The organism is Amycolatopsis sp. NPDC023774 (assembly GCF_040639695.1).
In the GTDB taxonomy this organism is placed as follows: Bacteria; Actinomycetota; Actinomycetes; order Mycobacteriales; family Pseudonocardiaceae; genus Amycolatopsis.
Genome location: NZ_JBFAAJ010000003.1, coordinates 177,759 through 225,417 on the forward strand (window position 1 = coordinate 177,759; position 47,659 = coordinate 225,417).

The following is a 47,659-nucleotide window of genomic DNA, read 5'->3' on the forward strand; positions in this document are numbered from 1 at the left end:
CAACACCGGGGGGGTTGGGGGGGTTCCCCCCCCCCCCACGCCGCATTGGGGCGCTTCGACGGCGTGACGGGCGCGCGTGTCTCGCACGAGGTCAGCTCTTGTCGGTCGGCACCGTGACGGCGTCGGTGACGAAGACAAGGGTCTCGTTCGGCGCGATGCCGTTGCCGCCCTGGCCGTAGCCGAGGTCGGGCGGGATGATCAGCAGCCGGCGCCCGCCCTGCTTGATGCCGACGAGGCCCTGGTCCCAGCCGGGGATGACCTCGCCCGCGCCCAGGTGCAGCGAGAACGGCTCACCACGGTCGAAGGAGCTGTCGAGCTTCTTCTTGTCCGACCAGGTGACCAGCGTGTAGTTCATCGACAGTTCCTGGCCCGCCGTGGCGCCGTTGCCGGTGCCCGGGACGAGGTCCTTCGTGATCAGCTTCTTCGGCGGATCGCAGTCGTCCGGGATGGTGATCGTCGGCGGCTGGCCGAAGGTCCCGGTGGTCTTGATGTCGTCCGCGGTGCACTCGCGGCCCTTGCTCTGCGCGCCGGCCGCGGCGGCCGAGTTCGACGGGGCGGCCGGAGCGCCGGACGGCTGGGCCGCGGTGTCGTCGCCGCCACACGCGGACAGGCTGAACGCCGCGGCCACGGCCACGGCGCCCACGGAGGCGATCTTGCCGATTCTCTGCATGCCCGGCACCCTAGCCAAGCTCGGCGAGCGCCTCCACGACGTCACCGGTCTGGACCACGCCGAGCCGCTGGGTCGCGCGCGTGAGGGCCACGTACAGGTCGTTGAGCCCGCGCGGCGAGGCCGCGACGATCTCGTCCGGCGCGACCAGCAGAACGGCGTCGAACTCAAGGCCCTTGGCGCGCTCGACCGTGAGCACGCTCACGCGTTCGTCGGGCGTCAGCACCGCTTCCACAGCTGTGAGCCGAGCCGCGGGTGTGAGCACGGCCACGGTGCCACCGTCCACCGCGGACAACTCCTGCGCGACCAGGCCCGGCAGATCGGCGTCGAGGTCGCTCGTTTCCTTCGACCACGGCGCCACCCCGGTCTCACGCACCGACGCCGGTGCCGCGAGGTCCACGTCGAGCTCGGCCAGCACGCGCGCGGCCACGGCCATGATCTCGGCCGGCGTGCGGTAGTTCACGGTGAGCTGCTCGAGGCGCCAGCGGTCCGCGACGTAGGGCGAGAGGACCTCGTCCCACGTGCGCGCTCCCCCGGCCGCGCCGGTCTGCGCGACGTCGCCGACGAGCGTCATCGAGCGGTTGGGCGAGCGGCGCATGAGCAGGCGCCAGTCCATGGCGGACAGTTCCTGGGCCTCGTCGACGATCACGTGCCCGAACGTCCACGTGCGGTCCTGCGCCGCGCGCTGGGCCGCGGTCAGCTCGCTGCGCTCCTGCTGGCGTTCGGCGAACAGCTCGGCGTCGAGGACGTCGGACACCCGCAGGATCTCCTCGTCCTGGATCTCCTCGTCCTGCTCCAGGATGTGCAGCACACCCTCGGCGTACGCGCGCTGCACGCGGTCGCGGCGCCGACGCTCGGCGCGCTCCTCGCTGTCGTCCTCGCCGAGCAGCTCGGCCAGCTCGTCGAGCAGCGGCACGTCGGCGGGGGTCCACTTCGCGTCGCGGCCGCTCTCCAGGTGCGCGCGATCGGCTTCGGACAGCAGCTTTCCGGCGGCGCGATCAAGGTGTTCGCGCTCGGCGAACAGGTCGTCGAGCAGGCCTTCCGCCGTCAGTTTCGGCCACAGCTCGTTGACGGCGGCGGCCACGGCGGGGCTGGCGGCGAGCTCCGCGCGGATGTCCTGCACGTCCTGCGCGTCGAGCAGGTCCTCCCCCAGCTTGCGGGCGGCCTGGCGGGTCAGCGCGTCGAGCACGTCGGACACGAACAGGCGGCGCGCCAGGTTGTGGGGCCGGCGCGAGCGGCGCGCGCGGGTGCGGGCCTCGACGCAGGTCTTGCGGTCGAGCTTGAGGATCTCCCGCTCGTGCTCGATCTCCATCACGGGATCGGGCACGCGCTGGCGGTCGCGCACCGCGTTGGCGAGCACGTCGGTCATCACCAGGCGCCCCTTGACCTCCGCGGCCTCCGGTGGCTCGACGCCCTCCGCGTCGAGGCCCGGGTAGAGCTGCCCGATGGTGGCGAGGAGCACGCCGGTCTCGCCCAGTGACGGGAGGACCTGGCCGATGTAGCGCAGGAACGTGCTGTTGGGCCCGACCACGAGCACGCCGCGCGTGGTGAGCTGCTGGCGGTGCGTGTAGAGCAGGTACGCGGCCCGGTGCAGCGCGACGGCGGTCTTGCCCGTGCCCGGCGCGCCCTGCACGACCATCACCCCGCCGAGCGGCGCGCGGATGATCCGGTCCTGCTCGGCCTGGATCGTGGCGACGATGTCGCTCATCTCGCCCGTGCGCCGCCGTTCCAGCGCGGCCAGCAGCGCGGCCTCGCCCGCGAGCCCGAGGTCCTGCCCCTGGTCGGCGGCCGACAGGTCGAGGATCTCGTCGTCGAACCCCGTCACCTTCCGGCTCAGCGACCGCAGGTGCCGCCGCCGGCGCACGCCGTCGGGCGAGGCGGCCGTGGCGAGGTAGAACGGCCGCGCGACCGGCGCCCGCCAGTCCACCAGCAGCGGCTTGTAGTCGTCGTCCTGCTCGAACAACCCGAGGCGGCCGATGTAGGTGGTTTCTTCGGCGCTCTCGGGGACGAAGTCGAGCCGGCCGAAGCACAGCCCCTGCTCCACCGACCCGAGCTGCGCGAGCCGGTCGGAGTACAGCGTCGTGGCGACGTCCCGTTCGGTACGCGCCTGCGGGGTGCCGCCGCTCTGCCTCAGCGTGGTGTCGAGGCGCCGCTGGGCCTCGACCCGCTCGGCGTCGAGCTTCGCGTACAGCGTCGTGACATACGCCTGCTCACGCGCCAGCTCGGCGGCGTGCTCGGGCGTACCGTCCTCGAGGGCGCGGTCTGCTTCCCGGTCCGGGGACACGGACAAGTGAGATCCTGCTTTCGCATCGGGGGAAGGCGGCGGACAGCCGGAAAAGCACAACGGCCAACCAGGCTACGCCATTCCCGAGCGCGGCTCGGGAGGATCAGCGGCCGTGGAGGGTGCGGAACAGCTCACTTTCGCGCGATGCCGCGGTGACGAATACCGGCGAACTCAGGTTGTGGACGTCGTCCGGATTGCCGTAATAGCACCCCGCCACGACGAGCACGCTCGTGAACGACTTCGGCTGCCAGAGCTCACAGATGTCGGGGTCGCGACCCGGCCGCTCGACCAGCTCAACGCCGCGCCGCTCCAGCTCCGCGGCGACGTCGGCGAACGCCACCGGCCCGGAGCACGGCCCGTACCGCTAGAAGAGCGGCGGCTCGGGGGTGCCGCCGTGGGTGAGCCGGTGGGCTTGGACCGAGAGGTGGTGGCCCGGCCACGGCCGATCCGTCGAGGGGCGGTCCCAGGAAAACTCGACGAGGCCGAGTCGTACCACAGCTGACGCGGGTGCCGGTTCTCCCCGGAGTCGTCACCGAAGAACGCGAGGACCCGCTCGGGGGGCCAGGTGACGTCGGCACCGAGCACGGTGCCCGTCTCGACGACGTCGGCCAGAAAAGCGGCCGGACTCAGAACGGCAAGCCGAGCGTCGGCAACCCGATCGCCGAGTCCACGGCCAGCGCGACGAACACGATCATCAGATACGTGTTCGAGCGGTGGAACAGCGACATCGGCTTGGTCTCTTCGCCGCGGCGGACCGCGGCCTGGAGGCGGTGGGCGTAGAAGAGGAACCAGGCGCCGGCGAGAACCGCGAAGGTGGCGTACAGCCAGCTCGTGACGGGCAGCAGCAGGAGCGTCCAGGCGACCATCACCCACGAGTAGATGACGATCTGCTTGGCGACGTGCTGCGGGGTCGCCACGACCGGGAGCATCGGGACGCCCGCGCGCTCGTAGTCCTCGCGGTACTTCATGCCCAGGGCCCATGTGTGCGGGGGCGTCCAGAAGAAGATGACGCCGAACATGACGAACGCGGGCCACTGCACGGTGCCGGACACGGCGGCCCAGCCGATGACCACCGGCATGCAGCCGGCGGCGCCGCCCCACACCACGTTCTGCGACGTGCGCCGCTTGAGGCCCAAGGTGTAGACGAAGATGTAGAAGAGGATGGTCGCTATCGCGAGGATCGCCGACAGCAGGTTCACGGTGAAATACAGGACCGCGAACGAAGCGACGCCGAGCACGAGGCCGAAGATCAGCGCGTTGCGCCGCGGCACCGAATCCTTCACCAGCGGACGCTTCTTGGTGCGGTTCATCACCTTGTCGATGTCCGCGTCGATCACGCAGTTGAGCGCGTTGGCGCTGCCGGCCGCCATGGTGCCGCCCACGAGCGTGGCGAGCACGAGCCACGGCGACGGGATCTCACGCCCGGCCAGGAACATCGCGGGGATCGTGGTGACGAGGAGGAGCTCGATCACCCTCGGCTTCGCGAGCGCGGCGTACGCGCCGACCACCTGGCGGACAGTTCGCCGGGCACCACGCGGTCGTTCACCGGTCGGGTGTTCGGCGCTGGTGTTCTCACTGCGTCCGTGCGCAGCGTTCACCAACGACATTTCACTCCCAAGGTCAGTTCGGGGCCGGGCGGCGATCCGGAAGACCGCGATGGAACTGGTGAAGCTTCCGGACCAGGCCCGCGCTCGATGTTAGACGTGGTGAATCCGCCTGCGTGATCGAGGGTCCTCGACAGGCCATGCCTGTCTTCTGCGTCACGCCACCGGGTTCACCCGCGACGGCCACGGCGGCGCACGATGTGTCCGGAAGGACCGGTCGCGGTGTCCCGGCGGGTCCGGCCGGCCCCACGATTGTCTCTTTTGCACGGTCCGTGACCAGCGTCGGGCCGCAAGCGACCCGCGCGGGCGGGATCACCCGGCCGTAAGGGACGGCGCGGCTGTCGCGGCTGCCCGGACCACACCCCAAGCACTAGGCTGTCGCGGACGGGCCGCGTGGCACTCCGGCGCAGTGCTCCCAGCAGGAATATCGTCCCTTCGGGATCGATTGAGATTACTGGCAGTGCGCACCGGCTACACCATGACGGAAAGCAAGCGACAACCTCAGGACGGGGAGTTCGAGTTCAGTGTCCGAAACCGCCTCTACCAGCGAGAACAACCCTTTGCTCCGGCGTGACGTGCCCGCCGACTGGACCGGGACCGATTCCCGCGCCGTCGACACCGTCCGGGTCCTCGCCGCGGACGCCGTCGAGAAGGTCGGCAGCGGTCACCCGGGCACCGCCATGAGCCTCGCCCCCCTCGCCTACACGCTGTTCCAGCGGACCATGCGCCACGACCCGGCCGACCCGCACTGGCGCGGCCGCGACCGCTTCGTGCTCTCGGCGGGACACTCCAGCCTCACCCTGTACATCCAGCTGTACCTCGCCGGCTACGGCCTCGATCTCGAGGACCTCAAGCAGCTGCGCACGTGGGGCTCGCTGACCCCGGGACACCCGGAGTACGGCCACACCAAGGGCGTCGAGACCACGACCGGCCCGCTGGGCCAGGGCCTGGCCAACGCGGTGGGCATGGCGATGGCCGCCCGGCGCGAGCGCGGCCTGCTCGACCCCGACGCCGCTCCCGGCGAGAGCATCTACGACCACCACATCTACGCGATCGCCTCCGACGGCGACATCGAAGAGGGTGTGACCTCCGAGGCCTCGTCGATCGCGGGCCGCCAGGAGCTGGGCAACCTCATCGTCTTCTGGGACGACAACAAGATCTCCATCGAGGACGACACGAACATCGCGCTGTCCGAGGACACGGTCAAGCGCTACGAGGCCTACGGCTGGCACGTGCAGGTCGTCGAGGGCGGCGAGAACGTCAGCGCGATCGAGGAGGCCATCAAGGCCGCCAAGGCGGAGACCGGGCGCCCGTCGTTCATCGCGCTGCGGACCATCATCGGCTACCCGGCGCCCACGAAGATGAACACCGGCAAGGCCCACGGTGCCGCGCTCGGCGCCGACGAGATCAAGGCCGTCAAGGAGATCCTCGGCTTCGACGTCGAGCGCACCTTCCAGGTCGACGACGAGGTCATCTCCCACACCCGCAAGGCGCTGGACCGCGGCAAGCAGGAGCACGCCGCGTGGCAGGAGCGCTACGATGCGTGGGCCGAGGCCAACCCGGAGCGCAAGGCGCTGGCCGACCGGCTCGCCACCCGCACGCTGCCCGAGGGCTTCGCCGACAACCTGCCGCACTGGGACCCGGACCCCAAGGGCATCGCGACCCGCAAGGCCTCCGGTGAGGTCCTCAACGCGCTGCGCGACCCGCTGCCCGAGCTGTGGGGCGGCTCCGCCGACCTGGCGGAGAGCAACAACACCACGATGAAGGGCGCCGACTCGTTCGGCCCGGCGAAGGCCACCACGTCCGCGTGGAACGCGAACCCGTACGGCCGCACGCTGCACTTCGGCATCCGCGAGCACGCGATGGGCTCGATCCTCAACGGCATCGCCCTGCACGGCGGCACCCGCCCGTACGGCGCGACGTTCCTCATCTTCTCCGACTACATGCGCCCGCCGGTCCGGCTCGCGGCCCTGATGGGCTTGCCCACGCTGTACGTGTGGACGCACGACTCCATCGGCCTCGGCGAGGACGGCCCGACGCACCAGCCGATCGAGCAGCTCTCCGCGCTGCGCGCGATCCCGGGCCTCAACGTCGTCCGCCCGGCGGACGCCAACGAGACCGCCTACGCGTGGAAAGCCGTGCTGGAGGACGTCCACCACCCGTCGGGTGTCGCGCTGACCCGCCAGAACGTGCCGGTGCTCGAGGGCACCAGTGCCGAAGGCGTGAAGCGCGGCGGCTACGTGCTCGAAGAGGCCTCGAACGGCACCCCCGAGGTCGTGCTGATGGCGACCGGTTCCGAGGTCCAGCTGGCCGTCGCGGCCCGCAAGACCCTCGAGGCCGACGGCGTGCCGACTCGCGTCGTGTCGATGCCGTGCGTCGAGTGGTTCGACGCGCAGGAGCAGTCCTACCGCGACGCGGTGCTGCCGCCGACCGTCAAGGCGCGGGTTTCCATCGAGGCCGGGATCGCGCAGTCGTGGCACCGCTTCACCGGTGACGCGGGGGTGAACGTTTCGATCGAGCACTTCGGCGCGTCGGCCGACGCCGCCACACTGTTCCGGGAGTTCGGGTTCACCCCGGAGCACGTCGTCGAGGCCGCCCGTCGTTCGATCGCCAACACCAAGAACTGAATTTCCTGAAGGGACGGAAAAGAGTCATGAGCACTACTGATCGGCTCGCGCAGCTTTCCGAGGCGGGCGTCTCCATCTGGCTGGACGACCTCTCCCGCGAGCGACTGAACACGGGCAACCTCGCCGAGCTCATCCGCGACAAGCACGTCGTGGGTGTCACGACCAACCCGACGATCTTCGCCAACGCGCTGTCCCACGGCGAGGCCTACGACGCGCAGGTCAAGGAGCTGGCCGAGCGGGGCGCGGACCTCGACGGCACCGTCCGCGAGCTGACGACCACCGACGTGCGCAACGCCGCCGACCTGTTCCGCGACGTCTACAACGCCACGAACGGCACCGACGGCCGCGTCTCCATCGAGGTCGACCCTCGCCTGGCGCGCGACACCGACAAGACCGTCGCCGAGGCCAAGGACCTGTGGAAGGCCGTGGACCGGCCGAACCTGATGGTCAAGATCCCGGCCACCGACGAGGGCCTGCCCGCCATCACCGCGGCGCTGGCCGAGGGCATCAGCATCAACGTGACGCTGATCTTCTCCGTCGAGCGCTACGCGCAGGTCATCGACGCCTACTTCGCCGGCCTGGAGCAGGCGAAGGCCAACGGCCACGACCTCAAGGGCATCCACTCGGTCGCGTCGTTCTTCGTGTCCCGTGTGGACACCGAGGTCGACAAGCGCCTGAACAAGATCGGCACCGACGAGGCCAAGGCGCTGCTCGGCGAGGCGGCCATCGCCAACACCCGGCTCGCCTACGCCAAGTTCGAAGAGCTCTTCGCGAGCGACCGCTGGAAGGCGCTGGCCGCCGCGGGCGCCAACGCGCAGCGTCCGCTGTGGGCCTCGACCGGGGTCAAGGACCCGGCGTACTCCGACACCCGCTACGTCGACCAGCTCGTGGTCCGCGACGTCGTGAACACGATGCCGGAGAAGACGATGGACGCGGTGGCCGACCACGCCGAGCTCACCGGCGACACGGTGACCGGCCGCGGCGACGAGGCGCAGGGCGTGTTCGACAAGCTGAGCGCGGCCGGCATCGACGTGCCGGACGTGTTCCGCACCCTCGAGACCGAGGGTGTCGAGAAGTTCGCGAAGTCCTGGCAGGAGCTGCTCGAGACGGTGACCGGCCAGCTGAACAAGGCGAAGGGCTGAAGCCAGACCATGACAGGGGACGAAACCGGCGTCGAGCTCGTCGACGCCGAACTGGCAGGCAAGGCGGCGCCACTGGTCGAGCGCCTCGTCGCCGACCAGGCCGCGTCGAAGCTCGCCGCGCAGGACGCGACGCTGTGGGGACCGGAGGCCGAGTCCGAGGCGTCGATCCGGCTCTCGTGGACGTCGCTGCACAAGTCGTCGCGGCCGTTGATCGGTGAGATCGAAGCGCTGCGCACGGAGCTGCAGTCCGAGGGCGTGGACCGCGTGGTGCTCGCCGGCATGGGCGGCTCGTCGCTCGCGCCGGAGGTCATCACCGCCACCTCCGAGGTGGCGCTGACCGTGCTCGACACCACCGACCCGGGCCAGGTCGCCGACGCGCTCGCGGGTGACCTCGAGCGCACGGTCATCGTGGTGTCGTCGAAGTCGGGCGGCACCGTGGAGACCGACAGCCACCGGCGCATCTTCGCGAAGGCGTTCGCCGACGCGGGGATCGACGCGGCGCGGCGGATCGTGGTCGTGACCGACCCGGGCTCGCCGTTCTCGGAGCTGTCCGAAAAGGAGGGTTACCGCAAGACCTTCCTGGCCGACCCTCACGTCGGCGGCCGCTACTCGGCGCTGACCGCGTTCGGCCTCGTGCCGGCCGGCCTCGCGGGCGCGGACATCGCGCGCCTGCTGGACCAGGCCGCCGCGGTGGCCGAGGTGCTGGGCACCGACTCGGCCGACAACCCGGCGATCAAGCTGGCGGCCGCCTGGACCGCCGCCCACGAGGGCGGCGCCGAGAAGGTCGTGCTCGCCGACACCGGCTCGGGCATCAAGGGCTTCCCCGACTGGGCGGAGCAGCTGATCGCGGAGTCGACGGGCAAGCTGGGCACGGGCCTGCTGCCCGTGGCCGTGGAGGGCCCCCATGCCCCCGGCTTCGCCGACGCCAAGTCCGACGCGACCCCGGTCGCCGTCGGTGCGGCCGAAGGTGCCGCGAAGATCTCGGTGACCGGCCCGCTCGGCGCGCAGTTCCTGCTGTGGGAGTTCGCGACCGCGCTCGCCGGCCGGCTGATCGGGATCAACCCGTTCGATCAGCCCGACGTCGAGGCCGCGAAGAAGGCCGCGCGGGCGCTGCTGGACGAGCCGGAGAAGCTGTCCGGCAAAGAGACTCCGGCCACTGTGGACGGTTCCGTCGAGGTGTTCGGCTCGGAAGGTGTTGCCACGGAAGGAAAGCTGTTGGACGTGCTGCGCGCGTTCTTCGGCTCGGTCGCCGACGGCGGCTACTTCGCGGTGCAGGCCTACCTCGACCGGCTCGACGACGCGTCGACCTCGCTGCTGCGCCGCGAGATCGCCAAGCGCACCGGTGTGCAGACGACGTTCGGCTGGGGCCCGCGGTTCCTGCACTCCACCGGGCAGTACCACAAGGGCGGCCACCAGAACGGCAGCTTCCTCCAGATCACCGGCGCGGTCGCCGAGGACCTGGCTGTGCCGGACCGCCCCTACACCCTGGGACAGCTGCAGCACGCGCAGGCTCTCGGCGACGGTCAGGTCCTCGCCGAGCACGGCCGCCCCGTGCTGCGGCTGCACCTGACCGACCGGGCCGCCGGGCTGGCCGAGCTCGTGCGCGCCGTACAGGAGGCCGGCGAGTGACGACCTGGCAGAACCCGCTGCGGGACCCGCGCGACAAGCGCCTCCCGCGAATCGCGGGCCCGTCGAGCCTGGTGATCTTCGGGGTCACCGGCGACCTGGCCCGCAAGAAGCTCATGCCCGCCATCTACGACCTGGCCCACCGCGGCCTGCTGCCCGCCGGCTTCTCGCTGGTCGGGTTCGCGCGCCGCGACTGGGAGCACCAGGACTTCGGCGAGCTGGTGCACGACTCGGTGCGCGAGCACGCGCGGACGCCGTTCAAGGAGTCGGTCTGGAACCGGCTCGCCGAGGGCATCCGCTTCGTGCAGGGCACGTTCGACGACGACGACGCCTTCGACCGCCTCGCCCAGACGGTGAAGGACCTGGATGCCGAGCGCGGCACCGGCGGCAACACGGCGTTCTACCTCTCGATCCCGCCGGGCGCGTTCCCGGTGGTGACCAAGCAGCTGGCCCGCTCGGGCCTCGCCGACACCGACGCCACGACGTGGCGCCGCGTGGTCATCGAGAAGCCGTTCGGCCACGACCTCAAGAGTGCCCAGGAGCTCAACGGGATCGTGAACGACGTCTTCCCCGAGGAGTCGGTGTTCCGCATCGACCACTACCTCGGCAAGGAGACGGTGCAGAACCTGCTGGCGCTGCGCTTCGCCAACCAGATGTTCGAGCCGATCTGGAACGCCAACTACATCGACCACGTGCAGATCACCATGGCCGAGGACATCGGCCTCGGCGGCCGCGCGGGGTACTACGACGGGATCGGCGCCGCGCGCGACGTCATCCAGAACCACCTGCTGCAGCTGCTCGCGCTGACCGCGATGGACGAGCCGCTGTCGTTCGAGCCGAAGGCGCTGCGGGCGGAGAAGGCGAAGGTGCTGGCGGCGACCATGCCGGTCCGGCCCTTCGACGAGACCACCGCGCGCGGGCAGTACGCCGGCGGCTGGCAGGGCGGCATGAAGGTGCCGGGACTGCTGCAGGAAGCGGGCTTCGCTAAGGACTCCACGACCGAGACCTACGCCGCGGTGACGCTGGAGGTGCAGAACCGCCGCTGGGCGGGCGTGCCGTTCTACCTGCGCACCGGCAAGCGGCTGGGCCGGCGCGTCACGGAGATCGCCGTGGTGTTCAAGCGCGCGCCCCACCTGCCGTTCGACTCCACCTCCACCGAGGAGATGGGCCAGAACGCGCTGGTCATCCGTGTGCAGCCCGACGAGGGCATCACGATGCGGTTCGGCTCGAAGGTGCCCGGGACCACAATGGAGGTCCGCGACGTCACCATGGACTTCGGCTACGGCCACGCCTTCACCGAGTCCTCCCCCGAGGCGTACGAGCGGCTCATCCTCGACGTGCTGCTGGGCGAGCCGTCGCTGTTCCCGGTGAACGAGGAGGTCGAGCTCTCCTGGGAGATCCTCGACCCGATCCTCGAGCACTGGGCCAAGGAAGGCGCGCCCGAGCAGTACGCGCCGGGCACGTGGGGTCCGCAGAGCGCCGACGAGATGTTGGAGCGTACGGGCCGGAACTGGAGGCGTCCGTGATCATCGACCTGCCATCCACCACGACTTCGCAGTTGAACAAGAAGCTGGTGGAGATCCGCGACCAGGGCGGTCAGGTCGCGCTGGGCCGGGTGCTGACCCTGGTCATCGTGGCGGACGACGACGCCAAGCTCGAGGAGGCCATCGAGGCCGCGAACCACGCCAGCCGGGAGCACCCGTCGCGCGTGATCGTGGTCGCGAAGGGCGTCCGCACGGCGGCTCCCCGCATCGACGGCCAGATCCGCGTGGGCGGCGACGCCGGTGCGAGCGAGGTCATCGTGCTGCGCCTTTACGGGCCACTGGCCGCGCAGGGCCAGAGCGCGGTCGTACCGCTGCTGCTGCCCGACGCGCCGATCGTCACGTGGTGGCCGGGCGCGGGCCCGAAGGCCCCGGCGGAGGACCCGCTGGGCCAGATCGCGCAGCGGCGCATCACCGACTCGGCCGCGGAGAAGAGCCCCATAAGGGCTCTGACCTCGCGGGCGAAGGCCTACGTGGAGGGCGACACGGACCTGGCGTGGACGCGGTTGACGCACTGGCGTGCGCAGCTCGTGTCGGCGCTGGACCTGCCGCCGTACGAGAAGATCACGGCGGCGACCGTGACCGGTGAGGCCGACTCGCCGTCCACGGAGCTGCTGGCGGGGTGGCTCGCCGAGTACCTCAAGGTGCCGGTGAAGCGGATCAAGAGCTCCAGCGCCCAGGGCATCATCTCCGTCGAGCTCGAACGGCGTTCGGGCGCGGTGGAGCTGACCCGGCCCGACGGCCGCGTCGGCACGCTGACGCAGCCGGGCCAGCCGACGCGGCGCATCGCGCTGCAGCGGCGGAGCAACCCGGAGTGCCTGGTGGAGGAACTGCGCCGGCTCGACCCGGACGAGGTCTTCGAGGCGGCGCTGCACGGGCTGCCCAAGATCTCCGCGCCGGCGACCGCGGCGAAGGCGACTTCGTCTGCTTCTGCGGCCGCGAAGCCGAGGGCCGCGGCCAAGGCTCCGGCGAAGAAGGCCGGCAAGGCCAAGGCGGAAAAGAGCGGTTCGTGAGCCGCACGGAGGTCGTCGTCTACGAGAACGCCGACCTCCTGGCGGCCGCCGCGGCGGCGCGGCTGGTCACCCGGATCGTCGACGTGCAGGCGGCCAAGGGCTCGGCCTCGGTCGTGCTCACCGGCGGCGGCACGGGCATCGCGGTGCTCGAGGAGCTCAACCGTTCGAGCGCGCGCGACGCGATCGACTGGTCGCGCCTGGACGTCTACTGGGGCGACGAACGGTTCGTCCCGGCCGACTCCGACGAGCGCAACGAGAAGGGTGCGCGCGAGGCCCTGCTGGACCACGTGCCGCTCGACCCGAAGCACGTGCACGTGATGGCGCCGTCGGACGGCGAGTTCGGTGCCGACGTGGACGTCGCGGCCGCGGCGTACGCGGAGGTGCTGGCCTCGCAGGCGGGCCCGGACGAGGGCGGCGTGCCCGCGTTCGACATCTGCCTGCTCGGCCTCGGCGGGGAGGGGCACACCGCTTCGGTGTTCCCGGACTCGCCCGCCGTGCACGAGACGCGGCTTTCGGTGGTGGCGGTGCGCGACTGCCCCAAGCCGCCGCCGACGCGTGTCTCGCTCACGCTGACGGCCATCCGCCGCGCGCGTGAGGTGTGGCTGATGACCGCGGGCGAGGCGAAGGCCGAGGCCGTGTCGCTGGCTCTCGCGGGCGCGCCGGAGGTGCAGGTGCCCGTGTCGGGTGCCCGCGGCTACCGGCGGACGCTGTGGCTCCTGGACCGCACCGCGGCCGGGAAGCTGACGAAGGTGTACGAGCCGCCGACCGCGTAACGCTCGTTGGTTCTCGAAGGCCGCCCCGGGTTCGCCCGGGGCGGCCTTCCTCTGTCTCTTGGCCGCCGTTCGCAGGCGTTCCGCGGCCCTGACCGTGGGTTCCCGGGACCGCTCGACCGGATGACACCCGCCACCCGTGAGCGTGAAGATCATTCATGTGCCGAACGGAGCAGTGACTACTACTCCATCGAGCGGCTCACCAGTATGTGGGATTCACCGTAAGGTGAACGTAGGGTGTTGTGATCGACACGAGGTGACGTCAGGCTTCTTCAGTCACTCTAACGCCGTAGTGACGGAGATCAGACGACGAAATTTGTAGGTGCGGGTGAAACTTACCGTCGTCACACGTCTCCTCGTTAGCGTCCGCACATTTGTTGCTCGCCGCGCGTCCCGATCGGGTGTCCGGCGCATCTCATCATCAAGTCCACAAGACGAATGGGGTCGCCGCATGAGCACTGAGGGACTCTCGATTCCAGGAATCTCGATGGGCAGCCCCGGCGCGGGGGCCGCCGATCGGGTCCGGCGGTTCAGCCCGAGCGGTGTGTTCGCTTCACTGCGCCGGCCGATCGCGACGATGGTCGGAGTTGAGGCCGTCGCCGTGCTGCTGGCCGTGCTCGACGTGTGGCTGGTGATCCCGCCGAAGGCTCCGCCGTACTCGATCTACCTGTCGGCGGCCGCGTGTCTCGCGGTGGTGCTTCGGCGGAAGCTCCCGTTCCTCGCCGTGGTGCTCGCGGTGCCGGGCTTCCTCGCCGGGTGGGCGCAGCTGGCGTCGATGATCACGCTGGGCACGCTCGCGACCAAGCGCCAGATCCACTGGCAGACGTGGGTGGGCGCCGGGCTGGTCTTCACCTGCCGGTTCGTGCAGTGGCCGCTGGACGACTTCGCGCAGCTCAGCTGGCGCGAGCACGTGCTCGACGGCATCTACGGCGTGCTCGTGGCGGGCATGCCCATAGCAATCGGCTTGCTGATCGGCGCCCGCGCGGAGATCTCCGCGAAGCTCGCCGAGCTGGCCAAGAGCCGCGACCGCGAACGCCGCTTCCACGCCGACGCCGTGCGCGCCGAGGAACGCGCCCGCCTGGCCCGCGAGATGCACGACGTGGTCTCCCACCAGATCACCCTCATCGCCATGCAGGCCGGCGCACTGCAGGCCCAAGCCACCGACGGCCCCGCGCTGCAGACCGCGCAGGTCATCCGCCAGCTCTCGACCCGCACGCTGGAGGAACTGCGTTCGCTGGTGAGCGTGCTGCGCTCCGGCGCCGAGGACGACGGCCCGCGCCCCGGCATCGGCGAGCTGGACCACTTGATCCGCACCGCCGACGTCCCGGTCCACCTGACCGTCGAGCGTCTGCCGGACACCGTGCCGAGCCAGGTGTCGGCCGCCGCGTACCGCACCGTGCAGGAGTGCCTCACCAACGTCCACAAGCACGCCCCCGGCGCCACCGCCACCATCCGCATCCAAGGCGGCAGCGGCGCCCTGAACATCGAGGTCCGCAACGAACGCGCCGAGCGCGCCGGCGAGCACCTCCCCTCGGGCGGCCACGGCCTCACCGGCCTCGCCGAGCGCGCGCGATTGCTGGGCGGCAGCTTCGAAACCTCGGACACCGAAGACGGCGGTTTCCGCGTGCGGGCCAGGTATCCCCTGGACCGCTGACCCTCTGACCCCGGTCCCCCGTAGGCGAAGGGGTGGCCCCAGTGCGCGAGCCGCGATCCGGCTGCGTCCGGGTGCCACCCCTTCGCCGCGTCTTGAGGGTGCTGCGTCTTGGGCGCGCAGCGTGGATCGGTGCGCAGCGTGGTTCGCGTTCGGGTTCGAGTTCGGTCGCGAGCTCGGCCTGACCTCGTCCTGCGATGCCCGGGTAGGGCTCTCGCGGAGTCTCTACGCGGCGCCAGCTCCGATTGCTGGGTGGGTGCTTGTGACAGCTCGCCGGACAACCGCGTCCTGCCGGACAACCCCGCCCTCCCTGGGGGGCGTGCCCAGGTTCAGTCTATCGGCCGCCCCCGACAGCACCTGCTCGAAAGCCTGCTGGGGGCCGAGTTGTCCACAACTAGGGGCGTGGTGTGGACAACTGCCGCTCGCGGCCTCGAAGGCCTGTCGGAGAAAAAGGTCCAAACCTGGCTTGCGCCAAAGCGACCGCACCGCAAGCAGCGAGGCCCGAGCGCCCCGAAGCGCCCGGACCCGCCACCAGCACCTTGCGCAACCAGCGCACTGGGCAGACCACGAGCGCATCCAGCACCGCGAGCACCGCCAGCGCCACCAGCACCTGGCGCAATCAGCGCCTGCGCCAGGCCACGAGCGCAACCAGCACCGCCAGCACCAGGTGCCACCAGCACCAGGGTCGGCATCAACACACCTCGAACACCCGCCGAAAAGCCGAACACTCGCCGAAAAGCCCCGGAAACGCGAAAACCACCGGCCAGTTCCGAACCGAATCGGACTGGTCGGTGGTCTCCGACAGGAAAACCTAGATCAGTTCCCGGCGCTGACGCAGCCGCTCGAGGGCCTCGGCGAGGATCGCTTCGCCGTCGGCGTCGCTGCGGCGCTCCTTCACGTACGCGAGGTGCGTCTTGTAGGGCTCGGTGCGGGGTGCGGCGGGTGGGTTCTGCTCGTCCTGTCCGCCGGGCAGACCGCAACGCGGGCAGTCCCACTCGTCGGGGATTTCGGCCTCCATCGCGAACGACGGGCGGGCCTCGTGGCCGTTTGCGCACCAGTAGGAGATTCGGCGCCGCGGCGCCGAATCACCCCGCTCCGATTCGCCCGAAGGACCGGCACCCACCCGAGTGCCACGAATCGCGTTACCGCCAACCATGAATCCTCACACCTAGGAATCGGCGGCGCGCCCCCCAATAGGCACGCCGATGCACACGGAGCCCCTGACTCGCCGGCCCCGAGCGGGGAGTCCGGTCAGACCTTGAGCAGCAGGCCGAGGCCCACGATGCTGATCAGCCAGACGGCACCCAGCAGCAGCGTGATCCGGTCGAGGTTCTTCTCGGCCACGCTCGAGCCCGACAGGCTGGACTGCATACCGCCGCCGAACAGCGACGACAGACCGCCACCCCGGCCGCGGTGGAGCAGCACGGCCACGACCAGCAGCACGCTGGAGACGATCAACAGGATTTGCAGGAACAGCTTCATGTCATCCTCTGTGCTCATCGGAGAATGCAGGGGTACGGCTCGATTTCACCGTACCCCTGGACTCGTCCACTGCTGCGTGACGGACCGGATACACAGGTTACCCGGTAGTGGCCTCGATCAGGGCAGGGGGCCACCCGCCGCGAGTGCGCAGAGTTTGGTGAACTCGTCACCGTCGAGGCTCGCGCCACCCACGAGAGCACCGTCGATGTTCTCGCAGGACACCAGCTCGCCCACGTTGCCCGACTTCACCGAACCGCCGTAAAGCACCCGAACGGCCGAGGCGACCTCGTCGCCGTACTTCTCCGCCAGCACCGTACGGATGGTCTTGCAAACCTCCTCGGCATCGGCGGGCGTCGCCACCCGGCCGGTGCCGATGGCCCATACCGGCTCGTACGCCACGACGACGCCCTTGACCTGCTCGGCCTTGAGCCCCTTGAGGCCCTCGAGCAGCTGGGTCGTCGCGTGCGCGTGGTGCTCGCCGGCCTCGCGGACCTCGAGCTTCTCGCCGACGCACAGGATCGGCGTGATCCCGTGCTTGATGGCCGCCCGCACCTTCTTGCAGATCAGCTCGTCGGTCTCGGCGTGGTACTCGCGCCGCTCCGAGTGGCCGATGGCGACGTAGGTGCAGCCCAGCTTCGCGAGCATCAGGCCCGACACGTCACCGGTGTAGGCACCGGAGTCGTGCGGGGACACGTCCTGCGCACCGTAGGTGAGCGACAGCTTGTCGCCGTCGGTGAGGGTTTGCACGCTCCGGATGTCCGTGAACGGCGGCAGCACCGCCACGTCCACCTTCGCGTAGTACTTCTCCGGCAACGCGAAGGCGATCTTCTGAACCAAGGCGATGGCCTCGAGGTGGTTCAGGTTCATCTTCCAATTGCCGACGATCAACGGCTTGCGTGCCACTAGTGCTTCTCCTCCAACGCCGAGACGCCGGGCAGTTCCTTGCCCTCCAGGTACTCCAGGGAGGCGCCGCCGCCCGTGGAGATGTGGGAGAAGCCGTCTTCGGGCAGGCCCAGCTGCCGCACCGCGGCCGCCGAGTCACCGCCGCCGACCACGGTGAAGGCGGCGCTCTTCACGAGCGCCTCGGCGACGGCACGGGTGCCGCCCGAGAACGCCTCGAACTCGAACACGCCCATCGGGCCGTTCCAGAACACGGTGGCGGCGTCGGCCAGCTTGCTCGCGAACAGCTCGCGCGAGGCCGGGCCGATGTCGAGGCCCTGGCGGTCGGCCGGGATGGCCGTGGCGGCCACGACCTCGTGCTCGGCGTCGGCCGCGAACTCGGTGGCGGCCAGCACGTCGACCGGCAGCACGAGCTCCACGCCGCGCTTCTCGGCCTCGGCGAGGAAGCCCGACACCTGGTCGAGCTGGTCGGCCTGCAGCAGCGACTGGCCGACCTCGTGGCCCTGTGCCTTGAGGAAGGTGTAGGCCATGCCGCCGCCGATGAGCAGGCGGTCGACCTTCGTCAGCAGGTTGGCGATTACGCCGAGCTTGTCCGACACTTTCGCACCGCCGAGCACCACTACGTAGGGGCGCTTGACGTCGTCGGTGAGCTTCTTCAGCACGTCGAGCTCGGCCAGCACGAGACCGCCCGCGTAGGCCGGGAGCACCGCGGCGATCTCGTAGACCGAGGCCTGCTTGCGGTGCACCACGCCGAACCCGTCGGACACGAACGCCCCGCCGGGAACGAGCGCGGCCAGCTCGGCGGCCAGCTCGGAGCGGTCCACCGCGTCCTTGCTGGTCTCGCGCGCGTCGAAGCGCACGTTTTCCAGCAGCGCGACGCCGCCGTCGGCGAGGCCGCCGACGAGCGCCTTGGCCGAGTCGCCCACGAGGTCGCCGGCGAGCGGGACCTCGGCACCGAGCAGCTCGCCCAGCCGCTTCGCGACGGGCGCGAGCGTGTACTTCGGGTCGGGCTCGCCCTTGGGGCGGCCCAGGTGCGCCGTGACGACGACCTTGGCGCCCGCTCCGGCGAGCTTCTCGATCGTCGGCAGAGCCGCGCGGACGCGGCCGTCGTCGGTGATCTCGGCCCCGTCGAGCGGGACGTTCAGGTCGCTGCGCACGAGTACGTAGCGGCCCTGAACGCCTTCGCTCAGCAGGTCTTCGAGGTTCTTGACCGTCATCGGGTTCAGGAGAGCTTCGAACCGACGAGCTTGACCAGGTCGGCGAGGCGGTTGGAGTAGCCCCACTCGTTGTCGTACCAGCCGACGACCTTGACCTGGTTGCCGATGACCTTGGTCAGCGGCGCGTCGTAGATGCACGACGCCGGGTCGGTGACGATGTCGGCCGACACGATCGGGTCCTCGTTGTAGCGCAGGTAGCCTGACAGCGCGCCCTCGGCGGCGGCCTTGTACGCGGCGTTGACCTCTTCCAGCGTCGCCGACTTGGTCAGCGTGACGGTGAGGTCGGTGGCCGAGCCGGTCGGCACCGGGACGCGCAGCGCGTAACCGTCGAGCTTGCCCTGCAGCTCCGGCAGCACCAGGCCGATGGCCTTCGCGGCACCGGTCGAGGTCGGCACGATGTTCAGCGCGGCGGCGCGGGCGCGGCGCAGGTCCTTGTGCGGCGCGTCCTGCAGGTTCTGGTCCTGCGTGTACGCGTGGATGGTGGTCATCAGGCCCTGCTCGATGCCGAACGCGTCCTGCAGGACCTTGGCCAGCGGGCCGAGGCAGTTGGTGGTGCAGGAGGCGTTGGAGATGATGACCTGCGAGCCGTCGTACTTGTCGTCGTTGACGCCCAGCACGATGGTCAGGTCCTCGCCCTTGGCGGGCGCGGAGATGATGACCTTCTTGGCCCCGCCGGCGATGTGGGCCTTCGCGGCGTCGGCGTTGGTGAAGAAGCCCGTCGACTCGACGACGACGTCCACGCCCAGCTCGCCCCACGGCAGGTTCGCCGGGTCGCGCTCCGCCAGGGCCTTGATGGTCTTGCCGTCGACGACGATGCCGTCGTCGCTCAGGCTGACCTCGCCCGGGAAGCGACCGAGGATGGAGTCGTACTTGAGCAGGTGGGCCATCGTCGCGACGTCGCCGAGGTCGTTGAACGCGACGACCTCGATGTCGTGACCGCTCGCCTTCACGGCGCGGAAGAAGTTGCGGCCGATCCGGCCGAAGCCGTTGACACCTACGCGAACGGTCACTGCTGCCACTCCTCTTATCACTGTGTTTCCGAACCGGGGCCCACGCCCCGGAAGACTTCCGGGCTCGGCGCAACCCTAGCGTGCGGGCACGGCCGACCCTGACTGCCCCGACGAGACTTCCACCACTGCGCCGACCCGTCAAGAATCGATTAAGAAGCCAGCTCACGAGCTTGCGACAGGAAATCCGGCGGTGTCACGGGAGGGGGCACGGACGAGGCGCTTGATCGGTCTTGGTGCCGTGGTTCACGCGGTGGCTGACGGGTGGGCGGAGTCCGGAAGGTCGGGATCGGGGCGGGCCGGGGCGCGACGTGAGCGGGCGTGCGGGGCCGCTTCGGGCCGCGGCGTGCGTCGCGGGTGTGCAGCCGGCTCACCGAGGCCTGGGGGCGGCTGCGCCCCGCCGGTACGCCGCCGGCTCACCGAGACACAGGACCGGCCGGCGCCGCTGTGCGCGGCCAGCTCACCGAGGCATGGGGCCAGCCGCGCCCCGCCGGTGCGCGGTCGGCCCACCGAGACACAGGATCGGCTACGCCTCACCGACGTGCGGCCAGCCCACCAAACCACAGGACCAGCCGGGCGTCGCCTCGTCCGCGGCCAGCCCACCAAACCACAGGACCAGCCGGGCGTCGCACGTGCGCGGCCAGCCCACCGAAACACGGGTCAGCCAGGCGTCGCACGTGCGCGGCCAGCCTCCCAAACGCAGGACCGGCCAGGCGTCAGTCAGGAGCGCGGCGGGGCAGGCCGGAAACCGGCCCCGGCGCCGGCCGGCTCAGCCGCGCCGAGGGCCGGGGCCGCTCCTGTCGAGCGCTTCGCGCGGTGACCGGCCGCGCCGGCGGTGATGCCGTACGGCCGGGGCCGCTCGTCGGCGCGCTCAGGTGGACAGCTCGCGTTCGGCCGGGGTGCGGAACTTCGGGACCACCCGCGTCTCCCCCAGCCACGTCGTCAGGCGGGCGGCTTCGGCTTCCAGGGCGGCCGTGCGCTCCGCGCCCACGTCTTCCAGGACACGCAGGGCGACCTCGCCGGAGGGGCGCTGGGCCCAGGCGCCGACGACACGGCCGTCGCACCAGGCGGTGGGGCCGATGTTGCCGCTGCGGTCGAAGAGGGCGGGGCGGTGGGGGCCGAGGTACCAGTCGCGGGCGGACCAGCCCATGGGCGTCGGGTCGAGGGCGGGGAGGAGGGCGACCCAGGGGGCCGGTTCGGCGACGGGCTCGAGGTCGTCGGCCAGGATGAGGCCGGGTCCGCTGTCGAGGTCGACCTCGACGGGCGCGACGGCGGCGAGGGCCTGTTTGGTCTGGCCGGCCGTCCAGCCGGTCCACCAGCGCAGGTCGGCGACGGGCGCCGGGCCGAAGGCGTGCAGCCAGCGCCGCGCGAGTTCGGCGCGGGCGTCGGCGGGCGGGACCGGGGGCAGGCCGCCGGGGAGCCACCCGTCGAGCGGGGCCCAGTGGTACTGCGTGCTGAGCCAGCTGCCGCGCGGGCGCCCGCGCACGATGCGGCCGTCGACGGCGAGCTGGAAGAGCACGCGGCTGCTGACGTTGCCGATCGCCGCGTACGGCTTGCCCTTGGCCATGTGGAGCTGCTGGCGCAGGCGCGGTTCGTCGTCGGCCAGCTCTTGCGCGGTCGCGGATCCCCTGGCGCGCAAGGCTTTCTCGACGCTCGCGGCGACGTCGGCGAGCCAGCTCGGGGGATCCTCGACGTTGGTGGGGTGCCCGACCGTGCCGAGGTGCTGTTCGAGCAGCTTTCGTTGTTTCACAGCGATATCGCTCGCGCAGCCGGCCTGGACGAGCGCCGCCGTGGCCACCTCGGCGACGAACACCGTGCGGCGCATGCCGAGGAGCCGCACCAACGTTCGGTCTTCGTACAGCGCGCGCTCCACATCGGCCACGCCCACATCCGGCACCCGCGCCCACGCGGCGAGGAACACCGACGCCGGGTCGGTCGCGTGCAGGGCGACGACCCCGGTCGCGGCTTCTTCGACGGTGGCCGCGGGAGCCGCGAGGTGGTGGCGCACGCCGAGCCGGGCGCGGCGCTGCGCGAGGGAGAGCTTCACGCCCTCGTTGTACCAGCGGGCTCCGACAAAAACGTCTCGTTCCGGCCCGGCCGCGCGTTCTACGCTCGGGAGATGGTCACGCCTGCGCACTTCGCGGCCTTCGCCGCCCTGACGTTCCTCATGGTCGTGGTCCCCGGGCCCAGCGTGCTGTTCACCATCAGCCGCGCGCTCACCGTGGGCCGCCGCGATGCGCTGCTCACCGTGCTGGGCAACGCCACCGGCGTCTACACACAGGTGGTGGCGATCGCGTTCGGGCTCGGCGCGGTCGTCACGACGTCCGCCACCGTCTTCACCGCGATCAAGCTCGCGGGCGCGCTCTACCTCGTCTACCTGGGCGTGCAGGCGATCCGCAAGCGCCGCAGGCTCGCCGATGCCATGGCCGCGGCCGTGCGCACCACCCCGGGCCGCACGCTGACCGTGCTGCGCGACGGCTTCATCGTCGGCTTCGCGAACCCGAAGTCCATCGTCTTCCTGGCCGCGCTGCTGCCCCAGTTCGTCGACCCGGCCGCCGACTCGGTGCCCGCGCAGATGCTGCTGCTCGGCCTCTGCCTGCCGGTGATCGCGCTCGCGTCGGACACCGCGTGGGCCCTGGTCGCCGGCACGGCCCGCACGTGGTTCGCCCGCTCGCCACGCCGCCTCGAACTCGTCGGCGGCACCGGCGGCCTGGTGATGATCGGCCTCGGCGCGACGCTCGCGTTCACCGGCCGGAAGGACTAACCCAGCGCGGCCACCAGGTCGCCGTGCCACGGTTCGGGCAGGCCGTCCGGCGACACGACCACCTGGTCGGCGCCCGCGGCCAGATACTCGCGCAGCCGGGCCACCACCGTGTCGAAGGAGCCGTGGACGGCGACCCCGTCGACGAGGCGGTCGGAGAGGTCGGCGACGTCGGCGGGGGTGAAGCCCATGCGGCGGAAGTTGGCGGCGTAGCCCGGGACGCCGGCCAGAAAACGCAGCGAGCCGCCGCGCACGAGGTCGCGGGCGCGGGCCGGGTCGGGCTCCGCGACGACGGTGACCAAGACCGCCAGGCCTGTACCGGGGCCGAGCAGCTCGCGCGCGGAGGCGACGTAATCGGGCGTCACGAGGAACGGGTACGCGGCCGAAGCGCGGTCGCGGGCCAGTTCGAGCATGCGGGGGCCCAGGGCGGACAGCACGCGCCGCGAAGCCGGGACCTCGGCGCCCAGCTCGTCGAGGTACGCCGAGAGCGTCGCGAGGGGACGGGGGCCGTGGGCGCCGCCGATGCCGGGCAGCCAGCGGCCGGGGTGCGCGGCCGCCAGTGACCGGTACACCGTCGCCACCGCGTCGGCCGGGACCTGGCCCACGGAGAGGATCCCGTTGGCCACGGTGATCCGCCGCGTCGCGCGGACGAGGTCCGGGACGAGCGCCAGGTTGTCACCCTGGCCGCCTGGCACCCACAAGGTGGAGTAGCCGAGTTCCTCCAACCGCACGGCCGCATCCACCGCGGCGGCCGAGTCCGTGATGCCGAACGCAGGTGTCGCGGCACCCAGGGGGCCCAGTTCGCTCATGCCGGGGGCAACTCCCCGGGTCTCGGCACTGTTCCGCGTCACGCGGATTGTTCGTCCACAGCGGAATCCTCGGCCGGCTCGGGGACCGGCTCACTCACCTTCGCGAACATCCGCGTCGCCGAGAGCCGCGCCACCCCGTCCGGCTCGCCGAGGTCCTCCAGGGAGTTGCGGATGGTCGAGTCCACCGACAGGTACTTGCGCCCGGCGCGCAGATCGGCGTCGTTGCGCAGGCGGACGATCAGCGGGAACTCCGCGAGCGCGCCGGCGTCGAACAGACCCGTCGTGTAGATCAGCTGCACGCCGAGCGCCTCGGCGACGGCGCGCTGCAGCTCCAGCAGGTAACCCGCCGACGCGCGGCCGATCGGGTTGTCGAGGAACAGCACGCCGGAGTGGCGGTTGCGCGCCTTGCCGCGGTTGTTCGCCCGCAGCGCCGCGAGCGTGCAGTACAGGATGATCGCCGCGGTCAGCTGCTGGCCGCCGGAGAACACGTCGCGGATCTCGGACACGCGCTGGCGTTCGGTGCGCAGCACGGAGTCCGGCTTGAGCATGTCGACGCGGAACCCCTTGGGCGCGGCCACCTGCACGCCGCGCAGCACCAGGGAAAGGCCGTCGCGCTTCACGTCGCGACCGTCGGCCGTCTTGCCCACCGCGGCCTCGTCCACGACCTCGCCGAGCTTCTCGGCCAGCACGTTGTCCTCGAGCTCGGTGAAGCGGATGCGCAGGAACTCCTGGCCCGACCAGTCACCGAGGCCGTCGGGCAGCCGGGACACGCGCTGGGCCGAGCGCAGGGTGCGCAGCGCGCCGTCGACCATGCCCTGCAGGCGCGTGATGATGCCGCCGCGGTGCCGGTCGATCTGGGCGAGGTCGTCGGTCAGTGTGCGCAGCCGCGGCCGCAGCGCCTCGGCCCACTCGGCCGCGTGGCCGGGCAGCTGGTCTCGCTTCACGGCGATCACCTGCTGGCGCACGGGCGTGCTCAGTTTTTCGAAGCGCTTCTCCGTGGCGTACTGCGCCAGCTGGTCCGCGGCCGCGCGCACCCGGCGGTCGCCCGCGTCGGCGGCTTCCTGAGCGGTCGTCAGCACGGTGTTGAGCTGCGAGTGCTTGGCGCGAGCCGATTCCACGTCCCCGTCGTACGCCTCGGCCGGGTCCTCCGGCAGCAGATGCGCGAGCGATTCGCCGAGCAGCCCGAAGCCCGACGCCGACGCCTTCGCCGCGTCCAGCGTCGCCTCCGCCGCCGCGCGCCGTTCCTGCAGCTCTTCCCACGTGCGGGCCGCCGCCGAGACCTCCAGCGAAGCGGCGTCGATCAGCTCCAGGCCGTGCTCGATGTCGCGGGGGCGCTCGGCGGGCGAGGCCGCGCCCGTCTGCAGTGGCAGCACGTCGAGCTCCGCCCGCCGCGTGGACACCTGCCCGATCGCCTCGGTGCGGTCCTCCTCCACGGCGTCGACCACGCGGCGCGCGCGGGCCAACGCGGCCGCGCGAGCCGAAGCGTCGGAACCGTCCGGCGTCTCCAGCAGCTCCGCCGCCCGCGTGCGCACGGCTTCGTCCAGCGCTTCGAGCGCCGAGCCCGCCGCGGCTTCAGCCGACTCGGCCTGCTCCAGCTCTGCGCGCAGGTCGCTGCCGACCGCCACCTTCGCGTAGGCCTCCGAGGCCGACGCGAACGTCCGCCGCAGCGCGTCCACGGGTTCCGCCGGCGCCTCGGCGTCGTCGGCGACCTCGGCGGCGCCCGGGACCCCGGCCAGCTCGGACCGCGCGGAGGTCGCCGTGCGGCGGTGCCCGTCCGCGGTCCGCTGCTCCTCCCCTGCCTGCTCACGCAGCCGCGCGGCGCGAGCCGCCGCGTCCGCCGCCGTGGCCTCTGCGCGCTCGGCGATCTCCGTGGCCCGCTCGACCTCCTCGGTCCACTCGGCGACGCGGGTGGCCCGGGTCGAGAGCTCACCCAGCCGGCGGGCCTTCTCTTCGCTCGCCGCCACGGCCACGCGCAGCGCCGGCACGCGCTCGCGCAGCGCCGCCGCCTTCTCGCTCAGCCGCGCGAACTCCGCCTCGGCCTGCGCCAGCGCCGTCTGCGCGGTTTCCCGGGCCACGCGGGCACTTTCGGCCTGCTCGGCGAGCGTGGCGATCGCCCCGGCCGGGTAGTCCTCGCGCCAGGTCGTGAGCTTCCACGTCAGCGCGCCGTCGGCGGCGAGCGCGCCGGCCAACTGCTCCAGCCGCCGCTGGCGTTCGGCGTGCCGCAGCGCCACGGCCTCGCGTTCGGTGTCGGCCGCTTCCTCGTCGTACATCGCCGGGTTCGGCGGCACGAGGAACTCCACGCCCGCCGCGGCCCCGCCGTCGTCGCGCTGGAACGCCTCGGTGGTGCCCACCGCGATCACCGCGCTGGGCAGCAGCCGCCCGGCCGCCAGCACCTCACGCGCCCGCGGCACCTGCGCGGAGTCGTTCAGCAGCACGCCCGCGACGAGCTGCGGCAGTCGCTCCAGCACGTCGGCGCGGCGGCCGGCGTCCAGTTTGGACAAGTAGCGCCAGCCCGACCACGCCGTGATCCCGGCTTCTTCCAAGGCGTCCAGGGCCGCCTGCACGTCGTGCGGCGGCGGCAGCAGCCCGCCGGATCCGAGCGCGGCCAGTGCGCGCTCGTCGGCCGACTCCTCCATCCGCAGCGCGGTCTGCTCCTTCTCGACGGCCGCGCTCGCTTCCCGAAGGCGTTGCAACAAAACGGGAAGGTCGCTTTCGAGGCGCACGTCGTCGGCGCCGAGCAGCTCGACGAGCCGGGGTTCGACGGCGAGCGCGTCCGTCCGCCGGTGCGCCCGGTCGAGGTCCTCCGCCGCGCGCACCAGGCGGTCCTGCGTGGACCCGGCGAGCTGGTTCGCCTCGTTCACGGCCCGTTGCGCCGCCTGCAGATCCTCCGCCGCGCGGTCGAGCTCCTGCTCCCGCCGGCCCAGCTCGGCCGCCGACTCGTCGGCTTCCACGCGGGCCGCGCGCGAGGCTTCCGCGACATCCGCACCGGCCGCCAACAGTCCACTCCGGACCGACGCCGAGATTTCCTCCCGCAGCTCGGCGATCCGCGACGACAGCCCGCGCGCCTCGGCCCGCCTTGACGCCGCCAGGTTCGCGGCCTCGTCCCGATCGGTCTGCGCCTTCTCCGCCTCCGCACGCAACGCGTCGGCGTGCGCCTCGGCCTTGTCCGCCTGGCGCTGTGCGTCGCGCGCCAGCGCCGTCAGACCACGCGCCAGCGCCGACGCCGCGGAGTTGCGGGCCGCCAGCGCGGGCTTCGCCTTCTCCTCGCGGTTCCCGACGAGCTCGCGCAGGTCTTTCGCCTTCCGAGAGGCGTTCAGCTGGTTCAGCACGGTCGCGGTCTCGCGCCACGCCTCGGCCGCCGTCTTCGCGTCGGCCAGCTGGGCGTCCACGCGTTGACGCGCTTCCTGCGCCTGTTCCAGCCGCAGCACGGCGACGAGCCGGCGCAGCTCCGTGACGCCCGCGGCGAGCCGCCGGTGGTCGCCCTCGGCGAGCTTCTCCGCCGACTTCACCTCGTCGACGTGTTCCTCGAGCCCCGAAAGCCGCGCGTTCTCCAGCTCGTTGCGCGCGTGGATCCGGCCGGCGAGCTCACGCAGGTCCGCGCGGGCCGACTCGGCGATCCGGCGCGACGCGGCGGCCACGCCCTCCTCGTCGGCGAGCGGGCCGAGCAACTCGATCGCGCCCTCCACGAAGTCCTTCTCCGCCAGCAGATCGCCGCGCTGCGCGAGGTTGTGCGCATACGTCGACACGACCTCGGCGAGGTCCTTCGGCTCGTCCTCCGACAGCACTGCGCGCAGCAGGAACTCCACGAACGCCTCGTCGGTGGAGAACTGGAACGCGTCGGCCGCCTCGCCCTCGCCCGCGTTCATCGCGCGCTGGTAGCGGAACAGCTCGGTGTCGAGGCCGAGCGAGTCGAGCCGGCCGGTCCACTCGTGGTGGCGCCGCGTCCAGGACAGCTCCAGCTCCGGCTCGGCCATGGCCGCCGCGGCGATCCGGTCGTGGAAGCCGGACATCGTGAGCAGGCGGCCGTCGTCGGTCAGCGGCAGCGAGTCGAGGCCGAGCTCCTGCGTGGGGCGGAAGCAGTACCAGGAGTCCACGAGGTTCTCCGAGTCCGCCGACGTCACGTGCCCGCGCCACTCCGAGACCTTGCCGGTGATCACGCGGTGCCCGGTCTCCACGTGCAGCCACTCCAGGGCCACGTGCGAGACGTCCTTGGCCGCCACGAACTTCTCCAGCACCTTCGTGCTCGTGGTCCCCACCACCTGGCGGCGACCGGGCAGCATCACGGAGAAGATCAGCTTGATCAGCACCGACTTGCCGCCGCCGTTCTCCAGGAACAGCACGCTCGCGGGCGAGGGCCGGCGCACCGGTCCGCCGGCGTGGATGCCGGCGCTGAACAACGCGTCCTGCTTCGGCGCGGTGATGGTGGCGCCGACGCCGCTGAAGTCCAGCACCACGTCCTGGTAGCGGGCGCCCGCGGGGCCCACCGAGTGCAGGCGGACCCGCGAAAGCTCGTACATCGAATCCCCTCTACTGCAACGTGTCCGAAGAGGCCGCGCGCAGCGTTCCCCCCGCGCTCGCGACCGCGACGACGTCGAGTGCGAGCAAGTCGTCGAACGCCGCGTCGGCGGCCAGCTCGCGCACCTGGATCTGGTACCGCGGCGTGGTGCGGTAGGTGCCGCCCTGCTCGTCGCTCACCGGCACCAGGAACCCCTGGTCGGCGAGGAACCGCAGGGCTCGCGCGGCCATGCCCCGGGTGGTGTCGGCGGCCAGGCGGCCGTCCTTCGTGGCCGCCGCGGCCGGGCGCCGGGCGTAGGCGCGCCAGGCCTGCTCCAGCTCCGGCGCGTCGGCCAGCGGGTCGTTGTTGGCCTCGGCCTGCTGCGCGCGCTCGTCGAGCATGCGCGCGGCCTCGCGGACCATCGCGTCGACCTGCTCCACGCTCACTCGGCCGATGTAGGTGTCGTTGGCGAGGTCGTCGGGCCGCGGGTAGGCCAGCGCCGCGGCGGCGAGGTGGATGAGGCCGTGGATGACCTTCTCGGTCTCGCGGCGTTCGCGGATCTTGGCTTGGCGCGCGTAGTTGTCCATCTTGATCTCGAAGATCGACTCGTCGACGGCGGCCAGCACTGCGCCCGCCTGCTGGTTGACCTCCAGCACCATCAGCCCCAGGCCCGACGCGACGGCGTGGGTCAGGGCCTTGAACGCGTTGTCCTCGGCGTAGCGGCGCACCAGCTCGCCGTAGACGACGTCGCGGGCGGGCAGCTGCTTAGGGCGCATGCCGAACGCGACGAGGCGCGCGGCGGCCTCGGCGTCGACGCTCGTGTGGGTCACGGGCATCAGGCGACCTCCTCGCTGTCTTCGGCGGTTTCGGTGTTCTCTTCGGCGCGCTCGACCTCGGCGGTGGACAGCAGCAGGTCGGCACCGCCGAACTCGGGGTCGTCCAGCAGCGTGCCGTCGTCGACGGCCAGCAGCACGTGGCGTTCCCCCTGGCGGCGCGCGGCGCCGACCTCGGGACTGTAGGCGTGCAGGGCGCGCAGCGCGACCAGGGTCGCCAGACCGGGTTGCTTCGTGCGGCGCGCGTCTTCCAGCAGACCGGACAGGCGGCGCGGCACCTCGGGCAGGTCGAGCAGGTCGTCGGCGAGGCGCCACACGTCGTCGCCGAAGCGGTCGGTGTCCTCGGCCGGCATCAACTCCGGCTCGGGGATCTCGCCCACGAGCTGGTCGCGCTCCGGCGCGGGCCGCAGCAGCAGCGAGACGAGCGAGGACAAGGCGGGCACCCCGGGCGGTGTGATGCCCGCGACCGCGTGGAAGAAGTGCTCGGCGGGCGCGACGGCGTCGGCCAGTGGCAGGCCGAGCGTCGGGACGAGCAACTGGCCGAACAGGTCGATCGTCGCGCGCTGCGGCGGGCCGGAGAACTGCTGGCGGTCCTGTTCGGCGCGGAACACGGCGCCGGCGGCGGCCAGGCGCGACTGCAGCCGCGTGTGGCGGCGGATGCAGTCGGCGACGATGTCCACTAGCTCGGCCGCGCGCCGCTTGTGGTCCGGTTCCTCCGACTCGTCGCGCGCGGTGGTGATGTTCTTGAGGATCGCGTTCTCCGCGCGGAACCGGGACTCGATGTGCCCGAGCGCGGAGCCGATCAGGTCCGGCACCTCGAGCTCCCAGTCGACGGCGCGCACGTCGCGGCGCGTGGCGTCGAGCTTGGCGCGCAACGTCTCGCCGTACTGCACGGTGCGGTAGCGCGCCTGCTCGGCCGCCAGCTTCGCGTCGGCGAGCCGGCCGCGGTTGATCAGGTTCTCGAGCTTCACCTCGGCCGCGATCTGGGCAGACTCGACGTCGGTGTCCAGCGCGCCGACGAGCACGTTGATGGCCTCGTCGGTGGCGCGCAGGTAGACCTCGCCGTCGGGCGCGGCCAGCTCGACGAGCAGCTTGAAGTCGAACTGGCGGCGCTGGTAGCCGCCGGGGCCCATCGAGCCGTAGACGCGCCGGAAGCCGCGGTCGGTGGTGCCGACGTTGATGAGGTTGTCGAGCACCCACTTCGCCACGCGCACGTGCTCCTCGGGCATGCGCGAAGGTGCCTGCTGCGCGATGAACGGCAGCAGGCGATCGATGACCCGGTCGTGGCCCGCGCCGGTGTCGAAGTCCATCGCGATGGTGACCTGGTCGATCGTGTGCAGCGCGATCTCGGCCATCTGGTAGATCGTCGCGTCGGCCCAGTCGAGCTTGGCCTTGCGCGCGTCGAGGTCGTGCAGCGGCGCGGTGCACGCGAGCGCCTTCAGCCGGCGGGTCAGCCCCTCGTCGGCCAGGCCCGCGAACCCCATGTCGTCGTCTCGCACAGCAGGCCAGGCTAGTCGGCCTGCTCAGGCGCCCGCACACGCGGACGGCTAGCGTGACCCACATGCGTGAGATGAGCAGGGACGAGTGGTGGGCCTTCGCGACCGAAGGCACGCGGACGGGGATGCTGGGGATCGTTCGGGCCAACGGCGCCCCGGTCGTCACCCCGATCTGGTTTCTGCTGAACGAGGGCCCCGACGGTGACGAAATCGTGTTCACCACGGGCACGGACACGCTGAAGGGCAAGGCGCTGCGTCGCGAGCCGCGGCTGTCGCTGGCCGTCGACGACCAGAAGCCGCCGTATTCCTACGTGCAGTTCACGGCCGAGGCGACCCTGCACCACGACCTCGACGAGATGCTCGAATGGGCGGCCCGGCTCGGCGGCCGCTACATGGGCGCGGGCCAGGCCGAGGCGTACGGCAAGCGCAACGCCGTGCCGGAGGAATCGCTCGTTCGGGCGAAAATCACGAAGGTGATCGCGCGCGCGGACATCGCGGGCTGAAGTTCTCTTCTCGCTTCTTCACGGGTCACGCCGGCGAAGCAGCGCCGACCCGGTGACCAGGCGGAGAAACTGATCGGTGTGAACCGCCGGTGGACGTTGGTCCTCCCCGAGAACCTCGACGACTTCGCCTGGGCGGACGTCGCGGACCGAGGTGTGCTGCTGCACGTCGCCCTCGACCACGCCGGGCGCCGGTTCCCGGCGATCGTCGACGACCCGTACCTGATCGTCCAGGACGCCGATCCCGTGAACGAGTCGGCGCCGTTCTACGAGCCGAATGTCGTCCTGGTACCGGAAGTGACCTGGTAACGGTCGCGCGAGCCGGTGATCGGCTCGCGCGCGGCGGTGACCTGGACTGATCGCTACGGCTCGGCCCCGGGCGTGCGTCGGCCTGGTCGCCGGACCTGCCGGACGGCGCTACTGGGCGCGGATCGGCGAGCTCGGCACCTGTCCGCCTGTCTGCAGTGCGGCGGACAGCGGTTCCCCATCACCTTCCACGGCCTGCGGCGGCTCGCTAAGCGGTCGGCTGGGACGACCTCGACGAGGGGGTCCACTGCCGCGAAGATCCCCGGCCCGTCGAGTTCTTCGAGGAGAACTTCAACGTGATCCGAACGTTGACGAAGGACGTCGCCGAGCGGGCGGTGTCGGAACTGGGCCGTCGCGAAGAATTCGCCTGGCTGCTCGGCTGAGCGCCGATCCCCGTGGCGGGCCGGCCGGCACTGGCGAGCTGCCGCGCGGTTGACAGACAGTGATCGATCGGTCCGGTATTGACACCACCCCGGCCGGGATGGTGTCATCTCTTCCAATAAATAGGAAAGTTTCCTAACTATGAGCTCAACCAGTCTGCGGCTCCACCCCGGCACCTCCTCGCTCCGCCCTCCCGGTCGTACCGCAGCCGCCGGATCCCTCCCCGCGGGGGTTCCCTCGGCGCGGCGTTCCTCGGCAGCGCGCACCCGTGCCGGAACCCAGGACTGCGCCAGGGGTGACCGGAGCGGCGCCGGTCACCCCTGGCGCACACCAGTGTCGTCGCTTTCCGCGGCGGCGCGTGCCCCGGACCGCGGCGGGGACGACCGGAGCGGCGCCGGTCGTCCCGGTCGCGCCGGCGAGCGCAGGAGGCGAGCTGCTGCGGATGCCTGTGCGTCGGGTCCGAAGGGGACACCGTGAGTCAGCCGCAACCACCCGGCCGACGCGCACGAGACCCGGCACAGCCAACCGGATGGTCGATACGAACCCCGCGCAACGGTCCGGAGCGCGGAGGCAGCTCGGCCCGTTCCACTGTGATCACTGCCGTACCGACGCCGGTCGTCCCGGCCGCGGCCTGGGGTGTCCACAGCGGACACTTCACCAGCCGAAGAGTCCGGCCATCACGCGCGCACAGCGGTCGGTCATCGCCGCGGCGGTCTCCTCGGGCCGGTCGATCCACCAGCTGATCAGCGAGTCCACGACGCCGGTCCAGACGTGGGCGAGGGCCTCGACGTCCAGCGCGTCGGACAGCCCGCGCGAACCCAGCAGCTGACCGGCGCCGACGAGGGCGAACGCGTCGAGCCGTTCGCGGTAGTCGCCGGCCGCCGCGGCGATGTCACCCGTCGCGGGCACCGTCGGGTCGCGCAGGAGCTTCCAGGCGTAGCGGTCGTGGTCGAACGTCGCGAAGATCGCCGCCAGCACCGCGAGCGGCATGCGCTCCGGGTCACCGCCGGCCGCCATGGTCTCGGCCACGCCTCCCGTCAGCCGGTCCCCCGCGCGGTGCAGACACGCGAGGTAGAGGCCTTCCTTCGAGCCGAAGTACTGGTACAGCAAGGGTTTCGTGACGCCCACGCGGCGCGCGATCTCCACCATCGACGCGCCCGCGTACCCCGCCCGGCCGAACTCCTCGGTGCCCGCCACGAGGATCTGCGACTCGCGCTCACCGCGCGGCACACCTTTCGTCCCGACGGCCCTTGACCCTGTCACGGGGTCGAGCCTACCGTAAGTGACCCCGAGGTAAGTTACCTCAGAGTTAGTTCCGTTCGGGAGGGGACGACATGGCCGGCTTCCTGGCGCATCTGCGTGACCCCGTGCTGTACGCAATCCCGGTGTTCCTGCTGTTCGTGGCCGTCGAGATCGTCGCGGTGCACGTGCTCGGCCACGACGACGACGTGGTCGGCTACAGCCCCGCCGACACCCGGACGAGCATGCTGATGGGCACGGTCGCGCTCGGCGTGAACGCGCTGTTCCGGCTCGTGATGCTGGTGGTGTTCGCCGTGTTCTTCGAGCTGGCGCCGGTGAAGTTCGACCCGCGCGACTGGTGGACGTGGGCGCTCATGCTGCTGGGCCAGGAGCTCGTGTTCTACGCCTACCACCGCGCGAGCCACCGCGTGCGGCTGCTGTGGGCCGGGCACCAGGTGCACCACTCCAGCGAGCACTACAACTTCTCGACGGCCCTGCGCCAGAAGTGGACCCCGTACTTCCAGCTGCCGTTCTGGTCGGTGCTCGCCCTGTGCGGGATCCCGCCGTGGATGATTCTCACCGGCTTGTCGATCGACCTCGTGTACCAGTTCTTCGTGCACACGGAGAAGGTGCGAAAGCTGCCGCGCTGGTTCGAGTACGTCTTCAACACACCGTCGCACCACCGCGTCCACCACGGCAGTGACGCCGAGTACCTCGACGCGAACTACGGCGGGATCCTGATCGTCTGGGACCGGCTCTTCCGCAGCTTCGTCCCCGAGGGCAAGCGGCCGACGTACGGGCTGACCACGAACATCGGGACCTACAACCTGCTCAAGGTCGGCTTCCACGAGTACGGCTCGATCCTGCGGGACCTTCGTAACGCTGCGTCTTGGCGGGACCGGGTGGGATACGTGTTCGGCCCGCCGGGCTGGTCACCGCGCGGCGAGCTTGCCGACGAGCCGGGCGAGCCCGGCCGCCGCGGCCGCGTCGTCCGCGCGGCGGCTGACCACGAACAGCGGCCCGGTCCGGTCGAGGGTCACGCCGTCGCTCGCCAGTAGGTGGTACGCGGCGAGCATGGCCGCTCGCCCGTTGCCGTCGGGGAACGGGTGGAAGAAGCAGACGTCGAGATACGCCCGCGCCACGCGCGCCGGCAACGGAGCAGTGCCGTGGGCGTCGGCCAGGTGCGCGTCGAACTCCGCGGGAGTGGTGGGGCCGTAGCGTTCCCGGCCGCCTTTGGCGAACGCGGCGGTGGTGCGGAACGCGGCCGGCTCACCGAGCACGAGGTCCTGCCAGCCGGCGAGAAGCTCGAAGGTGCGGGGCCGGCCGGCGTCGGCCCCCACCTGGGCAAGCGCGGCCAGCAGCCGCTCGGCCCGCCGCTCGTCGCGACGGCGCACCACGGTGCCGGCGAACTCGACCACGCCGTCACGGGCCCCGGTCCGCGGTGTGACGTCGGGAACTTCGTCCCACGCGACGCCGGAGCGGACCGTGAGCCAGGTCCGCAGATCGTCACGCACCCGAGTCGGCGGCCGCGATCCGCCGCGCGAGGTCGGTGACCTCGGAGTCCTCGGGCGCGCTCCAGGACTGGAACCGGCCGCCGATGGCTTCTTCGACGAGGCCCACGTCGGCGATCCCGTGGTAGGTCAGGAACCACTCCAGCACCTGCGCACAGTGCCGGTACCACGCGTCCCCGGCGCCGGTGCGGTCCACGACCTTGTCGACGAGCACGGGCACAGCCCGCTCCCACGCGGCCAGTCGCTCTTCCTCGGAGCCGGCCGGGAGCGCGTGCGTGGGGAACAGGTCGGCGAGCCGCTCCAGCCAGCCGCGCCATTCGCGCAGCGCGGTAAGGGCCCGCGCGGACGTTTCGGTCGGTGTGGTCACGGAATGCGCGCCGCAGCACCAAGCGGTCACCGGCCCGCCGCCGAAATCCCCTTCGTCGCGGGCCCAGGCCCAGCCGCGGGTCCACGGACCGAGCCGCTCGTCGAGGGCCGCCAGCACGCCTTCGGTCCAGTCGTCGTCCGCCGCCCACGGAACCGACGCGATGATGCCGGCCGCCACTTCGGCGTCGAAGGGGTGCGTCGCGGGGTCGACCGCGACCCAGGTCAAGCCGGCCGGATAGTAGTCGTACAGCGACACAGGCGTGAGGATCCCGCAGTCCACTGTCGACTCGCAACCGCTTTTCGCGGGCGAATTCGCTTGCGCCGCATGGTGTTCTGGAAGGGTGACCGAACCGAACCGCCCCCATCGCTGGGATCTCGTGCGCCCGGACCAGCTGGGGAGCCTGCCTGCCGGGGCGCCCGTGTTGTGGTTCCTGGACGAGCTCGCGACGTGTGCGGCGAAGGTGCTGGCGCGCAGCGAGGACGGGGATCTCTACTTCGTCGGGCGGTCGGCCGACAGCGTGTACGACCTGTTGAGCGGGGCGCTGACCGATCGCAGCCGGCTGCGGTTGCTGCCGTGGTCACTGGGGATGGCCGACCACGCCTTGCTCGGCCCGATGCGGCCCGGTGAAACGGCCCAGCTGCGCGCCAACCTCGCCGACGCCGGGCTGTCCCCCGCGGCACTCGCGGGTGGTGGGCCGCCGGTGGTGCTCACGGACCTCGTCTCGTCCGGGGGCACGTTCGGATGCCTGACCCGCATCCTCCGGCAGTGGGCGGAAGACGACGGAGTCGCGTGGCCGGAAGTCCGGCGGCGCGTGCGGTTCCTGGGCATCACGCTGCGCCGTAAGACAAGCCCCAAGACCTGGCGCTGGCACCAGCACGCGGACTGGACCGCCGGCCTGCCCACCAGCGCCAGCCGCAACGTCTCCCTTGACGCGAACGTCTGGAGCTACTTCGGCAACTGGCAACCGAAGCTCACGCGCTCGTTCACCCGCGTGCGCTGGGGTGCCGAGGACGCCCGCGCGCCGCGGCACGACGACAAGGCGCGCGAAGCCCTTGCCGAGGCGCTGGCGGTCGTGGCGGCGGGACGGACGGCCGGGGTGCGGGACCGGATGGTGCGCGAGATCGTGAAGGAACCGGCGATCGCGCAGCGGTGGCTGCGCGATCTGGTGACCGAGCTCAAGCTGCCCCGGCCCCGACTCCGAACCCCCACGCCGCCGGGAACGCCCCAGGCCTCCTAGGCCTCCTCGTCCTCCAGCATCTCCGGCGTCACCGCGGACTCCGTGTCCGGGATGTTCAGGTCCTTCGCCCGCTTGTCCGCCATCGCAAGCAAGCGCCGGATGCGGCCGGCGACCGCGTCCTTCGTCATCTGCGGGTCGGACAGCTGACCCAGCTCCTCCAGCGACGCCTGCCGGTTGGACAGCCGCAGCTTGCCGGCCGCCAGGAGGTGGTCCGGGGCGGTGTCGCCGAGGATGTCGAGGGCGCGTTCGACGCGGGCGGCCGCCGCGACGGCCGCCCGGGCCGAGCGACGGAGGTTCGCGTCGTCGAAGTTGGCGAGGCGGTTGGCGGTGGCGCGGACCTCGCGGCGCATGCGCCGTTCCTCCCACTGCAGCACGCTCGCGTGGGCGCCGAGGCGCGTCAGCAGCGCGCCGATGGCGTCCCCGTCGCGCACCACGACCCGGTCGGCGCCGCGGACCTCGCGCGACTTCGCCTGGATACCCATGCGCCGGGCCGCGCCGACGAGTGCCAGCGCCGCTTCCGGGCCCGGGCACGTGACTTCCAGCGACGACGAGCGGCCGGGTTCCGTCAGCGAACCGTGGGCGAGGAACGCGCCGCGCCACGCGGCTTCCGCGTCGGCGACCCCGCCGGACACCACGGCGGCGGGCAAGCCACGAACGGGCCGCCCGCGCTGGTCGATCAGCCCGGTCTGGCGGGCGAGGCCTTCGCCGTCCTTCACCACGCGCACGACGTAGCGCGTGCCCTTGCGCAGGCCGCCGCTGGCGGTGATCACGTGCACGTCGGACTGGTGGCCGTAGAGCTCGTGGATCTCCTTGCGCAGCCGCCGGGCCACGGAACCCGTGTCGAGCTCGGCCTCCACCACCACCCGGCCGGCCACGATGTGCAGCCCGCCGGCGAAGCGAAGCAGCGACGCGACCTCCGCCCGGCGTGGCCCGATCTTCGTGATCTCGAGCCTGCTCAGTTCGTCCTTCACCGCGGCGGTCATCGCCATGTACTGCCCCTCCTGCCTTCCGCTGCGCGCCCGCCGTCAGCCACGGTGCCCGCTGTGTCCCCCATCGAGGCCGAGAGCCTCTCGCATGCACCGGGCGAGCGCATCAGGATCATGCCGTCCCTCCACGACCGGGTCGGCCACCGCCCCCAGGTGGGCGCGACCACCCAGCCGCTGCGCCGCCCGGCGCAGACTTGCCGGGTCCGGCACGGAATCGCGGTCCGCGATCACGGCGTCGACCCGCAGCGCGGGGGCGTGTTCGAAGAGTACGTCGAGATGCCGCTCCGGTGAGAACCCGGCAGTTTCCCCCGGCTGGGGGACAAGGTTGAGCACCACCACCTTGGTGGCACTCGTGCGCACGAGCGCGTCGTACAGATCCGGCACGAGCACGTGCGGCAACACGCTGGTGAACCACGAGCCCGGCCCGAGGAACACCACGTCGGCCCCGAACACGGCCTCGACGGCCTCCGGACAGGCCTGCGGCGGCCGCGCCTGGCGACCGACCGGGTGCAGGCTGATGCGGTGGACCTGGCCGGGTGTGCTCGCGACCGCGACCTGCCCGCGGATCCGGCGGACGGCATCCGGGTCTTGGCTGTCGAGACCGCTCACCTCGGCCTCGATCTCCAGCGGCTCCGGCGACATCGGCAGCACCCGGCCGGAAATGCCCGTCAGGCGGCTCGCCTCGTCGAGCGCCGCCACGGGGTCGCCGAGCACCTCGAACAGGCCGGCCAGCAGGAGGTTGCCCACGGCGTGGCCGGCCAAGGCGCCGTCGCCGCCGAAGCGGTGCTGGAACACCTCGGCCCACAGCGTGCCGCCGTCCTCGGCCGCGAACGCCGCGAAGGCCTGCCGCAGGTCGCCCGGCGGCAGGAGGCCCAGTTCACGCCGCAGCCGCCCGGACGAACCCCCGTCGTCGGCGACGGTGACGACCGCCGTGACTTCCCGGGTGACCCGCCGCAACGCGGTGAGCGTCGCGTGCAGGCCGTGTCCACCGCCGAGCGCGACCGCGCGTACGTCACTCACGGCCAAGGTCGCGGTGCACCACCTTCACGGCCATTCCGTCCTCCTTGGACAGTCGGTGCGCGAGCTCCTCCGAGATCGCGACGCTGCGGTGCTTCCCGCCCGTGCAGCCGACGGCGAGCGTGAGGTACCGCTTGCCTTCGCGCTTGTATCCGGCGCCGATCAGGCGCAGCAGCTGGTGGTAGCGGTCGAGGAACTCCTCCGCGCCTTCCTGCGACAACACGTAGTTGCGGACCTCCCCGTCGAGGCCGGTGTGGTCGCGCAGCTCCGGGATCCAGAACGGGTTCGGCAGGAACCGCACGTCCATCACCAGGTCGGAGTCCATCGGCAGGCCGTACTTGTAGCCGAACGACAGCACGGTCACGCGCGTCTGCGTGCTCGCCTCGGAGCCGAAGGCGTCCTCGATCTTCGCCCGCAGGTCGTGCACCGACAGCGCCGACGTGTCGAGTACCAGGTCGGCTTCCTCGCGCAGCGGCGCGAGCAGCTTGCGCTCGGCGGTGATGCCGTCGGCGAGCCGGCCGTCGCCCTGCATCGGGTGACCGCGGCGGACTGCCTCGAAGCGACGCACCAGCACCGCGTCGGTGGCTTCCAGGAACAACACGCGCGGCTTGTACCCGCGCGCGTCGAGGTCCTTGATCACTGAGGCCAGGTCGTCGGTGAACGCGCGCGAACGCACGTCCATCACCACGGCCACCTTGGTGATCGCGCCGCGCGCCTGCGCGCCGAGCTCGACCATGGTGGCGATGAGCTCCGGCGGCAGGTTGTCCACGACGAACCAGCCCAGGTCCTCCAGGCACTTCGCCGCCGTGGAGCGGCCCGCTCCCGAAAGGCCGCTGACGACGGCGACCTCCATCCCGGTTCCCCGGTTGTCCTCTTGCGCACTCACGATGGTTCCTTCCCCGATCACGACCCCTTGTCCCCTCCCGAGCCGGCACCGGTCTCCCCGGCCAGTGCCGCCACCACGGCCTCCGCAGTACGCCTGCCGAAGCCGGGCACCGCCTCGATCTCCTCGACCCTGGCTTGCTTGAGCTTCTTCACCGAGCCGAAGTGCTTGATCAGCGCGGTACGCCGAGCCTGCCCCAGCCCGGGCACACTGTCCAATTCGGACGCCGACAGCCGCTTGGACCGCTTCTCGCGGTGGTAGCGGATGGCGAAGCGGTGGGCCTCGTCACGCAGGCGCTGCAACAGGTACAGCGCTTCGGACGTGCGCGGCAGGATCACCGGGTCGGGGTCGGCCGGCAGCCAGACCTCCTCCAGCCGCTTCGCGAGCCCCACCACCGCGATGTCGGTGATCCCCAGTTCCGCCAGCACGTCGGCCGCCGCCGTGGCCTGCGGGCCCGCGCCGTCGACCACGAGCAGATTGGGCGGGTACGCGAACTTGCGCGGCCGGCCCGTCTCCGGGTCGATGCCCGGGCGGGCGGATTCGATCGCCTCCTCGTTCGTTTCGCCGCTGCCGTCGCCGGTCTCGGCCGGGCCGTCCTCGGCGGTTTCCTTGAGATAGCGGTGGAACCGGCGGCGCACGACCTCCGCGATCGACGCGACGTCGCCCTCTTCCGCGGCCTCGCGCAACGCGAAACGGCGGTACTCGGACTTGCGCGCGAGACCGTCTTCGAAGACCACGAGCGACGCGACCACGTCACTGCCCTGGATGTGGCTGATGTCGATGCACTCGATGCGCAGCGGCGCGCTGTCGAGCGCGAGGAAGTCCTGCAACTCCTGCAGCGCGGCGGACCGCGCGGTGAGGTCGCCGGCGCGGCGCAGCTTGTGCTGGGTGAACGCTTCGGCCGCGTTGCGCGCCACCGTCTCGGCGAGGGCCTTCTTGTCGCCGCGCTGGGCGACGCGCACGCGCACCCGCGAGCCGCGAATCCCCGAGAGCCACTCCCCCAGCGCTTCCGCGTCGGCGGGCAGCTCGGGCACGAGCACCTCCCGCGGCACGACCGGGCCGCTGTCGACGCCGTCGCGCGCCGCGCGGTCTGACTCCTCGCCGTAGAACTGCGTGATGAACTGATCGACGAGGTCCGGCACGGCCATTTCCTCGGCCTTGTCGATGACCCAGCCGCGCTGGCCGCGCACGCGCCCGCCGCGAACGTGGAAGACCTGAACGGCGGCTTCGAGCTCGTCGTGTGCGAAGGCGACCACGTCGGCATCGGTGCCGTCGCCGAACACCACCGCCTGCTTCTCCATCGCGCGGCGAAGCGCCCCGAGGTCGTCACGCAGCCGCGCGGCGCGTTCGAACTCCAGCTCCTCCGACGCGGCGGACATCTCCTGTTCGAGCCTGCGGATCATCGCGTCGGTGCGGCCGGCGAGAAAATCGCAGAAGTCCTCGACGATCCCGCGGTGCTCGTCGGCGCTGACCCGCCCGACGCACGGAGCCGAGCACTTGTCGATGTAGCCGAGCAGGCACGGCCGCCCGATCTGGCCGTGGCGGCGGAACACGCCGGCGGAACACGTGCGGGCCGGGAAGACGCGCAGCAGCAGGTCGAGCGTCTCGCGGATCGCCCACGCGTGGGAGTACGGCCCGAAGTAGCGCACGCCCTTCTTGCGCGCCCCGCGGTAGACGTGCAGGCGCGGGAACTCCTCGTTCAACGTCACCGCGAGCACCGGGTAGCTCTTGTCGTCGCGATAGCGGACGTTGAACCGCGGGTCGAACTCCTTGATCCAGTTGTACTCGAGCTGCAGCGCCTCGACCTCGGTGGTGACCACGGTCCACTCGACGCTCGCGGCGGTGGTGACCATCTGGCGCGTGCGCGGGTGCAGGCCCATGAGGTCGGCGAAGTAGGAGTTCAGCCTGCTGCGCAGGCTCTTGGCCTTGCCGACGTAGATGACCCGCTTGGCGGCGTCGCGGAACTTGTACACGCCAGGGGCGTCCGGGATGCTCCCCGGCGAGGGACGGTAGGTGGTCGGGTCAGCCACGTCACTGAATCTACGCAGTGGCACGTAGTGCCTCCGTTGAGGGTGGCGGCGGGGGCATGGATGGACCATGGCTCGGCCCTGACAGATTTGCGGGGCCCCGGGTGCACAGTGCCCAACGCTGCCCTTCGGGTGCCCCTCGCATCGCCATCGCGTGCTCCCGACCCGACGGAAGTCGGGTGATTCGGACACGAGCGACCTTCGTCGGTTCCCGGCCGGGTGACGCGCTGATTACGGTCCGTCCCAGCCGAGACCCGGCTCTTCGGTCCCCACCGAAAGGATCTTCCCTTGAGAAGCACCCGTTTCGCCTGCGAGGCCACGGCCGCCGCGGTCGCGTTGACCCTGGCCGGCGGCACCGCCGCCACCGCGCAGACGAACATCGTGGGCGGCGGCACCGCGCCCGCCGTCAGCTGGGGCGCCCAGGTCTACGTCAACACGCCGGGCCGCGACTTCCAGGGCTTCAACTGCTCCGGCACGGTCATCGCGTCGCGCTGGGTGATGACGGCCGTGCACTGCCTCGACGAAGACGGCAATGGCATGTACGTCCGCGTGGGCACCAACACGCTCCTCGGCGGCACCAAGATCGCCGTCGACCGCGAGGAGGAATCCCCCCACGGCGACATCGCCCTGTTGCACCTCGCCCAGGCCACCTCCAACCAGCTCTACGGCTGGGGCCGCACGACCCCGACCGGTCCGCCGGCCTCGGCGTTGAAGGTCGCGAACGTGCAGGTCACGGGTCGCTCCACCGACGCGTACGGCGGGCGCGCGATCCAGAGCGTCGGGATCAACGGCTCGGCCTGGAAGGGCAACTCGGGCGGGCCCGAGGTCTCGAACGGCGTGCAGGTCGGCGTCGCGTCGACCGTGCAGAACCAGAGCGGCACGAACACCCGCGGCACCAACAACTACGCGAGCGTCGCCACCAGCCGCTCGTGGGTCCGCAGCACCTCGGGCGTCTGATCCGGGGCGCTCTGGTCAGCCGAAGCGGGGGTGCGTGGCCGGGTGCCCCGGGCCACGCACCCCTATCCTGGCGGTCGTGAGGATCGCGACGTGGAACGTCAACTCGATCGTGCCGCGGCTGCCACGCGTGCTCGATTGGCTCGAGCATTCGGCACCCGACGTCCTGTGCCTGCAGGAGCTGAAGAACACCACCGACGCCTTCCCGCTCGAACCGGTGCGGGCGCTCGGCTACGAGGTCGCCGCCTACGGGCTCGGCCGCTGGAACGGCGTCGCGATCGTCTCGCGGGTCGGCATCACCGACGTGGTCCGCGGCCTCACCGGTGAGCCCCAGTTCGAAGGCGCGGCGGAAGCGCGGGCCGTCGGCGCCACCTGCGGCGGCGCGCGAGTGTGGTCGGTGTACGTGCCCAACGGCCGGGAGCCCGACAACCCGCACTACGCGTACAAGCTCGAATGGCTCGAAACCTTGCGTACGACCGTCGCGGCAGAGCTGGCAGCGCTGCCCGGGACACCGTTCGCCGTGCTCGGCGACTTCAACGTCGCCCCCACCGACGCCGACGTGTGGGACCGCTCGCTGTTCGACGGCTCCACCCACGTCACCGAACCCGAACGCGCGGCGCTGGCCCGCCTGCGCGACCTCGGGCTGGCGGACGTGTTCCCGCGTCCGCTGAAGTACGACCACCCGTTCACGTACTGGGACTACCGAGCCGGGAACTTCCCCAACAACCGCGGCATGCGCATCGACCTGGTGTACGGCAACAAGCCGTTCACGTCGGCCGTGCGGGATTCCTATGTGGACCGCGAGGCCCGCAAGGGCAAGGGCCCGTCGGACCACGCGCCGATCGTCGTCGACCTGGACCTCTGACGCACCAACGAGAACACCGCCCGGACCACGGTCGTCCAGGCGGCGTTCTCGCTTGACGGGTCAGGAACCCGTGGCCGCCTTGTGCAGCTTGCGCAGCGCGCGCACCGCGGCAACAGCGCGGTCGCGGTCCACGGCCTGCACGGCCATCACGGAGAAGTACTCGTCCTCGGGCAGCTCCAGCCGCGCCCACGAAGCACCGTCGGGGAAGCTGACCGAAAGCACGTCGCTCCACAGGAACCGGCGGGTCGTGATCACGTTGCGGACCTCGATGCCGGTCGCGTCCGCGCGCACGCGGGCGTTGGCGAACAGCATCGTGCCCAGCGCCAGCAGCACGCCGATGCCGATCATGGCCACCTGGTCCGACTTCTCGAACACGACGCCGGTGTGGGAGTTGCGGAGCAGGATCGCCACGACGATGAACACGGCGAGCAGCAGCACGGCCAGCACGCTGCACATCACCAGGGCCCGCCGGGGGCGGATCACGAGCGTGGTCTCCTGGTGCTCACTCACGGCCGGGCTCACACGAATCCCCGCTCGGTCCACGGCTGGCGCAGGCCGCGCAGCACGTGGGCGGAGTCGAGCGCCGCGACCGTGGCCTCGTAGCCCTTGTCCTCCTTCGAACCCGGCAGACCGGAACGGTCGAGCGCCTGCTGCTCGTCGTTGACCGTCAGCACGCCGTTGCCCACCGGGGTGCTCTCGTCGAGCGCCACGCGCGTGAGGCCGGCCGTGACCGAGTCGCACACATAATCGAAGTGCGGGGTCTCGCCGCGGATCACCACGCCGAGCGCCACGACCGCGTCGTGGTGGCGGGCCAGCGCCTGCGCGACTACCGGAAGCTCGACGGCGCCGGCGACGTGCACGACGGTCGGCTCCTCCTCGAGCTCCGCCGCCTTCGCGGCGGCCAGCGCACGCTCCAGGAGCGTGTCGGTGATGTTCGCGTTCCACCGCGTGGCCACGATGCCGAGCTTCAGCGCCTTGCAGTCGCTCAGGTCGAGCTCGAACTCGGGCCGTCCCTCACCGCTCATCGGGTGCTGTCCCCTTCTCCGCCTGGTCGGCGGCACCCACCTGTTCGTAGTGCTCCAGCTGCGCGAGGTCGTGCCCCATGCGGTCGCGCTTGGTGCGCAGGTACCGCAGGTTCTCGGGGTTGGGCGAGATGGGCAGCGGCACGCGGCCGGTGACCCGCAGGCCGTACCCCTCGAGCCCGACGCGCTTGGCCGGGTTGTTCGTGAGCAGCCGCATCGACCGCACGCCCAGGTCGCACAGGATCTGCGCGCCGGTGCCGTAGTCGCGCGCGTCGGCCGGGACGCCGAGCGCGAGGTTGGCGTCCACGGTGTCCGCGCCGGCGTCCTGCAGCTGGTAGGCCTGCAGCTTGTGCAGCAGTCCGATGCCGCGACCCTCGTGGCCGCGGATGTAGAGGACGACGCCGCGGCCTTCGTCGGCCACGGCCTGCAGCGCGGCTTCGAGCTGGGGGCCGCAGTCGCAGCGCAGGGAGCCGAAGACGTCGCCGGTCAGACATTCGGAGTGCACGCGCACGAGGATGTCCTCGCCGTCACCGATCTCGCCGTAGACGAACGCGATGTGCTCGATCCCGTCCAGCAGACTGTCGTAACCCACCGCGCGGAACGTGCCCGCCGCCAGCGGGATCCGGGCCTCGGCGACGCGTTCGACCTGCTTCTCGGTCCGACGCCGGTACGCGATCAGATCGGCGATCGTGATCACCCGCAGGTTGTGGTCCGCGGCGAAAACCTCGAGCTCGTCGCGCCGGGCCATGTCGCCTTCGTCCTTCTGCGACACGATCTCACACAGCACACCGGCGGGGTTGAGCCCGGCCATGCGAGCCAGATCCACCGCGGCCTCGGTGTGACCCGGGCGGCGCAACACGCCACCCTCCTTCGCCCGCAACGGCACCACATGCCCGGGCCGGCGGAAGTCCTTCGCCGACGCGGCCGGGTCAGCCAGCAACCGCATCGTGTGCGCCCGATCCGCCGCCGAAATACCCGTGGTGATGCCCTCGGCGGCGTCGACCGTGACGCTGTACGCGGTTCCGCGCACGTCCTGGTTCGTGTGGTACATCGGCGGCAGATCCAGCCGATCCGCCTCCGCCTCGGTCAACGCGACACACACATACCCCGAGGTGTAGCGGACCATGAACGCCAGCAGCTCCGGCGTCGCCTTCTCCGCCGCGAAGATCAGATCGCCCTCGTTTTCCCGATCCTCGTCGTCGACGACCACCACGGCCTTGCCCGCCGCGATGTCCGCGACCGCCGCCTCGATGGCGTCCGCGTCGAACACCGCGCCGGCACCGCAGGGCGTCCAGCCCGTCCGCGGCTCGGCCGCCTTCGTCTCGCTCACGGCTGCTCCTTCGTACCGTCGGACCGAACGTCAGACATTGTGCGCGCTCGCGGCCAGATGTGGGGTGGCGAGCTTCTCGACGTACTTCGCGACGACGTCCACTTCGAGGTTCACGAGGTCGCCCGCCTCGCGCCGGCCCAGGGTCGTGACCTCGAGCGTGGTCGGGATCAATGCCACGGAGAACTGCTCGGCGGTGATCGACGCCACGGTCAGCGATACGCCGTCGACGGCGATCGAGCCCTTCTCGACGACATACTTCGCCAGGCCCGTGGGCAGGGCGAACGTGGTCACGCCCGTGTCGTCGCGGGAGAGGAAGACACCCGTGCCGTCGACGTGGCCCTGCATGATGTGCCCCCCGAGCCTCCCGCCCGCGGGGGTGGCGCGCTCGAGGTTCACGGCGTCGCCCACGGCGACCTTGGCGAGGCTGGAGCGCGCCAGTGTCTCGTTCACCACATCGACAGTGAACGCGCCGTCCGAGACGTCCACGACCGTCAGGCACACCCCGCTGACGGCGATCGAGTCGCCGTGGTTCGCGTCGGACGTGACCAGAGGACCACGCACCGTGAGCCGCGCCATGTTCGTGCCCTGCTCGACCGCGGTGACTTCGCCGATCTCCTCGACAATCCCGGTGAACACTGCTGCTGCCTCCTCGCCGCCGTCACCGTCCGAACCCGGTGATCCCTCCATCCAACACCCGCCCCCACCCCGGTGCTTCCCGGGGCGTGGGGTCAGTTCGCGCGGTGGCGCGCGGCCTGTTCGCGCAGCGCCGCGACCGCCAGGCCAGGGTTGTCCGCACCGTAGACGGCGGACCCGGCGACGAAGCAGTCGACGCCGGCTTCGGCGGCTTGCTCGATGGTCTCGGCGTTGATCCCGCCGTCGATCTCGACCACGAGCCTGAGGTGGCCGGTGTCGACGAGGCGGCGCGCGGTGCGCACCTTCTCCAGCACGTCGGGGATGAACGACTGGCCGCCGAACCCGGGCTCGACGGACATCACGAGCAGCGTGTCGTAGTGCTTGAGGGTCTCGACGTAGGGCTCGAGCGGAGTCCCGGGCTTCACCGACAGGCCGGCCTTCGCCCCGGCCGCGCGCAGGTCTTTCGCGAGCTTCACCGGGTCGTTCGCCGCTTCCACGTGCACCGTGACGTTGTAGGCGCCGGCCTCGGCGTACCCGATCGCCCAGCGGTCCGGGTCGTCGATCATCAGGTGGCAGTCGAGCGGCACGTCGGTGGACTTCAGCAGCGCCTCGACCACGGGCAGCCCGAGCGTCAGGTTGGGCACGAAGTGCGCGTCCATCACGTCCACGTGGACCCAGTCGGCGCGGGTCTCCCCCGGGTGCGCGATCGCCGCGATCTCCTCGCCGAGCCGGGCGAAGTCCGCGGACAGGATGCTGGGTGCGATGAGGGGTCGAACGGCCACCCCCTGAGTCTAGGTCGGGGCGGTTAACCGTCGTGAACCGGCTGCGGCGGCCCGGTGTTCTCCTTTCGGACAGCCACTGATCATCCGGATGATTCGTGCGCAACACATGTATCCGGACTAATAGGCCGAGCCGGAGTTTCCGGATTAATCCCCATCCGAGGAGAACCTGCATGAGAACGCTCTTCGCCGGCCGCCGCAAGTGGCTGACCGCGGGCGCGCTCGGCGCCGCGCTGATCGCCGCGGCCCCGGTCGCCCTGGCGACGTCGGACACCGTGACGTCGCGCACCGCCTCCACGGGTGACCGCACACAGGACGTCCGCAACGCGATCCAGGGCGGCACCGCGCGCAACGTGATCCTGTTCGTCGGCGACGGCATGGGCCAGTCGGAGATCACGGCGGCGCGCAACTACGAGCGCGGCGCGGCCGGGCGGCTCGCGATGGACGAGCTGCCGCTGACCGGCGACTACACCACGTACGCCGTGGAGCAGAACAACCCCGGCAAGCCGAACTACGTGACCGACTCGGCCGCGTCCGGCACCGGCTGGGCCACCGGCACCAAGACCTACAACGGCGCGATCTCGGTCGACGCGTACGGCGACCCCGTGCCGACCATCCTCGAACTGGCCAAGCGCGGCGGCCTGCGCACCGGCGACGTCACCACCGCGGAGATCCAGGACGCGACCCCGGCCGTGCTCGGCTCCCACGTGGTCAGCCGCGACTGCAAGGGCCCAGCCGAGACGACCGCCAAGTGCGCGCGGAACGCCAAGGAGAACGGCGGCGCCGGCTCGATCTCCGAGCAGCTGGTGCAGACCCGCCCCGACGTCCTGCTCGGCGGCGGCGCGGCCTTCTTCAACCAGAAGGTGACGGCGGGCAAGTTCAAGGGCAAGACCGTGCTGGACCAGGCGAAGGCGGCCGGCTACAACGTCGTCAACACCGCGGCTGACCTGGCGAAGGCGAAGAAGGGCAAGCCGGTCCTCGGCCTGTTCGCGGCGAACAACATGCCGGTGAACTGGACCGGCCCGGCCGCGGTTCACGGCGGCACCCAGCCGGCGCGCTGCACCCCGAACCCGGCGCTGCCGAAGACCCAGCCGAAGCTGGCCGACCAGACCCGCAAGGCGATCGAGCTGCTCGACGACCGAAACAGCGACAAGGGCTTCTTCCTCCAGGTCGAAGGCGCCAGCATCGACAAGCAGGACCACGCGGCCGACCCGTGCGGTCAGATCGGCGAGACGGTCGACTTCGACTCCGCGATCGCCGCGGGCCTGGCGTACGCCCGCAGCCACCGCGACACCCTCGTGCTCGTGACGGCCGACCACGGCCACAGCAGCCAGATCGTGGAGCCCACCGCCACCCCGGGCTTGACCGCGACGCTGGTCACCAACGAGGGCTCGACCATGACGATCGCCTACGGCACCGCCGAGACCGGCGGCTCGCAGTCACACACCGGCACGCAGGTCCGCATCGCGGGCTACGGTCCGCAGGCCGCGAACGTCGTGGGGCTGACCAACCAGACCGATGTGTTCTCGACGCTGAAGCGCGCTCTGCGCCTGCGCTGATCACCCTGCCCGCGAACACCCCAATGTGGCGTTCGGTGCGCTCAACGCACCGAACGCCGCCATGGGTGCGCGCAACGCAACCAACGCCACGTTGGGGCGCGCCCGGGGACGAAGGCTAGGCTTCGCGGCATGAGTGCG

At 71.3% G+C, this 47,659-nt stretch carries 40 protein-coding genes and 1 pseudogene; 15 read left to right on the forward strand and 26 right to left on the reverse strand.

The genetic code is table 11. The features are described 5' to 3' along the window. Positions 1-91 precede the first annotated feature (91 nt). The 4 genes from AB0F91_RS10335 to AB0F91_RS10350 form a co-directional block, all read right to left on the reverse strand. The gene (locus AB0F91_RS10335) at positions 92-670 is read right to left on the reverse strand and encodes an FKBP-type peptidyl-prolyl cis-trans isomerase (RefSeq protein ID WP_360596557.1); all 579 of its coding nucleotides are present in this window, start codon (positions 668-670) and stop codon (positions 92-94) included. A 10-nt stretch (positions 671-680) separates the two neighbouring features. Next, positions 681-2,957, reverse strand: a complete 2,277-nt coding sequence (locus tag AB0F91_RS10340) for an ATP-binding domain-containing protein (RefSeq protein ID WP_360596559.1) — start codon at positions 2,955-2,957, stop codon at positions 681-683. Positions 2,958-3,054: 97 nt separating this feature from the next. Continuing rightward, positions 3,055-3,291, reverse strand: a complete 237-nt coding sequence (locus tag AB0F91_RS10345) for a hypothetical protein (RefSeq protein ID WP_360596561.1) — start codon at positions 3,289-3,291, stop codon at positions 3,055-3,057. A gap of 286 nt (positions 3,292-3,577) precedes the next feature. After that, entirely contained in the window at positions 3,578-4,558 is a 981-nt protein-coding gene (locus AB0F91_RS10350) for a heme o synthase (protein WP_360596563.1), read from the reverse strand. Positions 4,559-5,079: 521 nt separating this feature from the next. Here AB0F91_RS10350 and tkt point away from each other — a divergent pair. From tkt to AB0F91_RS10385, 7 genes are all read left to right on the forward strand, one after another. After that, positions 5,080-7,182, forward strand: coding sequence for a transketolase (gene tkt, locus AB0F91_RS10355; RefSeq protein WP_360596564.1), 2,103 nt, complete (start codon positions 5,080-5,082; stop codon positions 7,180-7,182). Between the two features lie 26 nt (positions 7,183-7,208). Beyond that, positions 7,209-8,324, forward strand: a complete 1,116-nt coding sequence (gene tal / locus AB0F91_RS10360) for a transaldolase (RefSeq protein ID WP_360596566.1) — start codon at positions 7,209-7,211, stop codon at positions 8,322-8,324. Positions 8,325-8,333: 9 nt separating this feature from the next. Further along, positions 8,334-9,953, forward strand: a complete 1,620-nt coding sequence (locus AB0F91_RS10365; protein WP_360596568.1) for a glucose-6-phosphate isomerase — start codon at positions 8,334-8,336, stop codon at positions 9,951-9,953. Further along, positions 9,950-11,476, forward strand: a complete 1,527-nt coding sequence (zwf, locus tag AB0F91_RS10370) for a glucose-6-phosphate dehydrogenase (RefSeq protein ID WP_360596570.1) — start codon at positions 9,950-9,952, stop codon at positions 11,474-11,476. The genes AB0F91_RS10365 and zwf overlap by 4 nt, the downstream gene beginning before the upstream one ends. Beyond that, on the forward strand, positions 11,473-12,504 hold the full coding sequence (gene opcA, locus AB0F91_RS10375; protein ID WP_360596572.1) for a glucose-6-phosphate dehydrogenase assembly protein OpcA: 1,032 nt from the start codon (positions 11,473-11,475) through the stop codon (positions 12,502-12,504). The genes zwf and opcA overlap by 4 nt, the downstream gene beginning before the upstream one ends. Further along, positions 12,501-13,277 carry a 6-phosphogluconolactonase gene (gene pgl / locus AB0F91_RS10380; protein ID WP_360596573.1) on the forward strand — a complete coding sequence of 259 codons (777 nt, stop codon included), beginning with the start codon at positions 12,501-12,503 and terminating at the stop codon, positions 13,275-13,277. The genes opcA and pgl overlap by 4 nt, the downstream gene beginning before the upstream one ends. 448 nt (positions 13,278-13,725) lie before the next feature. Continuing rightward, positions 13,726-14,928, forward strand: coding sequence for a histidine kinase (locus tag AB0F91_RS10385; protein ID WP_360596575.1), 1,203 nt, complete (start codon positions 13,726-13,728; stop codon positions 14,926-14,928). Positions 14,929-15,736: 808 nt separating this feature from the next. Here the strand turns inward: AB0F91_RS10385 and AB0F91_RS10390 are convergent. From AB0F91_RS10390 to AB0F91_RS10415, 6 genes are all read right to left on the reverse strand, one after another. Then, a complete protein-coding gene (locus AB0F91_RS10390; protein WP_360596577.1) occupies positions 15,737-16,081 on the reverse strand; it encodes an RNA polymerase-binding protein RbpA in 345 nt (114 codons plus the stop codon). Between the two features lie 95 nt (positions 16,082-16,176). Continuing rightward, the gene (secG, locus tag AB0F91_RS10395; protein WP_360597076.1) at positions 16,177-16,407 is read right to left on the reverse strand and encodes a preprotein translocase subunit SecG; all 231 of its coding nucleotides are present in this window, start codon (positions 16,405-16,407) and stop codon (positions 16,177-16,179) included. Between the two features lie 117 nt (positions 16,408-16,524). Beyond that, complete coding sequence (gene tpiA, locus AB0F91_RS10400; RefSeq protein WP_360596578.1) at positions 16,525-17,310, reverse strand: triose-phosphate isomerase; 786 nt, start codon at positions 17,308-17,310, stop codon at positions 16,525-16,527. Continuing rightward, positions 17,310-18,524, reverse strand: a complete 1,215-nt coding sequence (locus tag AB0F91_RS10405) for a phosphoglycerate kinase (RefSeq protein WP_360596579.1) — start codon at positions 18,522-18,524, stop codon at positions 17,310-17,312. Before AB0F91_RS10405 ends, tpiA begins: the two co-directional genes overlap by 1 nt. Positions 18,525-18,529: 5 nt before the next feature. Next, positions 18,530-19,534: a type I glyceraldehyde-3-phosphate dehydrogenase gene (gene gap, locus AB0F91_RS10410; protein WP_360596580.1), complete on the reverse strand. Its 1,005-nt coding sequence runs from the start codon at positions 19,532-19,534 to the stop codon at positions 18,530-18,532. A gap of 868 nt (positions 19,535-20,402) precedes the next feature. Beyond that, positions 20,403-21,578: a winged helix DNA-binding domain-containing protein gene (locus tag AB0F91_RS10415; protein WP_360596581.1), complete on the reverse strand. Its 1,176-nt coding sequence runs from the start codon at positions 21,576-21,578 to the stop codon at positions 20,403-20,405. A gap of 72 nt (positions 21,579-21,650) precedes the next feature. Here AB0F91_RS10415 and AB0F91_RS10420 point away from each other — a divergent pair, with 72 nt between their 5' ends. Then, entirely contained in the window at positions 21,651-22,295 is a 645-nt protein-coding gene (locus AB0F91_RS10420) for a LysE family translocator (protein WP_360596583.1), read from the forward strand. Here the strand turns inward: AB0F91_RS10420 and AB0F91_RS10425 are convergent. The 4 genes from AB0F91_RS10425 to AB0F91_RS10440 are packed head-to-tail and all read right to left on the reverse strand — an operon-like array spanning position 22,292 to position 29,913. After that, positions 22,292-23,101, reverse strand: a complete 810-nt coding sequence (locus AB0F91_RS10425; protein ID WP_360596585.1) for a TIGR03620 family F420-dependent LLM class oxidoreductase — start codon at positions 23,099-23,101, stop codon at positions 22,292-22,294. The genes AB0F91_RS10420 and AB0F91_RS10425 overlap by 4 nt on opposite strands. Positions 23,102-23,139: 38 nt before the next feature. Then, positions 23,140-27,618 carry a hypothetical protein gene (locus AB0F91_RS10430; RefSeq protein ID WP_360596587.1) on the reverse strand — a complete coding sequence of 1,493 codons (4,479 nt, stop codon included), beginning with the start codon at positions 27,616-27,618 and terminating at the stop codon, positions 23,140-23,142. A gap of 10 nt (positions 27,619-27,628) precedes the next feature. Continuing rightward, entirely contained in the window at positions 27,629-28,432 is an 804-nt protein-coding gene (locus AB0F91_RS10435; protein ID WP_360596589.1) for a hypothetical protein, read from the reverse strand. Next, entirely contained in the window at positions 28,432-29,913 is a 1,482-nt protein-coding gene (locus tag AB0F91_RS10440; protein ID WP_360597077.1) for a hypothetical protein, read from the reverse strand. The genes AB0F91_RS10435 and AB0F91_RS10440 overlap by 1 nt, the downstream gene beginning before the upstream one ends. 77 nt (positions 29,914-29,990) lie before the next feature. On the opposite strand from AB0F91_RS10440, the gene AB0F91_RS10445 reads away from it, so the two are divergent. Both AB0F91_RS10445 and AB0F91_RS10450 read left to right on the forward strand, forming a co-directional pair. Further along, positions 29,991-30,428: a PPOX class F420-dependent oxidoreductase gene (locus AB0F91_RS10445; protein ID WP_360596591.1), complete on the forward strand. Its 438-nt coding sequence runs from the start codon at positions 29,991-29,993 to the stop codon at positions 30,426-30,428. 78 nt (positions 30,429-30,506) lie between these two features. Next, complete coding sequence (locus AB0F91_RS10450; RefSeq protein ID WP_360596593.1) at positions 30,507-30,734, forward strand: hypothetical protein; 228 nt, start codon at positions 30,507-30,509, stop codon at positions 30,732-30,734. 1,032 nt (positions 30,735-31,766) lie between these two features. On the opposite strand, the gene AB0F91_RS10455 is transcribed toward AB0F91_RS10450, so the two are convergent. Further along, complete coding sequence (locus AB0F91_RS10455; RefSeq protein WP_360596595.1) at positions 31,767-32,375, reverse strand: TetR/AcrR family transcriptional regulator; 609 nt, start codon at positions 32,373-32,375, stop codon at positions 31,767-31,769. A 71-nt stretch (positions 32,376-32,446) separates the two neighbouring features. Here AB0F91_RS10455 and AB0F91_RS10460 point away from each other — a divergent pair, with 71 nt between their 5' ends. Next, positions 32,447-33,409, forward strand: coding sequence for a sterol desaturase family protein (locus AB0F91_RS10460; RefSeq protein WP_360596597.1), 963 nt, complete (start codon positions 32,447-32,449; stop codon positions 33,407-33,409). A 54-nt stretch (positions 33,410-33,463) separates the two neighbouring features. Here AB0F91_RS10460 and AB0F91_RS10465 read toward each other — a convergent pair. Together AB0F91_RS10465 and AB0F91_RS10470 are read right to left on the reverse strand one after the other, a co-directional pair. Next, positions 33,464-33,865: pseudogene (locus tag AB0F91_RS10465) on the reverse strand (hypothetical protein); the annotation flags it as partial. Beyond that, entirely contained in the window at positions 33,858-34,484 is a 627-nt protein-coding gene (locus tag AB0F91_RS10470; RefSeq protein ID WP_360596599.1) for a hypothetical protein, read from the reverse strand. The gene AB0F91_RS10470 and the pseudogene AB0F91_RS10465, both read right to left, overlap by 8 nt. Before the next feature lie 85 nt (positions 34,485-34,569). Here AB0F91_RS10470 and AB0F91_RS10475 point away from each other — a divergent pair, with 85 nt between their 5' ends. Then, the gene (locus AB0F91_RS10475) at positions 34,570-35,466 is read left to right on the forward strand and encodes a hypothetical protein (protein WP_360596600.1); all 897 of its coding nucleotides are present in this window, start codon (positions 34,570-34,572) and stop codon (positions 35,464-35,466) included. Here the strand turns inward: AB0F91_RS10475 and whiA are convergent. From whiA to uvrC, 4 genes are read right to left on the reverse strand one after another with little or no spacing between them, the layout of a single operon-like run. Next, entirely contained in the window at positions 35,463-36,455 is a 993-nt protein-coding gene (gene whiA / locus AB0F91_RS10480; protein ID WP_285968830.1) for a DNA-binding protein WhiA, read from the reverse strand. The two genes, AB0F91_RS10475 and whiA, sit on opposite strands and share 4 nt — an antisense overlap. Positions 36,456-36,491: 36 nt before the next feature. Then, complete coding sequence (gene yvcK / locus AB0F91_RS10485; RefSeq protein ID WP_360596602.1) at positions 36,492-37,478, reverse strand: uridine diphosphate-N-acetylglucosamine-binding protein YvcK; 987 nt, start codon at positions 37,476-37,478, stop codon at positions 36,492-36,494. Continuing rightward, positions 37,465-38,322, reverse strand: coding sequence for an RNase adapter RapZ (rapZ, locus tag AB0F91_RS10490; RefSeq protein ID WP_360597079.1), 858 nt, complete (start codon positions 38,320-38,322; stop codon positions 37,465-37,467). Before rapZ ends, yvcK begins: the two co-directional genes overlap by 14 nt. Before the next feature lie 50 nt (positions 38,323-38,372). Continuing rightward, entirely contained in the window at positions 38,373-40,382 is a 2,010-nt protein-coding gene (gene uvrC, locus AB0F91_RS10495) for an excinuclease ABC subunit UvrC (protein ID WP_360596604.1), read from the reverse strand. A gap of 285 nt (positions 40,383-40,667) precedes the next feature. On the opposite strand from uvrC, the gene AB0F91_RS10500 reads away from it, so the two are divergent. Further along, the gene (locus tag AB0F91_RS10500) at positions 40,668-41,336 is read left to right on the forward strand and encodes a trypsin-like serine protease (protein WP_360596605.1); all 669 of its coding nucleotides are present in this window, start codon (positions 40,668-40,670) and stop codon (positions 41,334-41,336) included. 76 nt (positions 41,337-41,412) lie between these two features. Next, the gene (locus tag AB0F91_RS10505; protein ID WP_360596606.1) at positions 41,413-42,198 is read left to right on the forward strand and encodes an exodeoxyribonuclease III; all 786 of its coding nucleotides are present in this window, start codon (positions 41,413-41,415) and stop codon (positions 42,196-42,198) included. A 60-nt stretch (positions 42,199-42,258) separates the two neighbouring features. Here the strand turns inward: AB0F91_RS10505 and AB0F91_RS10510 are convergent, their stop codons facing one another. The 5 genes from AB0F91_RS10510 to rpe all read right to left on the reverse strand — a co-directional run bounded on the left by AB0F91_RS10510 (position 42,259) and on the right by rpe (position 45,965). Then, complete coding sequence (locus AB0F91_RS10510) at positions 42,259-42,654, reverse strand: PH domain-containing protein (RefSeq protein WP_360597081.1); 396 nt, start codon at positions 42,652-42,654, stop codon at positions 42,259-42,261. A gap of 62 nt (positions 42,655-42,716) precedes the next feature. Beyond that, positions 42,717-43,223: a 6,7-dimethyl-8-ribityllumazine synthase gene (ribH, locus tag AB0F91_RS10515; RefSeq protein WP_360596607.1), complete on the reverse strand. Its 507-nt coding sequence runs from the start codon at positions 43,221-43,223 to the stop codon at positions 42,717-42,719. Further along, positions 43,213-44,490, reverse strand: coding sequence for a bifunctional 3,4-dihydroxy-2-butanone-4-phosphate synthase/GTP cyclohydrolase II (locus AB0F91_RS10520; RefSeq protein ID WP_360597083.1), 1,278 nt, complete (start codon positions 44,488-44,490; stop codon positions 43,213-43,215). Before AB0F91_RS10520 ends, ribH begins: the two co-directional genes overlap by 11 nt. Positions 44,491-44,580: 90 nt before the next feature. Continuing rightward, entirely contained in the window at positions 44,581-45,186 is a 606-nt protein-coding gene (locus AB0F91_RS10525) for a riboflavin synthase (RefSeq protein WP_360596609.1), read from the reverse strand. 92 nt (positions 45,187-45,278) lie between these two features. Beyond that, positions 45,279-45,965, reverse strand: a complete 687-nt coding sequence (gene rpe / locus AB0F91_RS10530; protein WP_360596611.1) for a ribulose-phosphate 3-epimerase — start codon at positions 45,963-45,965, stop codon at positions 45,279-45,281. 170 nt (positions 45,966-46,135) lie between these two features. Here rpe and phoA point away from each other — a divergent pair, with 170 nt between their 5' ends. Next, positions 46,136-47,521 (forward strand): alkaline phosphatase, encoded by a 1,386-nt coding sequence (phoA, locus tag AB0F91_RS10535; RefSeq protein ID WP_360596612.1) that lies wholly within the window; start codon positions 46,136-46,138, stop codon positions 47,519-47,521. Positions 47,522-47,659: the final 138 nt, after the last annotated feature.

Coding starts and splice junctions, on each gene's coding strand:
- AB0F91_RS10335 (WP_360596557.1), bottom strand. CDS start 670: ATGCAGAGAATCGGCAAGATCGCCTCCGTGGGCGCCGTGGCCGTGGCC.
- AB0F91_RS10350 (WP_360596563.1), bottom strand. CDS start 4,558: ATGTCGTTGGTGAACGCTGCGCACGGACGCAGTGAGAACACCAGCGCC.
- tal (WP_360596566.1), top strand. CDS start 7,209: ATGAGCACTACTGATCGGCTCGCGCAGCTTTCCGAGGCGGGCGTCTCC.
- AB0F91_RS10365 (WP_360596568.1), top strand. CDS start 8,334: ATGACAGGGGACGAAACCGGCGTCGAGCTCGTCGACGCCGAACTGGCA.
- AB0F91_RS10385 (WP_360596575.1), top strand. CDS start 13,726: ATGAGCACTGAGGGACTCTCGATTCCAGGAATCTCGATGGGCAGCCCC.
- AB0F91_RS10390 (WP_360596577.1), bottom strand. CDS start 16,081: ATGGTTGGCGGTAACGCGATTCGTGGCACTCGGGTGGGTGCCGGTCCT.
- secG (WP_360597076.1), bottom strand. CDS start 16,407: ATGAAGCTGTTCCTGCAAATCCTGTTGATCGTCTCCAGCGTGCTGCTG.
- AB0F91_RS10405 (WP_360596579.1), bottom strand. CDS start 18,524: ATGACGGTCAAGAACCTCGAAGACCTGCTGAGCGAAGGCGTTCAGGGC.
- AB0F91_RS10420 (WP_360596583.1), top strand. CDS start 21,651: ATGGTCACGCCTGCGCACTTCGCGGCCTTCGCCGCCCTGACGTTCCTC.
- AB0F91_RS10425 (WP_360596585.1), bottom strand. CDS start 23,101: ATGAGCGAACTGGGCCCCCTGGGTGCCGCGACACCTGCGTTCGGCATC.
- AB0F91_RS10430 (WP_360596587.1), bottom strand. CDS start 27,618: ATGTACGAGCTTTCGCGGGTCCGCCTGCACTCGGTGGGCCCCGCGGGC.
- AB0F91_RS10435 (WP_360596589.1), bottom strand. CDS start 28,432: ATGCCCGTGACCCACACGAGCGTCGACGCCGAGGCCGCCGCGCGCCTC.
- AB0F91_RS10440 (WP_360597077.1), bottom strand. CDS start 29,913: ATGGGGTTCGCGGGCCTGGCCGACGAGGGGCTGACCCGCCGGCTGAAG.
- AB0F91_RS10445 (WP_360596591.1), top strand. CDS start 29,991: ATGCGTGAGATGAGCAGGGACGAGTGGTGGGCCTTCGCGACCGAAGGC.
- AB0F91_RS10460 (WP_360596597.1), top strand. CDS start 32,447: ATGGCCGGCTTCCTGGCGCATCTGCGTGACCCCGTGCTGTACGCAATC.
- whiA (WP_285968830.1), bottom strand. CDS start 36,455: ATGGCGATGACCGCCGCGGTGAAGGACGAACTGAGCAGGCTCGAGATC.
- rapZ (WP_360597079.1), bottom strand. CDS start 38,322: ATGGAGGTCGCCGTCGTCAGCGGCCTTTCGGGAGCGGGCCGCTCCACG.
- AB0F91_RS10510 (WP_360597081.1), bottom strand. CDS start 42,654: ATGTGCAGCGTGCTGGCCGTGCTGCTGCTCGCCGTGTTCATCGTCGTG.
- ribH (WP_360596607.1), bottom strand. CDS start 43,223: ATGAGCGGTGAGGGACGGCCCGAGTTCGAGCTCGACCTGAGCGACTGC.
- phoA (WP_360596612.1), top strand. CDS start 46,136: ATGAGAACGCTCTTCGCCGGCCGCCGCAAGTGGCTGACCGCGGGCGCG.